The following is a 56986-nucleotide window of genomic DNA, read 5'->3' on the forward strand; positions in this document are numbered from 1 at the left end:
GCCGTCGTGGTGGTGGCTCCGGGCCCCCACTTTGGCCCCGGACACGCCCCCCCCGGCCCACCCGCAGTACGCCACGCCCCCCCCACTCCTCAGAGTGGGGCGCCCTTCCGTCGTAGCGACCTCGGGTGACCGGTCGTCAGCTGCTGGAGCCGCGGCCGAGCTCCCACAGCTGAAGGCTGGAGGAGGAGTTGAGGGCGTAGGCGACACCCGTGATGTCGTCACGGGCGGCGACGTACTGCTTGCCCTGCCACAGCGGCAGCACCGGGACCTCGTCGGCGACGATGTCCTGGATCTCGTTCAGGCTGGCGGACGCGCTGGCGCGGTCGGCCTCGCGGCGCGATTCGGGGATCAGCGTGTCGTTGATCTTCTTGTTGGTGTACGGCGAGGCGAGGAAGTTGTCCTTGCCGAGGAACGGCGCGAGGAAGTTGTCGGCGTCCGGGAAGTCGGGGAACCAGCCCATGCCGTAGACGTCGTACGCCTGCTTGCGCTCGGCGGTCTGGTACGTCGACCAGGGAGTGCCCTTGATGTCGACGTCGAACAGGCCGCTGTCGTTGAGCTGCTTCTGCAGGACCTCGAACTCCTCCTTGGTGGCGGAGCCGTAGTGGTCGGTCGTGTAGTGCAGCGTCAGCCTCACCGGGGTGGTGATGTTCGCGGCGGTCAGCAGGTTCTTGGCCTTGGAGACGCTGGGGTCGCCGTACTTGTTGAAGAAGGCGTTGGAGTGGCCGGTCACGGAGGCCGGGACCAGCGAGTACAGCGGCTCGGCCTGGGAGCCGTACACCTTGGCGACGAGCGTGGCGCGGTCGACGATCTGGGCCATCGCCTCGCGGACGGCCTTGGACTTGACCGTGGGCGCGTCGGTGTTGAAGCCGAGGTAGCGGATCTCCAGGCCGGACATCTCGACGAGTTCGACGTTGTCGTCGTCGCCGGCGTCGAGCTTGCTGATCTGCGACGGCGACATGGTGCGGGTCATGACGTCGATGTCGCCCTTGTCGATCGCCTCGCCCATGGCGTCGGCGTCCTTGAAGGACTTCAGGACCACCTGGTTGTTGTTGACCGTCACGCTGCCCTTGTAGTTCGGGTTCTTGGTGAAGGTGGCGGAGACGATCTCGTTGTTCTGGACGTCGGCCTTGAAGGTGTAGGGGCCGGATCCGTCGACGTCGAAGCCGTCGCGCAGCTTGTCCTTCGCGTAGTCCTTCGGGTTCAGGATGCCCGCGACCGGCGTGGACAGCTTGTACGGGAAGGTGGCGTCGGCCGACTTGAGGTGGAAGATGACCTCTCGGTCACCCTGGGTCTCGATGGTGTCGATGTTCGAGAGCAGCGCGAAGACGCCACTCTCGGACTTGATGCGCAGGGCGCGCTCCATGGACCACTTGACGTCCGCGGCGGTGACGGTGGTGCCGTCGGAGAACTTCAGGCCCTCACGCAGCTTGCAGGCGTAGCGCTCGCTGCCGCTGTCGGTGAAGGAGCAGCTCTCGGCGGCGTCCGGGACCGGGTCTCCGTCGCCCTTGGGCTGCGACATGAGGGTCTGCACCGTCTGGCGCAGGATGTTCCAGCCGCCGACGTCGTAGGAGTAGGCGGGGTCGATCGGCGCCGGGGCGTCCTTCGTGGCCGTGAACCGGTCGGTGGTGCCGACCACGATCGCGCCGTCGCCGCTGCTCCCACTGTCGGATCCACCGCACGCGGCGAGAACCGGAGTGAGCAGACCGATGACGGCCGGCAGCACCAAAGTCTTGCGGTTCATGCTCGAAGTTCTCCAGAGCTGTTCGAGTCCGTGTATCCGACAAACAGGGGTGTCGTAGCGGATCACGGGGGTAACGGCGATGTTCTCGCGATGACATTAGTGCGCGCCCGCAGGAGGACTCACTGGCCCCCGAGTTGAGGAACCATCACGCAGTGGAACCGGCTGCGGACAGACCGAAAACCCGACGGCGGCAGGATTAGTGCAGCGTCTCCCCAATCGGGACACAAGGGTGCCTGAATTCCCCCCGATCAGGGGGGAAGCGGCACACCCGGGCAACGTTGTCGACCCTCGCGCATGTGGCGAACATCACACGCATCGCGACCCGGAGGGAGACCACAATTCAGCCGGTTGAACAGTTGCGAATTCCGTTGACCGACCACGGCGGGGATTTCACGAATGCCACTTGCACGCTGGGTGAACGGCTAGCGCATTTCCGTCATCAGTCCGCGGAGAAATGCCAGGTCGACCTCTTCCAGGGAGCTGACCACGGTGCGCCGTTCGGCCGGGGCGATGGGTGCCACCGACGGGACGGCGACCACCCGGCAGCCGGCGGCCTCCGCGGCGGCTACACCGGTGGCGGTGTCCTCGACCACCGCACATCTGGCCGGATCCACACCGAGACCCGCGGCGGCGAGCAGGTACGGGTCCGGGTAGGGCTTGGTGCGGGAGACCTCGTCACCGGCGACGGAGAGGGTGAAGTGATGGGGGCCCAGGGAGGTCAGGACGCGGTCGATGATGCGCCGGTGCGAGGCGGAGACCAGGGCGGTGGGGATCTGCTGGTCGTAGAGCTCGGCGAGCAGCCGTTTGGCGCCCGGCATCAGCGGCAGGGCGGTGCCGATGCGCTCTTCGAAGCCGTCGTTGAGCAGGACGCTGAGTTCGGCGAGCGTGATGGCGGCGCCGGTGGCCTCGATGAGGAACCCGGCGCTGCGGGTCATGGGACCGCCGACCACCACATGGCGCCAGGACTCGTCGAGGGCGTGGCCGAGCCGGGAGAAGATCTCGACCTCGACGTCCCACCAGAAGCCCTCGGTGTCCACCAGGGTGCCGTCCATGTCGAGGAGCACAGCCTGAAGCGCCGAGCCTTCCGCCGTACGGGTACCGGGCACGGGGACCGTACTGGTCATCCGGGCGCACCTCCTTGAGGGACGACCAGGCCGGTTCCCATGCGGGGAACCGGCCTGCTGTGGACCGACCAGTGTACGACTTATCCGATCAGTGCGCTCTGTGGCACGCGTCTCGGCTCCGTGGCGCACGCGTACGGCCCAGCGCCGCGCACGTACGGCTCAGCGTGCGTTGAAGTACTTCGCCTCCGGGTGGTGGATCACGATGGCGTCGGTGGACTGCTCGGGGTGCAGCTGGAACTCCTCGGACAGCTGGACGCCGATCCGCTCGGGCTGGAGCAGGTCCGCGATCTTGGCGCGGTCCTCCAGGTTCGGGCACGCCCCGTAGCCGAGGGAGAACCGCGCGCCCCGGTACTTCAGGGCGAACATGTCCTCGATGTCGCCGGGGTCCTCGCCTGCGAAGCCCAGCTCCGAACGGACGCGTGCGTGCCAGTACTCGGCGAGAGCCTCGGCCAGCTGGACGGACAGGCCGTGCAGTTCGAGGTAGTCGCGGTAGGCGTTGGCCTCGAAGAGCTTGGCGGTCTGCTCGCCGATGCGGGAGCCGACGGTGACGACCTGCAGTCCGACCACGTCCGTCTCCCCCGACTCCTCAGGGCGGAAGAAGTCGGCCAGGCACAGCCGCCGGCCCCGGCGCTGGCGGGGGAAGGTGAACCGGGTGCGTTCGTTGCCGCTCTCGTCCAGGATGATCAGGTCGTCGTCCTTGGAGACGCAGCGGAAGTAGCCGTAGACCACGGCCGCCTCCAGCAGGTTCTCGGTCTGGAGCCGGTCCAGCAGACCGCGCAGCCGCGGGCGGCCGTCGGTCTCGACGAGCTCCTCGTACGTCGGCCCCTCGCCGGTGCGGGCCTGCTTGAGACCCCACTGGCCCTTGAAGAGGGCGCCCTCGTCGAGCCAGCTCGCGTACTCCTTGAGCTGGATGCCCTTGATGACGCGGGTGTCCCAGAACGGCGGAGTGGGCACCCGGTTGTCGACGGCGACGTCTGAGCGGACATGGCCCTCCTCGGGCCGTTCCTCGACCTCGGCGGTGGCGGCCGGCCGTACCCGGCGCTGCTTCAGCTCCGGCAGGCTGGCACCGGGTACGCCGCGCTTGACGCCGATGAGGGCGTCCATCAGGCGCAGGCCCTCGAAGGCGTCGCGGGCGTAGCGGACCTCGCCCTCGTAGATCTCGTGCAGGTCCTGCTCGACGTAGGCGCGGGTGAGGGCGGCGCCGCCCAGGATCACCGGGTAACTGGCCGCCAGGCCGCGCTGGTTGAGCTCCTCCAGGTTCTCCTTCATGATCACCGTGGACTTGACCAGGAGCCCGGACATGCCGATGACGTCGGCCCGGTGCTCGTCGGCGGCCTCCAGGATCGCGGAGACGGGCTGCTTGATGCCCAGGTTGACGACGTTGTAGCCGTTGTTGGACAGGATGATGTCGACGAGATTCTTGCCGATGTCGTGGACGTCCCCGCGCACGGTGGCCAGCACGATGGTGCCCTTGCCCTCGGTGTCCGACTTCTCCATGTGCGGTTCGAGGTAGGCGACCGCGGACTTCATGACCTCGGCGGACTGGAGGACGAACGGCAGCTGCATCTGGCCGGAGCCGAACAGCTCGCCGACGACCTTCATGCCGTCCAGGAGGGTCTCGTTGACGATGTCGAGGGCGGGGCGGTCCTGCAGGGCCGCGTCCAGGTCGGCCTCCAGGCCGTTCTTCTCACCGTCGATGATGCGGCGCTTGAGGCGCTCCTCCAGCGGGAGGGCGGCCAGTTCCTCGGCCTTGCCGGCCTTGAGGGACTTGGCCGTGGCGCCCTCGAAGAGCGCCATCAGCTTCTGGAGCGGGTCGTAGCCCTCGGCGCGGCGGTCGTACACGAGGTCGAGGGCGGTCCGCACCTCCTCCTCGGAGAACCGGGCGATCGGCAGGATCTTGCTCGCGTGCACGATCGCCGAGTCCAGGCCCGCCTTGACGCACTCGTCGAGGAAGACGGAGTTCAGCAGGATGCGGGCGGCCGGGTTGAGGCCGAAGGAGATGTTGGACAGACCCAGGGTGGTCTGGACGTCGGGGTGACGGCGCTTGAGTTCGCGGATCGCCTCGATGGTGGCGATGCCGTCGCCCCGGGACTCCTCCTGACCGGTGCAGATGGTGAAGGTCAGGGTGTCGATGAGGATGTCCGACTCGTGGATGCCCCAGTTCCCGGTCAGGTCCTCGATCAGCCGTTCGGCGATCTCGACCTTCTTCTCCGGGGTGCGGGCCTGGCCCTCCTCGTCGATGGTCAGCGCGATCAGCGCGGCCCCGTGCTCGCGCGCCAGGGTGGTGACCTTCGCGAAGCGGGACTCCGGGCCGTCGCCGTCCTCGTAGTTGACGGAGTTGATGACGGCGCGCCCGCCGAGCTTCTCCAGGCCCGCCTGGATGACCGGGACCTCGGTGGAGTCCAGGACGATCGGCAGGGTGGAGGCGGTGGCGAAGCGGCCGGCCAGCTCCTGCATGTCGGCGACGCCGTCCCGGCCGACGTAGTCCACGCAGAGGTCCAGCATGTGGGCGCCCTCGCGGATCTGCTCGCGGGCCATCTCCACGCAGTCGTCCCAGCGGGCGTCCAGCATGGCCTCGCGGAACTTCTTGGAACCGTTGGCGTTGGTGCGCTCACCGATGGCCAGGTACGAGGTGTCCTGGCGGAACGGGACGGTCTGGTAGAGGGAGGCGGCGCCGGGCTCGGGGCGCGGGCTGCGCTCGGGCGGGGTGACGCCCCGGACCCGTTCGACCACCTGGCGCAGGTGCTCGGGGGTGGTGCCGCAGCAGCCGCCGATGAGGGAGAGGCCGTAGTCCCGTACGAAGGCCTCGTGGGCGTCGGCCAGTTCGGAGGGGGTGAGCGGGTAGCTGGCGCCGTCCTTGCCGAGGACGGGCAGGCCGGCGTTGGGCATGCACGACAGCGCGATGCGGGAGTGCCGGGAGAGGTAGCGCAGGTGCTCGCTCATCTCGGCGGGTCCGGTGGCGCAGTTCATGCCGATCATGTCGATGCCGAGCGGTTCCAGCGCGGTGAGCGCGGCGCCGATCTCGGAGCCCAGCAGCATGGTGCCGGTCGTCTCGACGGTGACGGAGACGACGATCGGGACGTCCAGGCCGGCGATCTCGCGGGCGCGGTGGGCGCCGATCACGGCGGCCTTGGTCTGCAGCAGGTCCTGGGTGGTCTCCACGATCAGCGCGTCGGCGCCGCCCGCGATCAGGCCCTCGGCGTTCTGCTGGAAGGCGTCGCGGATGGTGGTGTACCCGATGTGGCCGAGGGTGGGCAGCTTGGTGCCGGGCCCGATGGAGCCGAGCACCCAGCGCCCGCGGCCGTCACGGGCGACGTAGCCGTCGGCGGTCTCCCGGGCGATCCGGGCGCCCGCCTCGGACAGTTCGTACACGCGCTCGGGGATGTCGTACTCGGCCATCGCCGCGTAGTTGGCGCCGAAGGTGTTGGTCTCGACACAGTCCACGCCCGCGTCGAAGTACGCCTCGTGGACCGAACGGACGATGTCCGGCCGGGTCACGTTCAGGATCTCGTTGCAGCCTTCCAGCTGCTGGAAGTCGTCGAGGGTCGGGTCCTGGGCCTGGAGCATGGTGCCCATCGCCCCGTCGGCGACCACCACACGGGTGGCGAGCGCCTCTCGGAGCGCGGACACACGGGTCCGGCTGTCGGTGGAAGGGGACGGCGACGACGAGGCCATGAAGGGCTCCCTTGGATGCGACGGCTGTCGGCTATGCGGTCCGCCGGGCCGGGCCCGGGCACGGACGCACTGCGCCAGCCTAACCGGGTGTCGCCCCGGATGGGCAGGCCGTCCATGTGGCGGACGAGTGAGGGAGCAGGTGAGGCGGCAGACGGGGCGGTGGATGGGCGAGTATGTCGCCCATCCACGGCGTCCGCGCCCGCGCTCGCGGACCGCGCCCGAGGTGAGCACCGGAACCGCGCCTCGGGCGGGGACGGGTCCTCACGCGGGGTGAGCGCGGACCACGCCTGGTGTAACGCGTGTCGACCAACCATTAGCGGAGAGTCGACATGGACCGGTAGTGTTCGACATTGCCGAACGACGGTTACGGCAGTCTTACGGCGAGGGTCGTAGGGGACGGAGGCAGGACTGCGATGGCACGGAACATCCAGTCGCTCGAACGGGCGGCCGCGATGCTGCGACTGCTCGCGGGCGGCGAGCGACGGCTCGGCCTGTCCGACATCGCCTCGTCACTGGGTCTGGCAAAGGGCACCGCGCACGGCATCCTGCGCACCCTCCAGCAGGAGGGGTTCGTCGAGCAGGACGAGACCTCCGGGCGCTACCAGCTGGGTGCCGAGCTGCTGCGGCTCGGCACCACCTATCTGGACGTGCACGAGCTGCGGGCCCGGGCGCTGGTGTGGACGGACGATCTGGCCCGCTCCAGCGGGGAGAGCGTCTACCTGGGCGTTCTCCATCAGCAGGGCGTCCTGATCGTGCACCACGTGTTCCGGCCCGACGACAGCCGGCAGGTGCTGGAGATCGGCGCGATGCAGCCGCTGCACTCCACGGCCCTCGGCAAGGTGCTGTCGGCCTACGACCCGGTGGCGCACAGCGAGGCCCTGGAGGCCGACCGCAAGCCCTTCACGGACCGTACGACCTGTGACCTCGACGCTTTCGAGCACATCCTCGACATCACCCGCGCGCGCGGGTACGCGGCGGACGTGGAGGAGACCTGGGAGGGCGTGGCCTCGGTCGCGGCGCCGATCCACGACCGGCGGCGCATGCCGGTGGGCGCGGTGGGCATCACCGGCGCGGTGGAACGGCTGTACAAGGACGGCGAGCTGCAGCCCGAGCTGATCGCAGCGGTGCGGGACTGCGCCCGCGCGGTGTCACGGGACCTCGGCGCGGGACGGTTCTGACCGCACGCCGCTGATCACCCCTGAGGCCGGTCCGCCTGTCGGCGGACCGGCCTCAGCCGTACCCCGATGTGGACAAAATTGAGCAAAAGCGCAGTTCAGTGGGGTTACCGCAGCGCATCCGGCCCACGATCCCGACAAAGATCGACAACTCGGCCACCTCAATAACGATCGCGCTTTCGATAACAGAACTCTTGACGCACACGTAACGCCGGGGCGAGACTCCCGTCCATCGGTCGGCATTGTCGAACACCTAACGGCAATACGCGCTAGAGTGTGGCAACGCCAAGGGCCGGCATCGCTCTCACCCCCGAGAGTCGCCAACACCCCGAAGGGACTCGGGGTTCGGCTTCCCTGGACGAAGGACAAAGGAGTCGCGGGTGTCCAGCTCCGACATCTTCATCGGCGAGACCATCGGTACCGCCATACTCATCCTGCTCGGCGGCGGTGTGTGCGCCGCCGTCACGCTCAAGGCCTCCAAGGCCCGTAACGCCGGCTGGCTCGCCATCGCCTTCGGTTGGGGCTTCGCCGTCATGACGGCGGTCTACATCTCCGGACCGCTGTCCGGCGCCCATCTCAACCCGGCCGTCACCGTGGCCCTCGCGATCAAGGACGACGACTGGAGCAACGTTCCGGTCTACTTCGCCGGCCAGCTGCTCGGCGCGCTGATCGGCGCGACCCTGGTGTGGGTCGCCTACTACGGCCAGTTCCAGGCGCACCTGACCGACAGGGAGATCGTCGGCGGTCCGGGCGCGCAGGCCACCACGGCCAAGGCCGTCGAGGCGCAGGAGAAGGGCGCCGGCCCGGTCCTCGGCATCTTCTCCACCGGCCCCGAGATCCGGAACGTGGCGCAGAACCTCGCCACGGAGATCATCGGCACCGTCGTGCTGATCCTGGCGGTCCTCACGCAGGGCCTCAACGACAAGGGCAACGGCCTCGGTGTGCTGGGCGGCCTGATCACCGCCCTGGTGGTCGTCTCCATCGGTCTCTCGCTCGGCGGCCCGACGGGCTACGCCATCAACCCGGCCCGTGACCTCGGCCCGCGTATCGTGCACGCGCTGCTCCCCCTGCCCAACAAGGGCGGCTCCGACTGGAGCTACGCCTGGATCCCGGTGGTCGGTCCCCTGATCGGCGGAGCGATAGCCGCGGGCATCTACAACGTCGCCTTTGCTTAGAAGCAGACCTCCGCTGGCAGCAGACCTCCGCTGAAGCACCAGACGTACCGCCACACACCACGGATCTTCGAGGAGCACACCGTGACCGACGCCCACACCGCAGGCCCGTTCATCGCCGCGATCGACCAGGGCACGACCTCCAGCCGCTGCATCGTCTTCGACAAGGACGGCCGTATCGTCTCGGTCGACCAGAAGGAGCACGAGCAGATCTTCCCCAAGCCGGGCTGGGTCGAACACAACGCCAACGAGATCTGGACCAACGTCCAGGAAGTCGTGGCCGGGGCCGTCCAGAAGGCCGGCATCACCCGGGACGACATCAAGGCCATCGGCATCACCAACCAGCGCGAGACCACCGTGCTGTGGGACAAGAACACCGGTGAGCCCGTCTACAACGCCATCGTCTGGCAGGACACCCGTACCGACGCCCTCTGCCGCGAGCTCGGCCGCAACGTCGGCCAGGACCGCTTCCGCCGCGAGACCGGCCTCCCGCTGGCCTCCTACTTCGCCGGCCCCAAGGCCCGCTGGCTGCTCGACAACGTCGACGGGCTCAAGGAGCGCGCCGAGGCGGGCGACATCCTCTTCGGCACCATGGACACCTGGGTCATCTGGAACCTGACCGGCGGTGTCGACGGCGGCAAGCACGTCACCGACGTGACCAACGCCTCCCGCACCATGCTGATGAACCTGCACACCATGCAGTGGGACGAGAAGATCGCCGAGTCCATCGGCGTGCCGCTGCAGATCCTGCCCGAGATCCGCTCCTCCGCCGAGGTCTACGGCGAGGTCACCGGCGGTCCCTTGGGCGAGCTGCTCGGCGGCATCCCGGTCGCCTCCGCGCTCGGCGACCAGCAGGCGGCCCTGTTCGGCCAGACCTGCTTCTCCGAGGGCGAGACCAAGTCCACCTACGGCACCGGCACCTTCATGGTGATGAACACCGGTGACAAGATCATCAACTCCTACGCGGGCCTGCTGACCACGGTCGGCTACAAGATCGGCGACCAGCCGACGGTGTACGCCCTCGAGGGCTCGATCGCCGTCACCGGTTCGCTGGTGCAGTGGATGCGCGACCAGATGGGCCTGATCTCCACCGCGGCCGAGATCGAGACGCTCGCGCTCTCGGTCGAGGACAACGGCGGCGCCTACTTCGTGCCGGCCTTCTCCGGCCTGTTCGCCCCGCACTGGCGCTCCGACGCCCGCGGTGTGATCGCCGGTCTGACCCGGTACGTCACCAAGGCGCACCTGGCCCGCGCCGTCCTGGAGGCCACCGCCTGGCAGACCCGAGAGATCGCCGACGCCATGGTGAAGGACTCCGGCGACGAGCTGATCGCGCTCAAGGTCGACGGTGGCATGACCGCCAACAACCTGCTGATGCAGCAGCTCGCCGACGTCCTCGACGCCCCGGTGGTGCGTCCGATGGTCGCCGAGACCACCTGCCTGGGCGCCGCCTACGCCGCCGGCCTCGCCGTCGGCTTCTGGTCCAGCACCGACGAACTGCGCGCCAACTGGCGCCGGGCCGCCGAGTGGACCCCCCGCATGGACGCGGAGACCCGCGACCGTGAGTACAAGAACTGGCTCAAGGCCGTCGACCGGACCATGGGCTGGATCGACGACGAGAGCTGACGAGAGCGCGCACGCTCTCACGATCGAGCTCTGACGAGGAGTAAGAACCCCACATGACCAGTCAGTCCACCCTGCAGTCCGTGCCTGCCCTGGGTACGCACCCGGCCTCCGGCTCACTGCCGAGCCGGGCCGAGACCAGGGACCAGCTCTCCAAGGCGTCGTACGACCTTCTTGTGATCGGCGGCGGCATCCTGGGCATCTCCACCGCCTGGCACGCCGCGCAGTCCGGTCTCAGGGTGGCCCTGGTCGACGCCGGCGACTTCGCCGGCGCCACCTCCTCCGCCTCCTCCAAGCTCCTCCACGGCGGTCTGCGCTACCTGCAGACCGGCGCGGTGAAGCTGGTGGCGGAGAACCACTTCGAACGCCGTGCGGTCTCCCGCCAGGTGGCTCCCCACCTGGCGAACCCGCTCACGTTCTACCTCCCCGTGTACAAGGGCGGTCCGCACGGCGCGGCGAAGCTCGGCGCGGGCGTCTTCGCCTACTCCGCGCTCTCCGCCTTCGGTGACGGCGTCGGCCACCTGCTCTCGCCCGGCCGGGCCCAGCGGGACGTGCCGGAGCTGCGTACCGAGAACCTCAAGGCCGTCGCGGTGTACGGCGACGACCAGATGAACGACGCGCGGATGGCGCTGATGACGGTCCGCGCGGCCGTCGAGGCGGGCGCGGTCGTCCTCAACCACGCCCAGGTCACCGGCCTGCGCTTCACCAAGGGCCGGGTGACGGGCGCCGACCTGAAGGACGCCGTCTCCGGCGAGGAGTTCGGCGTCAACGCCCGGCTGGTGCTCAACGCGACCGGCCCGTGGGTCGACCACCTGCGCCGGATGGAGGACCCGAACGCGGCCCCGTCCATCCGGCTCTCGAAGGGCGCGCACCTGGTCCTGAAGCGGACCGCGCCGTGGAAGGCCGCGCTCGCGACCCCCATCGACAAGTACCGGATCACCTTCGCCCTCCCCTGGGAGGACATGCTCCTGCTCGGCACCACCGACGAGGAGTACGAGGGCGACCCGGCGGACGTCTCCGTCACCGAGAAGGACATCGCCCAGATCCTGGACGAGGCCGCGTTCTCGGTCCGGGACCAGCAGCTCCGGCGTGACCTGATCACCTACGCCTTCGCGGGCCTGCGGGTGCTGCCGGGCGGTCCCGGCGACACCGCCAAGGCCAAGCGGGAGACCGTGGTGACCGAGGGCAGGGGCGGCATGCTGTCCGTCGCGGGCGGCAAGTGGACCACCTTCCGGCACATCGGCCGCACCGTGATGGAGAAGCTGGAGGCGTTGCCGGGCCACCCCCTGGGCGACGACTTCGAGCCGATCGCCTCGCTGCCGAAGAAGCTGCCGCTGCCCGGTGTGGCCAACCCCCGCGCCGTCGCCCATCGCCTGCTGGTGGACAACCCGGCCCCCGGCCCGCGCATGGCCGCCGACACGGCCAAGCACCTGGCCACCCACTACGGTTCGCTGGCCTTCGACATAGCCCGGATCGCCAACGAGCACCCGGAGCTGGCCGCGCGGGTCCACCCGGACGCCCCGGAGATCTGGGCGCAGGTCGTCTGGGCCCGCGACCACGAGTGGGCGGAGACCACGGACGACGTGCTGCGCCGGCGTACCACCCTGACCATCCGCGGCCTGGCCACGGACGACGTCAAGGCCAAGGTCCAGGACCTGCTCGACGAGAAGTGACAGCGCCCGCCCGCCGGTTTCGGCGGACGAGCGGCGCGCCAGGTACGCCCTGGCCGGCCCGGCGCCCCGGAACCCCCGGCCCCGCCGTACCGGTGCCGGGTCCTGGAGGGGCGGCTCCCCTCCCCTAGGGAGCCGCCCCTCTTCCGTGTGCGCGCCCCGGCGTACGCGCGTACCCCGCGGCCTTGTGCCCGGGTAGCGTGCCCGACCCGGGCCACCGCGCCACCAGCCGCTCCCCGAACGCTTCCACGCGCGAGTTCCGGCATGTGCGGTTGCAGTCGTACCTCGCGGGCCCGGGCAGCACGTCGCTCGCCCCACCGGGCCCGCGGGAGTCGCCGGAGACGAGCGCCCTGAACGAGCGGCCCCGCTGACCGGGGCCTGACCAGGTCGCATAATGTGACCCAGACATCGGAGGTCTAAGCCACCAGGAGGCCCGGTATGGCAGTCACCGACGAGGCGATCGAGAAGATCAAGGACATGATCGTCTCCGGTGCGCTGCGCCCCGGTGACCGGTTGCCGAAGGAGAGCGAACTCGCCGCCGAACTCGGGCTGTCCCGCAACTCGTTGCGGGAGGCGGTGCGGGCCCTGTCGCTGATCCGGATCCTGGACGTACGGCAGGGCGACGGCACCTACGTCACCAGCCTGGACCCGCAGCTGCTCCTGGAGGCGATGAGCTTCGTCGTGGACTTCCACCGCGACGACACGGTCCTGGAGTTCCTCGCGGTGCGCCGGATCCTGGAGCCGGCCGCCACCGCGATGGCCGCCTCCCGGATCAGCGAGCAGCAACTGGACGCGCTGGCGACCCAGTTGGACGCGCTGGGCGCCGCTCCCTCGGTGGAGGAACTGGTCGCCTGCGATCTGGAGTTCCACCGGGGCATCGTGCAGAGCTCCGGCAACTCGGTGCTCTGCTCGCTCCTTGACGGGCTGTCGGGGCCCACCACCCGGGCCCGGATCTGGCGCGGACTGACCCAGGAGGACGCGGTCGCCCGGACCCTGCGGGAACACCGGGCGATCCTGGCCGCGCTGCGCGACCGGGACGCGGAGGCGGCCCGCTCCTGGGCGACCGTGCACATCGCGAGCGTGGAGCAGTGGCTGCGCAGCAGTCTGTGAAGCGCTTGCCGTCCGTGGGCGGTTCCTCGCCTGATCGGGGTGTTCACGGGCGGCGAACGGGGCAGTGATCCGTTCACTCCCCCGTGCAAGGGGGCTGCGGGCGCCCCCGCCGGACGCCGTAAGGTTGGGGCGTACGCGAGGGTACGTCGGAAGGAGGCGCTGGGTGATCGAGCTGGAGGGGGTTCCCGAGCTGATCGACCCAGTGATGGTGGCCGCGTTCGAGGGCTGGAACGATGCCGGCGACGCCGCCTCCACCGCGGTCGCGCACCTGGAGCGGGAATGGAAGGGCGAGGTGTTCGCGGCCCTTGACGCCGAGGACTACTACGACTTCCAGGTCAACCGCCCCACGGTGTGGATGGACGCCGGCGTGCGCAAGATCACCTGGCCGACCACGCGGCTGTCCGTGGTCCGGGTCGGCGGCGACAAGCCGCGCGATCTGGTGCTGGTCCGGGGCATCGAGCCGTCCATGCGCTGGCGCTCGTTCTGCAACGAGCTGCTCGGCTTCGCCCACGAGCTGGGCGTGGAACTGGTGGTCGTCCTGGGCGCCCTGCTGGGCGACACCCCGCACACGCGTCCGGTGCCGGTCAGCGGGGTCACCTCCGACCCGGACCTGGCCCAGCGGATGGACCTGGAGGAGACCAAGTACGAGGGGCCGACGGGCATCGTCGGCGTCCTGCAGGAGGCCTGCACCCACGCGGGCGTCCCGGCGGTCTCGCTGTGGGCCGCCGTCCCGCACTACGTCTCCCAGCCGCCCAACCCGAAGGCCACGCTGGCGCTGCTGAACCGCCTGGAGGACCTGCTCGACCTGCGGATCCCGCTGGGTGAGCTGCCCGAGGACGCGCGCGCCTGGCAGGTCGGCGTGGACCAGCTGGCCGCCGAGGACAGCGAGGTCGCGGAGTACGTGCAGACGCTGGAGGAGGCCCGGGACACCGCCGAGCTGCCGGAGGCGTCGGGCGAGGCGATCGCGCGTGAGTTCGAGCGCTACCTGCGGCGCCGGGACGTGAACCCGCCGCCGGGCCCCGGCGGCCACGCCACGGCGGACGGCACCGACAGCGCGCCCTACCTGCGGGACAGCCCCGGCAACCCGGCCGGCAAGGCACGGCCGCCGCGTCCGCCGAGGCCCGACACGCCCGGGAGCGCCGGGGAGGGCGGGGATCCCGGGCCGGACGGCGAGGACACCTCCGAGGACTGAGACAGGGGCGGTACGCGTTATGCGTACCGCCCCTTCTCGACCGCCGCGAAGGTGAGCGCCGTGCGTGCGCGTCGTGGCGGGTCGCGCGGGGCACGGAGTCTCCTCAGAGGGCCACGCCGAGCAGCGCGTCCACCGCGCGTGACACGACGCCGGGCGCGCCCGTGTCCGTGCCGCCCCGCTCCTGCTGGAGCGCGGCCCAGCGATCCACCGCCGCCAGGGCGGCCGGGGCGTCCAGGTCGTTGCTCAGGGCCTCGCGGATCTCCTCCACCAGAGCCTCCGCCGCCGGGCCGTCCGGACGGGAGACCGCCGCGCGCCAGCGGTCCAGGCGCGCCACCGCGTCCGCCAGGACCTGGTCGGTCCACTCCCAGTCGGCTCGGTAGTGGTGGGAGAGCAGGGCGAGGCGGATGGCGGCCGGGTCGACGCCGTCCCGGCGCAGCTGCGAGACGAAGACCAGGTTGCCCTTGGACTTGGACATCTTCTCGCCGTCGAGGCCGACCATGCCGGCGTGGACGTACGCCTTGGCCATCGGGAACTCGCCGGTGAGCACCTGGGCGTGCGAGGCGCCCATCTCGTGGTGCGGGAAGGCGAGGTCGGAGCCGCCGCCCTGGACGTCGAAGGTCATGCCGAGGTGGTCGAGGGCGATGGCCACGCACTCGATGTGCCAGCCCGGGCGGCCGCGGCCGAGGGAGCCGCCGTCCCAGCTGGGTTCGCCCTCCCGGGCGGCCATCCACAGCATCGGGTCGAGCGGGTTCTTCTTGCCGGGACGCTCGGGGTCGCCGCCGCGCTCGGCGGACAGCAGCCGCATGGCGGCCGCGTCGAGGCCCGAGACCTTGCCGAAGTGGGGGTCGGACTCGACGGAGAAGTAGATGTCGCCTTCGAGTTCGTAGGCGGCGCCGAGATCGCGCAGCCGTTCGACGAGCGGCACGATGCCGGGTATCGCCTCGACCGCGCCTATGTAGTGCTGCGGGGGCAGCATCCGCAGGGCGGTCATGTCCTCGCGGAAGAGCGTCGTCTCCTGCTCGGCGAGGGCGACCCAGTCGACGCCGTCGCGCTCGGCGCGCTCCAGGAGCGGGTCGTCGACGTCCGTCACGTTCTGGACGTAGTGCACCTGCCGCTTGGAGTCGAGCCACACACGCTGAACCAGGTCGAACGCGTTGTAGGTCGCCGCGTGCCCCATGTGGGTGGCGTCGTACGGCGTGATGCCGCAGACATAGATTCGGGCGACGGGACCGGGGTCGAGGGTGACGAGGCCGCCGGTCGCGGTGTCGTGGATCCTCAGGTCGCGGCCCTGACCAGGCAGGGCGGGGACCTCGGAAGCGGGCCAGGCATGCATGTACATGAGCGTAACCGGACCTGAGTTCGGTATACGAACCGGACCAGGCCAGATGGCCGGGAAGGCGCTCTTGATCTTGCGTCCGCGATGTGCTGCGGGGCCCTCACACGGGCGGCCAGGGGATGGCCGGCCACTCTCCGCTCGGTTCCGGGTGCCTTCCGGTGGTGAGCAGCGCCTCGACACGCGCGCGCGTGGCGTCGAGCTCGACGGCGGTGATCAGCTCGGCCAGCCGGGTCCCCAGCGCCCCGTCGAGGCCCTCACGCAGCCTTGTGAGGGCCTCGACGGCCTCGGTGGTGAGAGATTCCCCCGCCCAGCCCCACAACAGCGTGCGCAGCTTGTTGTCGGCGTTGAAGGTGACCCCGTGGTCGATGCCGTACAGTCGTCCGTCGCCGGTGGGCAGCAGATGGCCGCCCTTGCGGTCGGCGTTGTTGATCACGGCGTCGAGGACGGCGAGCCGGCGCAGCCGTTCGTCGTCGGCGTGCACCAGCAGCGCGGTCTTCCCCTCGCCGACCTCGGCGAACCCGATCGCCTTCCAGCCCGGCTCCGGCTCCTCGGCGTCGACCAGCGCGAGCAGGTCGGCGCTCTCGGCGTCGACGTCGATCCAGAGCTGGCACATGCCCTCGCCGTAGGGGCCGTCGCGCAGCACGGTGGGCGGGACCAGGTCCCAGCCGGTGGCCACGGCGACCTCGTAGGCGGCGACCTCGCGCTGGGCGAGGGTGCCGTCGGGGAAGTCCCACAGCGGCCGTTCCCCGGCCACCGGCTTGTAGACGCAGGACGCTTCCTCGCCGTCGTACGCGACCGTGCAGAACAGCGCAGCGTTGGAGGCGTCGCGGATGCGTCCGCGTACCTTCAGCTCACCGTGGGCGAGCAGTTCGGCGGCGGTCACGCTCCGCGGCGGTATCCGTTCTGGCGCGGACATACGTGTCCTTCCGGGTCGAGCGGGAGGCTGCACAGCGGGCACGGCGGCCGCCCGGCGTTGACGACGTCAAGGGCGCGCTTGGCGAAGGCCCTGGCCTGCGCGCCGGTCAGCCGGACCCGCAGCATCGGGGGCCCGTTCTCCTCGTCCTGCAGGAGCCGCTCCTCGGCCTCGGCGAGGTCCTCCTCGGAGTCGGCGTCCAGCTCCACGAGCGCCTGCGCCTCGACGATCATGCGCTCTTCCTCGCCGTCCCAGGCGAGCGCCATGGTGCCGACGCGGAACTCCTCCTCGACGGGGGAGTCCAGCGGGGCGCTGTCGGCGATCTCGGTGGGTGCGACGGCGGGGACGGCCGCGTTGCCGCCGCTGCGCCGGACGACCTCGTCGAGGAGTTCGTCCATGCGTTCGGCGAGCGCGGCTACCTGGGTCTTCTCCAGGGCCACGCTGGTCGTCCGGGGGCCGGCCGTGGCCTGGAGGAAGAACGTACGGCGTCCGGGCAGTCCGACCGTACCCGCGACGAAGCGGTCCGGCGGATCATAGAGGAACACCTGACGGGACACGTCCTGTCTCCATGGGAATCGAGAGTGCGTGGGTTCGGAAGGGCGGCTGACCGTACGGGGTGCCGGTCGGCGACCAGGTGGGTCGCTTCACCCTACTGCGGTTGACGATCACGGCGCGCCGGCGCCGCCACCGACCGGGGCGTCCTCCCCCGCGGGTTCCTCGCGGGGGGCGAGGGAGGCAAAATCCCCGGTGTCCCCGAGACGAACGAGAAAAGGCCGCAGGCGGGTGTAACGGATCGCGGTGATGGAACACGGTTCGACGGAGATCCGCTGGAAGAGGTCGAGATGCAGCCCGAGCGCGTCCGCGACGAGCGACTTGATGATGTCGCCGTGCGAGCACATCAGGTACACGGCGTCGGCGCCGTGGTCGCGCTCCACGCGCGCGTTCCACTCGCGGACCGCCTCGGCGGCGCGGGTCTGCATGGCGCGCATGGACTCCCCGCCCGGGAAGGCGGCCGCCGACGGGTGCGCCTGCACCACCTCCATCAGCGGCTCGTCCCCCAGTTCGGCGAGCTTGCGGCCGGACCAGTCGCCGTAGTGGGCCTCGCCGATCCGGTCGTCGGTGTGGGCGGTGAGACCGGGACGGGCCTCCAGCAGCGGGCGGACGGTCTCCTGGCAGCGCTGCAGGGGGCTGGCGACGATCTCGGCGATCGGCAGCCCGGCGAGCCGGCCGGGCAGTGCGGCGGCCTGGGCGGTGCCGCGCTCGTCGAGGGCGACGCCGGGGGTCCAGCCGGCGAGCAGCCCGGAGGTGTTGGCGGTGGACCGTCCGTGCCTTACGAGGATCAGCGTGGGCATGCCGCCCAGGGTAGGCGTTCGCCGAAGTGCGCAGGCGGTGGGGCGACGGGAGAATACGCTCCGTGATCGTCGACTGCGCCATCTACTGCGACGGGAGGCGGACGGAGACCCCGCAGGACTTCTCCGACGCCCTCGCGGAGGCACGCGCGCGTGGCGACAGTTTCCTCTGGATCGGCCTGTACGAGCCGACGGAGCACGAGTTCGACCTGGTCACCGACGAGTTCGGGCTGCATCCGCTGGCCGTCGAGGACGCCCTGACCGCCCACCAGCGGCCCAAGCTGGAGGTGTACGACGACTCGCTGTTCGTCGTCCTGAAGCCGGTGACGTACGAGCCGAAGGGCGACACGGTGACCTCCGGCGAGCTGATGATCTTCATCGGGGACTCCTTCGTGGTGACGGTGCGCCACGGGACGCCCTCGCCCCTCGGGGACATCCGGCGCCACCTCGAGGAGCAGCACGAGCTGCTCAAGCACGGGCCGACGGGCGTGCTGTACTCGATCTCCGACGCGGTCGTCGACAACTACCTGGAAGTCTCGACCGAGCTGCAGAACGACCTGGAGGAGCTGGAGGCCGAGGTGTTCTCGCCGAGCGGCGGCGGCTCCCGGCACACCGCGTCGCGGATCTACACCTTCAAGCGGCAGATCCTGGAGTTCCGCCGGGCCACCGTGCCGCTGGCGATGCCCATGACCAAGCTGGCGGGGGTGGGCCCGTACGGCAGCGGCACGACGGTGCCCTTCGTGCGCGAGGACGCCCGCCCGTTCTTCCGGGACGTCAATGACCACCTGCTGCGCGTGAACGAGGGCGTGGAGGCCCTGGACCGGCTGGTGTCGGACGTCCTCAGCGCCCATCTCGCGCAGATGAGCGTGCGGCAGAACGACGACATGCGGAAGATCTCGGCGTGGGCGGCCATGGCGGCGGTCCCCACGCTGATCGCGGGGATCTACGGCATGAACTTCGATCACATGCCCGAGCTGCACTGGATCTGGGGGTACCCGGCGGTGATCCTGCTCATGGTCGCCCTGGAGCTGCTGCTGTACCGGACGTTCAAGCGCCGCGGCTGGATGTGAGGCACGCGGCGGCCGGGCGGCCCGCTGCCGCTCCCGCTCCCGCTCCCGCTCAGGCGAACTCGGGGGCGGTGGTCGTGGGGCCGCCCAGGGCGTTCCTGCGCTCCGGCATCCGCAGCGAGACCATCCGGCGCCATCCGGCGGCGCGCTCGTAGGCGTAGACGGCGTGGATGCCGAACGCGAGCAGGGCGGACCTGCCCTTCGGCCAGCCGAGGATGCGGCCCATGTGGGCCATGACGGCGAGGCTGACGTCCCGGTAGATCCTGATCTCGGCGAGCGCGCACTCGCGCAGGGTGCGCTGGATCGCGCGGCCGTGCCCGGCGGCGGCGAACCGCAGCAGTTCCTCATGGCAGTAGGCGAGGTGGTTGTCCTCGTCGTCGGAGATCATCCGCACCGCGCGGCCGAGGTCCGGGTGGTCGGCGAAGTACCTGCGCAGCAGCTCCATCTGCTCCGAGGCGCGCTGTTCGGTCACCCGGCTGTGGGCGAGGTAGGTGACGATGTCGTGCACGGTGAGCGCCCGGTCGGCCCTGAGCTTGTCGTGGGCGAGTCCGATGCCGTGCCGCTCCAGGAGCATCGTGTAGTCGGTGTCGGGCGGGACCGGCACGGGGGTGAGCCCGCGCTTCTTCATGAGAGCGTTGAAGATGCGCCCGTGCTTGTCCTCGTCGGCGCCGTGCCGGGTGATCTTGGGAGCGAGGTCGTGTTCGGTCTTCGGTACCAGCGCGGCGATCCGCGCGTTCTCCCAGCCGCCCTGCGCCTCTCCGCTGGCCGCGATGGAGCAGAAGAGCCGGAAGGACTCGTCGTTGTCGAGGATCTCCAGGAACAGACTCTTGGCCGAAAGCATCGTGGGCACCCCTCCGGAGGACTCACCAGACCCGCAGAGAACGAGTCAAATGCCCCATCCTGACTGCTGCAACAGCTGTGCGGACGAACTCGGCCGAAAGGAGGAGCAGCGGTGTCACACCGAGCGCGTAACCGCGCGGGCGCGGGCGCGTTGTTCCGCGTGACGGCCGTGGCGGGGAAGACCCCCGAGCCCCCACCACGGCCGCGGAATCCTCTCGCCGGTGCGCTTATGCGAGGCCGGCGCGCTCCAGGGCCTCGGCGCCGGCCCGCAGCGAGGCGAGCCGCTCGTCCAGGGCGAACCCGGCGGGCGCGAGGGACAGCGTGGTGACCCCCGCGGCCGCGTAGGCCTTCATCCGGTCGGCGATCCGCTCCACGGAACCCAGCAGCGTGGTCTTGTCGATCAGGTCGTGCGGAACGGCGGCCGCGGCCCCGTTCTTGTCCCCGGACAGGTACTTGTCCTGGATCTCGGCGGCCTCCTGCTCGTAGCCCATGCGCTGGGCGAGATGGTTGTAGAAGTTCTGCTTGCGGCTGCCCATGCCGCCGACGTACAGCGCGGTGTACGGGCGGAAGGTGTCGGCGAGGGTGTGCACGTCCTTGTCGTCGCCCACGGCGAGCGGCAGTGTCGGGCAGACGTCGAACCCGTCGAGGCTCTGACCGGCCTTCTGGCGGCCCGCGCGCAGGTACTTGACGGCCGTCTCCTCCAGGTGTTCGGCGGAGGGGAAGATCAGCAGCGCGCCGTCGGCGATCTCGCCGGTCTGCTCCAGGTTCTTCGGCCCGATGGCGGCGATGTAGACCGGGATGTGCTCACGCTCGGGGTGCACGGTCAGCTTGATCGGCTTGCCGGGACCGCCCGGCAGCGGCAGCGTCCAGTGCTCGCCCTCGAACGACAGCCGCTCACGGCTCATCGCCCGGCGCACGATCTCCACGTACTCGCGGGTGCGGGAGAGGGGCTTGTCGAACTTGACGCCGTACCAGCCCTCGGAGACCTGCGGGCCGGAGACGCCGAGGCCGAGCCGGAAGCGGCCCTTGGAGAGCGAGTCGAGCGTCGCGGCGGTCATCGCGGTCATCGCGGGCTGCCGGGCCGGGATCTGGAAGATGGCCGAACCGACGTCGATGCGCTCGGTCTGTGCGGCGACCCAGCTGAGCACGGTGGCGGCGTCGGAGCCGTACGCCTCGGCGGCCCAGCAGACGGCGTAACCGAGCCGCTCGGCCTCCTGCGCCACGGCCAGGTTGTCCCCGTCCATCCCGGCACCCCAGTAGCCGAGGTTGATCCCGAGCTTCATGGCCGATCCCCTTACCGATCAGTAACGTCGCTGTCGGAGAGACCATAGCGTGGGAATTTCGGCCGGGGGGACCGGTCCTGGTCCGACCGTGGACCGCGGCGGCCGACCACGCCGTCTTCCGGTGGAAACCGGTTATCCACAGGCAACCCAAGGCACCAGCTCTGGCCAGTAATCTCGCGGGCATGGAGCAGAGGCATCTCGGCCGTACCGGCCTGCGCGTGTCCCGGATCGGGCTCGGCACTCTCACGTGGGGCCGGGACGTCGACGAGCACGACGCCGCGGACATGCTGAAGGCGTTCTGGGAGGCCGGCGGAACCCTCGTCGACACCGCTGACGTGTACGGCGACGGAGAGGCCGAGTACCTGCTCGGCCAGCTCATAGAGGGGCTGGTGCCGCGCCGTGACCTGGTCATCTCGACGAAGGCGGGCAGCGTTCCCGACCCCGACCGCCGTTTCGACGGCTCCCGCGGCCATCTGCTCGCCGCGCTCGACGCCTCCCTGGCCCGCCTCGGCACCGACTACGTCGACGTCTGGCACGTGCACGCCTACGACCCGGACACCCCGCTGGAGGAGACGCTCCAGGCCCTCGACCTGGCCGTCAGCAGCGGCCGCGCCCGGTACGCCGGGGTCTCCAACTTCTGCGGCTGGCAGATCGCGAAAGCGGCCACCTGGCAGCTCGCGGCGCCGGGCACCCGTACCCGGCTGGCCAGCACCCAGCTGGAGTACTCGCTGCTCCAGCGGGGCATCGAGCGCGAGGTGCTGCCCGCCGCCCTCGACCTCGGCATCGGCCTGCTGCCGTCCTCGCCGCTGGGCCGGGGCGTGCTGACCGCGAAATACCGGCACTCCACTCCCCCGGACTCCAGAGGCGGCTCGGAGCATCTGGCGCCGTTCGTCGCGCCGTATCTCGACGACACCGCGACCCGGATCGTGGACGCGGTGCAGACGGCGGCGGACGGGCTCGCCGTGACACCGCTCCAGGTGGCCCTCGCCTGGGTGCGGGACCGGCCCGGAGTCGTCGCGCCGATCGTCGGCGCGCGCAACGCGCAGCAGCTCACGGGGGCGTTGTCAGTGGAGGCGCTTAGTCTTCCTGACGAGATCTGCCGGGCGCTCGACGACGTGTCGGCGCCCGTGCACCGCTATCCCGATCACGACTGGAGCACGCTGTGAGCACGGAGCCGGGGCTGGGCGCCACTCCCGAGGCCGACGAGGGCGAAGAGGGCACGACGGCCGGGGGGACACCGGGGGCCGACACCCGCACCGCCGACACCCGCACCGCCGGCACGGGCGACGACGACCCGGCAGGCGCGGCGAAGCAGTCCGAGGCCGAGGCCGAGCTGGCCGCCCAGCGGATCGAGCGGGAGCGGATCGAGCGCCGTAAGTCGGAGAAGAAGGGCCCCATCGAGAGCGGCGCCGGACTCAGCGGCAAGGCGGCCGACCTGCTCGCGGCGATCCGTGCGGTGGAGAGCGGCGACAAGCCGGCGGGCACCGTGTTCGCCGCCCCGGAGCCCGCACCGCGCCCGGCGGCCGCGCCGGAGCCGGTCCACCGGCCGCGGCCGGCGACCGTCACCGCCGCGCCCGCCGTGGCGACGGTCGCGTCGGTCCGGGCGGTGCTGGCCGAGGGCGGTGCCCCCGAGTCGCTGGCCCCCCAGGTCGCCGCGGCTCTCGGCGAGGGCGCCGACACGCTGCTGCGGGAGGATCCCTGGCAGCTGCTCCGGGTCACCGGCGTCCGGCCGGACCAGGCGGACGGGTTCGCGCGGGCGCTGCTGGGCGCGGAGTGCGCTCCCGACGACGAGCGGCGCGGCCGGGCGGTGACCGGCTGGCTCCTGGAACAGGCCGCCCTGGCCGGACACACCGCGCTGGAGATGCCGGCGCTCACGGCCGCCCTGGCCCAGCGGTCCGTGCCCGACCCGGAGGCGGCCGTGCGGGACGCGCTCGCCGAGGGGGACGCGCTGGTCTTCCATGACCTCCTGGACCCGGGCGCCCCCGAGCCCGAGGACGACGAGGAGGAGCGGCCGGTCCGGACCCTGGTCGCCCTGGAGCGGTACGCGCTGGCCGAGGAGAGCCTCGCCGACGGACTGGCCCGGTTGGTCAACTCGTTGTCCAAGGACGCCTCGGAGCCCTGGGAGACGGCCGCCGCGGCGGTCTCCGGCGGTGCCGCCGAGCTGGCGGCCGCGCTCGTCGGACACGGCCTGGTGCTGCACACGGGCGGCGAGGCGGCGCGCGACGAACCGGCGGCCCTGCTGACCGCCGCCCGGAGCGCCGGGCTGCGCGCCTTCGCCGCCGTGCACACCTCGGAGGGACAGCTCCGCCTGGCCGCGCGGTCGGCGGCCGCGGACACGGGCGTCGGCACGGTCGCCGGTCTGCTCTCCGGTGCCGAGGGACCGGGCCGGGACGCGGAGGGTGCCCTGGACCTCGACCTGCTGATCGTGCTGGACGCGCCCCAACTGGACGTGGAGGGCGCGGCGGTGCTCGTGGAGGCGCTGCCCGACGGGGCCCGGCTGGTGCTCAGCGGGGATCCGGCGGTGCTGTGGTCGGCGGGCCCCGGGCGGGTCTTCGCCGACCTGCTGGCGGCCCGGGTGTGCCCGCAGATCGCCTCGCGCACGCCCGACCCCGGCCCGCTCGGTGACCTGGTCTCCGGTATCGGTGCCGGTGAACTCGGCCAGGTCGAGGCACCCGGCAAGGAGATCGTGATCGTGCCGGTGCGGGACGCCGGCGAAGCGGTGCACCGGACGGTGCAGCTGGTCGCCGACTCCGTGCCGCGCGCCATCGGCGTCCCCGCCGAGCAGACCGTGGTGATCACCCCGGGCCATGGCGGCGCGGCCGGCACCCGCGCCCTCAACGCCGCCCTCAAGGAACGGCTCAATCCGGGCCCCGGCCGCTTCGGCGGCTTCGACCCCGGTGACCGGGTCGCCTACTCCCCCGCGCCGGGCCGTACGGTCACGGGCCAGGTGGTGGACGCCGACGCCGACGGGCTGCACCTGTCGTGCGCGGGCGCGCCCGTGGTCGTACCGCAGGAGCGGGTGGAGCAGGCCGTACGGCACGGCTGGGCGCTGACCGCCCACCAGGCGGTCGGCGGCCGCTGGCCGGCCGCGGTCGTGGTGCTCCCCGGCGACGCGGCCCAGTCCCTCAGCCGTCCTTGGGTGTACACGGCCTTCGGCCGGGCGGAGCGGCATCTGTCGGTGGTCCACGGAGTGGAACAAGCCCTGCCCAAGGCGGTGGCCGAGTCCCTCCCGAAGCCCCGCACGACCCGCCTGCCGCTCCTGCTCAAGACACAGGTGCCGCCGACGGCCGAGGCCTGACCCGGCCGGCGGTGCCCTACGTGCCCCGAGGCGCGCGGGACACCGCCGACCGGAAGGTCAGCGCTCCGCGTCCAGCGGCTCCAGGTCCTCGTCCTCATCCAGGTCGAGGTCGTCCAGCTCGTCCGCGCCCGCGCCGCGTGCGGTTTCCTCGTCGTCCTCGTCGTCCTCGTCGTCCTCGTCGTCGAACACCGCGCTGACGTCGAACCGGCACACCACCCGCTGCGGGTCGACCCCCTCGAACGGGGCCTCCAGCCACTCACCGGGCTCGGCCGCCTCGTCCGCGGCGGTCACCCACAGCGTGGAGTCGCCCTCTTCCAGGCCGAACTCCTTGTGCCGGGAGGCGATCTCGTCCGGCTCGAACTCGCCGAACAGGATCCCCAGCGCCCCGTGGATGGTGCCGGCGGCGTCCTCGTCCGCGCCCGGCCCGTCGCCGTACTCCGCCGCCTCGACCCGCTGTGCCTGCGCCAGCAGCCGCTGTGGTTCCGCCACGGCGTAGTCGCGGCGGATCAGCACGCTGATCGCGTTCGGCTCCTCGGGCCCCGCGTACGGCGGCAGCGAGTCCTCGGTGCCGGGGATCTCGAAGGGGGTGACCTCGTCGTAGCGGTCGTAGAGCAGCTCGTCGTAGACCTCGGCGGCCGCGGCCAGCTGGTTGAACGCCTCGTAGACAGCCGGGTCGTCCTCCCCCGACCTGCGTTCGACCGCGGCCAGATGGCGGTCGAGCGCGGTCTTGACCGCCTCGGCGGCGGCGCGTACCTCGGCAGCGGTGGGCTGCGCAGCATCAGACATAGTGCAGACGCTATCCGTACCGGGCACCAGCCCGCACAATAGATGCGATGCCGGAATACGAATTTGTCGACGTGTACGTACCTCGCGGGGTGTCCCGCAAGGAGGCGACGCGTCTGCTGACGGACCATGCCGAGTACGGACACTGGGAGTTGGACCGACTGAGCCTCATGCGCGACGGCAGCCGCAGGGTGCGGTTGCGCCGGCGGATCATCCGCCAGGTGCGTGCCACATGGTGAGACTCTCCGCATGACGGAAGGGGCCCCGCATCGACGGGGCCCGCTCCGTTCACGTACCGCCGCGGGGGCGTCACCGTCCGTGCGCTACACCGAGGCGCGCGCCTTGCGGTAGAGCACCGCGCCCGCGAGCAGCGCGCCGGCGCCCGCCGGGAGCGCGAGGCCGAGCGGCACGTCACCGCCGGTGTGCGCGAGCTGGGCGGCACCGGTACCGGGGTGGGTCACCGAGCTGCCGCCCAGTGGGCTGACGACGGAGGACCCGTGACCACCGGTCGGAACGGTCCCGCCTCCGGGGTGACCGGGGGTGCCAGGGTGACCGGGGGTGCCAGGGTGACCGGGGGTGCCAGGGTGCCCGGGGGTGCCAGGGTGCCCGGGAGTACCCGGAGTACCGGGGTTTCCCGGCTGTCCCGGGGTGCCGGGAGTGCCAGGGTTTCCCGGCTGTCCCGGATGACCAGGGTGCCCGGGAGTACCGGGGTTGCCCCCGTGGCCGCCGGAACCACCGTGACAGCCACCGTGGTGACCACCGCCACCGCCGTGGTCGCCGTACCCTCCGCCGTGGTCGCCGTTGGCGCAGTCGTTGCCGATGGCCGTGTTGCCGATGCCGATCACGTCGACGCTGTTGCCGCACACGTTGACCGGTACGTCGATCGGGGCCTGCACCGTGTTGCCCGAACCGACCCCGGGCGAGCCGCCGGTGCGGCCGACGGCATGCGAACCGCCGCCGTGACCTCCCGAGTCTCCGTAGCCCCCGGTCGCACCGCCCCCGCCGCCCCGGTCGGCGCACTTGTTGCCCATCGACGGGTTGAGGGCGCCGACGACGTTCACGGTGTTGCCGCAGACGTTCACCGGCACGTGCACCGGCGCCTGCACCGTGTTGCCTGACAGCACACCGGGCGAGTGGGTGGCCGAGCCTGTGGCCCCGGAGTCGGCGTGTGCGTAGCCGCTCGCCGCGGCGATCACTCCGGTCGCCGCGGCCACCGTCATAAGGCCCTTGCGAGTGCCCTGTCGCATTTTTGAATTCCCCCCTGCCTTGGATCCTGACCATTGCATTTCTCGCGGAAATTCCGCGGAAAAACCGGTCGGCCCCGGAGCGCATGGCGCGCACTCCGGGGCCGACGGAAAGACGCCCCTCAGGGAGTAGGCGTCACTTGTTGACGCAGGAGTTGCCGAAGGCGGGGTTCAGCAGCCCGATCACCGAGATCGTGTTGCCGCAGACGTTCACCGGGACGTGCACGGGAACCTGGATCACGTTGCCGGAGACGACACCCGGGGAACCCACGGCAGCGCCCTGAGCACCCGAGTCGGCGACGGCCAGGCCCGCACCCGCGAGAACCAGACCACCAGTGGCAGCCGCAGCAGCGACGACCTTCTTGAGCATTATTCCTCCTTGTTGGCAATGCGATCCCAAGTAGCGGATCGCATGAGATGTAACGAGGAGGGAGTAATGGAGCTACGAGCTTATCGTCGCATTCACTCTTTCCAGTCGATCTCGTACAGCCGCCCGAATACCTGAAGTCAGGAGTTCACGACGCGTACCGCTTCACGAGGCGTCGATGAACCGGTCGAGCACCCGCACTCCGAACCGCAGCCCGTCCACCGGCACCCGCTCGTCCACGCCGTGGAACATGCCCGCGAAGTCCAGCTCCGGCGGCAGCTTGAGCGGCGCGAAGCCGAAGCCGCGGATGCCGAGGTCGTCGAAGGACTTGGCGTCGGTGCCGCCGGAGAGCATGTAGGGGACCGCCTTGGCGGTCGGGTCCTCGGCGAGCAGCGAGGACTGCATGGCCTCCACCAGCGCCCCGTCGAAGGACGTCTCCAGCGCCTTGTCGGAGTGCACGTCCGCGCGGACCACGTTCGGACCGAGGAGCCGGTCGAGGTCGGCGAGGAACTCGTCCTCGTGGCCGGGCAGGAACCGGCCGTCGATGTGCGCGGTGGCCTCGCCGGGGATGACGTTGACCTTGTAACCGGCGTTCAGCTGGGTCGGGTTGGCGGTGCTGCTCAGGGTCGCGCCGATGAGCTTGGCGATGCCGCCGAGCCGGGCCAGCGTCGACTCCATGTCCTCCGGGTCCAGTTCGGTGCCGAGCGCGTCGCCCAGTTCGTCGAGGAAGGCCCGGGTGGTCTTGGTGACCCGCACCGGGAACCTGTGCCGGCCGACGCGGGCGACGGCCTCGGACAGTTCGGTGATCGCGTTGTCGCGGTGGATCATCGAGCCGTGCCCGGCGGTGCCGGCCACCTTCAGCTTCATCCAGTGCATGCCCTTCTCGGCCGTCTGGATCAGGTAGAGCCGGCGCTCCTCGTTCACCGTGAAGGAGAAACCGCCCACCTCGCTGATCGCCTCGGTGACACCCTCGAAGAGGTCCGGGTGGTGGTCGACGAGGTGCCGGGCGCCCCAGGTGCCGCCGGCCTCCTCGTCGGCGAGGAAGGCGAGCACGATGTCCCGGGGCGGCTTGCGGCCGCTGCGCAGCCGGTCCCGCACGACCGCCAGGGTCATCGCGTCCATGTCCTTCATGTCGACCGCGCCCCGGCCCCACACGCACCCGTCCGCGACCTCACCGGAGAACGGGTGGTGCGTCCAGTCGTCGGCGTTGGCCGGTACGACGTCGAGGTGGCCGTGGATCAGCAGGGCCGGACGGGTGGGGTCCGCGCCCTCGATGCGCGCCACCGTCGAGGCGCGGCCCGGGTGCGACTCGAAGATCTCCGGTTCGAGCCCGACCTCGGCGAGCTTCTCGGCCACCCACTCGGCGGCCTTGCGCTCGCCGGGCCCGGAGTGGTCGCCGTAGTTGCTGGTGTCGAAGCGGATCAGCTCGCGGCAGAGGTCCACGACCTCGTCCTCGCCGGTGACGCTCCTGGCCGTGTCCGTCTCGCTCACGCTGCTTCCTTCCGCTGTCACTGCCGGCCGGTCCCTGTCGTCCTTGTCGTCCTTTCCGTCATCCTCTCTCCCTTCCGGCCCGAGCCCAAGACCGGTCCCGGTCCGTCACACGCCGTTCACGCCCGTGCGTCCCGGGAACGGGGTGTGATCGGCCACCTCCGAAAGCCTGGTAATGTTTCCTTCGTCGCCGCGAGGGAAACCCCGCGCGACAGACACCTTGTCCGGGTGGCGGAATGGCAGACGCGCTAGCTTGAGGTGCTAGTGCCCTTTATCGGGCGTGGGGGTTCAAGTCCCCCCTCGGACACCACGAAGAAACCCCTGCTCAGCAGGGGTTTCTTGGTTTTCGGGGGGTGTGCGGGTCAGCCGAGGCGGCCTATTCGGCCGTTGCCGGGATTTCCGTGGGGCACGGCCGAGGTGAACGCGGAGAGCGCCGCCCGGCCCAGCAGCAGCGCGGGCCCGTGGGGCCGCTTGCTGTCGCGGACGGCCACCGTCGTCTCGTCGACGATCCCGCATTCCACGCAGTCGGACTGTGATGCGGACGCCGAGGACTTCCACCAGGTCACCGGCAGAGTCGACGCGTCGTCAACGTGCTTCATTCGCTATTCGTTCTTCCTTATCTGGGTGATCAGTTCCACCGACGCCTCGACGGACTCGGCGGCAGACGTGAGGCGTTGCCACGCGGCCCGGTGCGTGGAGACCCGATCACGTTCCTCGATGTACAGGGCGGAGGTCAGCCCTTCCTGGTGGACGACGTCCAGATCCGCGTGCGGACCGAAGCCCAGGATGCTGAAGGTGCCGGTCAGTCCGGCGTGCAGGGGGGCGTCCGAGCGCAACACCTGGATGTTGATGTTCGGGCGCCGCCCCATCGTAAGCAGGCGCCCCAACTGTTCGTACATCAGGGCGGGATCCTCGGTGGTGCAGCGCAGGGCCTGTTCGGAGATGATCGCCCAGAGCGCCAGCGGGTCGCTGTCGCGGGTGAGCACCGCCTGACGTGCCAGCCGTACCTCGACCAGCGCGTCGACCCGCGCCTCGACCGCCTCGGACATCGCGGTCGCCCGGATGATCTCGCGGGCGTACTCGGCGGTCTGGAGCAGGCCGGGGACCATCCCCAACTGCCAGGTGGAGACGGTCTCCGCCTCGGCCTCCAGACTGATCAGGTCCTCGTACACCGGCGTGAGGACACCCCGGTACGAGTGCCACCAGTCGCGGCGGCCGCCCTCCTTGGTGAGCGTGATCAGGGCCGCGCACAGTTCGTCGCTCACATCGCGGCCGAGTGCGGTGTACAGGTCGAGCAGCGCCTGGATGTCCGCTGCCTTGGGGGCGGTCTTGCCGGTCTCCATCCGGGACAGCTTCGAGGAGACGAACGCGCCCTCGGAGTGCTCCGCGACCTCGTCGAGGGTGAGTTCGCCGCGCAGTTCGCGCAACTTCGCACCGAGTCGTCGCCGGCGCACCGTGGGCGTGCTCACGGGTTCCCCCTTCTCTGCGGTGAACTGCCCGACAGTCTGCCGTGCCGCCCAGGCCCTCGCCACCGGCTGACGGCTTGTGCCGCAAGTCTCTCGCAGAGGCGCGCAATTTTTCACATCCCGTGGGACGTATTGCTATCGACTGTGCCGTGAAGGCACCATGAATCCGGGAAATACGAAAGTGACCGCACTCGCATGGCGAACTACCGTGCCTGCGTTGGGACATGCCCGTGAGGGGATCCACATGATCGAACGCCAGCGGAGCACCGCGACCGAAACACGTGCACTGCAAGTCGTCCCGTCGCCCGTCCTGTTACTGGCGAGCGAGCCCCAGTCGGCCCGGGCGGCACGGAGGTTCGTGAGCGACTTCATCACCCATCACACCCCGGACGCCTCCCGTGACCACATCGAGGCCGTCGCACTGGTCACCTGCGAGCTGGTCACCAACTCCCTGCGGTACGAGACCGACCCGGACGACCCGGTCCGCCTGCTGATCGACTCCGACGGCGCCCGGACCCGGGTCGAGGTGCACGATCCGCTCAACCACCGTCCACGGCTGCGGCCCATCTCCGTCGAGCGCGACCGCGGGCGCGGTCTGCTGATCCTGGACGCGCTGTGCTCGGGCCGCTGGGGTGTGGGCAATCTGCCCTGGGGCAAGTCCATCTGGGCCGAGGTCACCGCCGCCTGACCCGCACCGCCCCCCCGACGACGGCCGGTTCCGTGGCCTGCTCCCCTCCCTGCCACGGCACCGGCCGTCGCCGCGCGCCGCAGGACCGGCGGAGTCGGCCCGCCTCACGCCGCGTTGGCCTTTCTTACACTGTGTTGACCCGCCTCACGCTGTGTGTCACATCTCTCGTCACATCCGGAGAAGGCCTGGTCAGGGGTGCCTCAAAATTGAACTGACCGCTCCGAACGGGCGCTTCCAAGTGGCCACCGCAGGAGCGGGAGCCTAGCGTCGTACTAATATTTCCGGCTTGTTACCCAGCCGGAGCCGGACAACCCCAGGCAGACCTGAGGACCCGCCGGCGCCCCGGAGGTTCCGGGAACGAGACGCGAGGACCGGATGGCAGCGATTGACGAGAGCAGTGCTCTCGGCCTGCTCGACGAAGAGATCCGCGGGGAGTTCGGGGACACGGCACGGTTCTCCGCGGGAGCGGCGGCCTCGCCGCGCACGCTCGTAGACGTGTTCGAAGCAACGGTACGGAGCCATCCCGACGAGCCCGCACTGGACGACGGGACCGCCCAGCTCACCTACCGCGGCCTCGCGGTGGAGGTCGAGCGACTGCGGCGACGCCTCCACGAGGCCGGGGTGGGACTCGGCGACCGTGTGGGCGTAAGGGTGCCGTCCGGGACCAACGACCTGTACGTCGCCGTGCTCGGCACGCTCGCGGCCGGCGCCGCCTACGTCCCCGTCGACGCCGAGGACCCGGACGAGCGGGCCGCGCTGGTGTTCGGGGAGGCCGAGGTCGCCGCCGTCCTCGGCGCCGGGCTCTCGATCGACGTACGCGCCCCCGAGGCACACCACGCCGCACGGCGGCCCGGCGTCGAGGACGACGCCTGGATCATCTTCACCTCCGGTTCCACGGGCAGGCCCAAGGGCGTCGCCGTCACCCACCGCAGCGCCGCCGCCTTCGTGGACGCCGAGTCCGCGCTGTTCCTGACCGAGGACCCGATCGGCCCCGGCGACCGGGTCATGGCGGGCCTCTCGGTGGCCTTCGACGCCTCCTGCGAGGAGATGTGGCTGGCCTGGCGGTACGGCGCCTGCCTGGTGCCCGTACCGCGCTCCCAGGTCCGCAGCGGCGCCGACCTCGGCCCGTGGCTGGTCGAGCAGGAGATCACCGTCGTCTCGACCGTGCCGACCCTGGCCGCCCTCTGGGAGCCCGAGACCCTCAACGACGTCCGGCTCCTCATCTTCGGCGGCGAGGCCTGCCCGCCCGAGCTGGCGCAGCGCCTGGTCACCGAGGGCCGTGAGGTCTGGAACACCTACGGGCCCACCGAGGCCACCGTGGTGGCCTGCGCGGCCCTGATGAGCGGCGAGGAGCCGATCCGCATCGGGCTGCCGCTGAACGGCTGGGAACTTGCCGTCGTGGACGAGGCGGGCCTGCCCGTGGCGATGGGCGAGAGCGGGCAGCTGGTGATCGGCGGGGCCGGCCTGGCCCGCTACCTCGACGCCGAGAAGGACGCCGAGAAGTACGCGCCGCTGGAGTCCCTGGGCTGGGAGCGGGCCTACCGCAGCGGTGACCTGGTGCGTGCCGACCGCGAGGGGCTGGTGTTCCTCGGTCGCGCGGACGAGCAGATCAAGCTCGGCGGCCGCCGTATCGAGCTCGGCGAGGTCGACGCGGCCCTCCAGGCGCTCCCGGGCGTCGCGGGCGCCGCGGCGGCCGTCCGGACCGCGCGCGGCGGCAACCAGCTGCTCGTCGGCTATGTCGTCACCCAGGACGGCTGGGATCACGCGACCGCCGTCGAGAAGCTGCGCGCCGAGCTGCCCGCGGCCCTCGTCCCGCTGCTCGCGCCCGTGGGGGACCTGCCCACCCGTACCTCGGGCAAGGTCGACCGCAACGCCCTGCCCTGGCCCCTGGAGGGTCTGCAGACGGCCGGCAAGGCGGAGCAGCTCTACGGCACCGAGGCGTGGCTCGCCGAGCAGTGGACCGAGGTCCTCGGCATCCCGGTGAGCAGCGCCTCCGACGACTTCTTCGCGATCGGCGGCGGCAGCCTGTCCGCCGCCCAGCTCACCACCCGGCTGCGCACCCGCTACCCGAGCGCGGCCGTCCTCGACATCTACCAGCAGCCGGTGCTGCGCAAGCTGGCCCGCCGCCTGGCGGCGTCCGCGCAGGACGACAGCGCGCAGCGGACCATCGCGCCGGTGCCGCGCGTCGCCCAGCTGGTGCAGCTCATGGTGCTGCTCCCGCTGTTCACCCTGCTCGGGCTGCGCTGGACGGTCGTCCTGGCCGCGCTCGGCAACGTGCTGGGCGGCTACGACTGGCTGCCCACCGCGCCCTGGTGGCTGGTCGCCGTCGGCGCCCTGGTCCTGTACACCCCGCCCGGCCGGATCGCGGTCGCCGCAGGGGGCGCACGGCTGCTGCTGCGGGGCGTGAAGCCGGGCCGGTACCCGCGCGGCGGCTCCGTCCACCTGCGGCTGTGGGCCGCCGAGCGGCTGGCCGAGTTCACCGGGGCGACCGCGCTGACCGGGTCCTGGCTGGAGCGGTACGCGCGGGCGCTCGGCGCCAAGATCGGTCCCGAGGTGGACCTGCACTCGCTGCCGCCGGTCACCGGCCTGCTCAGGGTGGGACGCGGCGCGGCCGTGGAGTCGGAGGTGGACCTCTCCGGTCACTGGCTGGACGGCGACCGGCTGGTGATCGGCCCGGTCCGGATCGGTGCCCACGCGGTCGTCGGCACCCGCGGCATCCTCTTCCCGGGCGCCCGCGTGGGCAAGCGCGCCGAGGTGGCCCCCGGCTCCGCGGTCACCGGGCAGATCCCGACCGGCCAGCGCTGGGCCGGCGCCCCGGCGGTCAAGCTGGGCAAGGCCAAGCGGAACTGGCCCAAGGAGCGGCCGCAGCGCGGCACCTACTGGCGGATCATGTACGGTCTGACGGGCCTCGGGCTCAGCGCGCTGCCGGTGCTCGCGGGCGCCGTCGCGCTGCTGGTCGCCGGGCGTTTCGTGACCCCCGGTGACGGCCTCGGCGAGGCTCTGCGGGGCGCGGCGATCGCGCTGGTCCCGGCCACGCTGGGCTTCGGGCTGGCGTACGCGCTGCTGATCCTGGTCTCGGTACGGCTGCTCAGCCTGGGCCTCAGGGTCGGCACGCATCCGACGCACAGCCGGGTCGGCTGGCAGGCCTGGACGGTCTCCCAGCTGATGGACCGCTCCCGGGACACCTTGTTCCCGTTGTACGCCGGGCTGGTCACCCCCGTGTGGCTGCGGCTGCTCGGGATGCGGATCGGGCGCGGCGCCGAGGTGTCGACCGTGCTCGCGCTGCCGAGCCTGACGACGGTCGGCGAGGGCGCGTTCCTGGCCGACGACACGCTGACCGCGCCGTACGAGCTCGGTGGCGGCTATGTGCGGATCGGGCGCGCGGAGATCGGGCGGCGTGCCTTCCTCGGGAACTCCGGGATGACCGCGCCGGGCCGCAGCGTGCCGGAGGGCGGTCTGGTGGGCGTGCTGTCGGCGACGCCGAAGAAGGCGAAGAAGGGCACGTCGTACCTGGGCCTGCCGCCGGTGAAGCTGCCGCGCAGCACGTCGGACGGCGACCAGAGCCGGACCTACGAGCCGCCCGCGCGGCTGCTGTGGGCGCGCGGCCTGGTGGAGACGCTCAGGATCGTGCCGGTGCTGTGCTCGGTGGCGCTGGCCGGGCTGACGGTCGCGGCGCTGTGCGCGCTCGGCGCGTGGGCGCCGCTGCTGTCCGGCCCGGTGCTGCTCGCCGCCGGTGCGGCGGCGGGCCTGGTGTCGGTGCTGGCCAAGTGGCTGCTGGTCGGGCGGCACCGCAGCGGGGAGCACCCGCTGTGGAGCTCGTTCGTGTGGCGCAACGAGCTGGCGGACACCTTCGTCGAGGTGCTGGCGGTGCCGTGGCTGGCCGGCTCGGTTCCGGGTACTCCGGTGATGACCGCGTGGCTGCGCGGCCTGGGCGCGCGGATCGGCAAGGGGGTCTGGGTGGAGAGCTACTGGCTGCCGGAGACGGATCTGGTGACCCTGGAGGACGCCGCCACCGTGAATCGCGGCTGTGTCCTGCAGACTCACCTCTTCCACGACCGGATCTTGCGGACGGATACTGTGGTTCTCCGTGAGGGCGCCACACTGGGTCCTGGCGGGATCGTGCTGCCCGGCAGCACGATCGGGGCTCGTACCACCCTGGGTCCCGCGTCGCTCGTCATGGCGGCGGAGTCGGTTCCCGACGACACCCGCTGGCTCGGCAACCCGATCGAGGCATGGCGTCCCTGAGCGCGGACCGTTCGGTGGCCGCGGGCATCGGTGCGCCGAGAGACGGTTCGAGCACAGCGCAGGGAGCGAACGCGGAAGTGGCAGTTCAGCAGTCAGCGGGTCCGGACCCGTACTTCCCGGACAACGGCGACCCCCGGTACCGGGTGCATCGCTATGAGCTCACGCTGGACTACCGGCCCGGCCCCAACCGACTGGCCGGCTCGGTCCGGATCAACGCCATCGCGGGCCGGGCGGCCCTGCCCGAGTTCCAGCTGAACCTGGCCGACTTCAAGATCGGCCGGATCCGGGTGGACGGCCGCCAGCCGCACTGGACGCACCGGGGAGGCAGGCTTCGGGTGAAGCCGGCCAAGCCGCTGCGGGCCGGGGCCGCGTTCACCGTGGAGATCCACTGGTCGGGCAACCCCAAGCCGGTGAACAGCCCCTGGGGCGGGATCGGCTGGGAGGAGCTGACGGACGGCGCGCTGGTGGCGAGCCAGCCGGTCGGCGCGCCCTCCTGGTTCCCGTGCAACGACCGGCCGGCCGACAAGGCGTCCTACCTGATCTCGGTGACCTGCCCGTCCGCGTACTCGGTGGTGGCCGGCGGACGGCTGCTCACCCGTACCACGAAGGCGTCCACGACGACCTGGGTGTACGAGCAGGCGGCGCCGACCTCGAGTTACCTGGTGGGCCTCGCGATCGGCAAGTTCGAGACGGTGCTGCTGGGGGATCCCGGGTTCGGCGGGGTCCCGATGCACGGGCACATACCCGCGCAGCTGCTGCCGGAGTTCTCACGGGACTTCGCCCGGCAGCCCGCGATGATGGACCTCTTCCAACGGCTCTTCGGGCCCTACCCGTTCGAGGAGTACGCCGTCGTCGTCACCGACGAGGAGTTCGACGTCCCCGTCGAGGCACAGGGCTTGTCGCTGTTCGGCGTCAACCACGTGGACGGGGCCCGGGGTTCGGAACGGCTGGTGGCGCACGAACTCGCCCACCAGTGGTTCGGCAACAGCGTGTCCATCGCCGACTGGCGGCACATCTGGCTGAACGAGGGGCTCGCCAAGTACGCGGAGTGGCTGTGGTCGGAGCGGTCCGGCGGACGCAGCGCGCAGCAACTGGCGGCCGCCGCGCACCGGTTGCTGTCCGGGCTGCCGCAGGACATCCGGATCGCCAACCCGGGCCGCAAGGCGATGTTCGACGACCGGCTCTACGAACGCGGCGGGGTCGCGGTCCACGCGATCCGCTGCGCCCTCGGCGACGAGCGGTTCTTCCACATGCTGCGGGCGTGGGCGGGGCTGCACCGGGGCGGGTCCGTGACGACCGCGCTGTTCACCGCGCACGTCAACCGGTTCGCGGACGAGCCGCTCGACGCCCTCCTGGACGCATGGGTGCACGGCGCTCCGCTGCCCGCGCTGCCCACCCTGACCGTACCGGCCCGCCCGGTGCAGCCGCCCACCAACGCCGAGTCGGCGTAGAGGGGCGGACCCGTGGCGACGAAACGACCCCGACGGCAGGCCGTCTCCACCTGCCCGTGCGGCCTGGCGGAGACGTACGAGGGGTGCTGCGGCCGGTTCCATCGCGGTGAGGCGGCGGCGCCCACCGCCGAGGCCCTGATGCGTTCGCGGTACAGCGCCTTCGTCCGACGTGACGAGCCGTACCTGCTGCGCACCTGGCATCCCCGGACCCGCCCGGGCCGGCTCGATCTGGATCCCGGAATGCGGTGGACGGGCCTGGAGATCCTGGCGACGACCGACGGCACGCCCTTCCACACCACCGGCACGGTGACCTTCCGCGCCTCCTTCAGGGGCGGCACCCTGCACGAACGCAGCCGCTTCGAAAGGGTCGACGGGGCGTGGGTGTACGTGGACGGTGACTTCCCGGCCGCCTAAAGGCTGTCCCGTAATCCCCGGCGGGCACACGACGACAGCTACGGCACCTCGCAGCGTTGTCGGGCTCGCCCGAACACGCCCAGTATGAGGACGACCCTCCGCCTTGCGATGCACCGCATCTGACGCCGCGCGCTGATCCACCAGGGATTACGGGACAGCCCTTAGGGTGCCAGGACGTCCAGTTCCTGGAGGGCGCCTACCGTGATCTCGCGGGTCAGCCGTTCCGCGCGGGCCGCGTCGCCCTCGCGGACCGCCTCGGCCACCTGGACGTGCAGGGTGACGGCGGCCGGGTCGGGGTCCTCGAACATCACCTCGTGGTGGGTCCGGCCCGCGAGGACCTCCGCCACGACGTCGCCGAGCCGGGCGAACATCTCGTTGCCGGACGCCGTGAGGATCACCCGGTGGAAGGCCACGTCGTGGATCAGGTACTGCTCGAGCCGGTGGCCGCGTGAGTTGGCCACCATGCCGAGCGCGCACTCGGTGAGTTCGGCGCACTGCTCGGCCGTCGCGCTCTTCGCCGCCAGGTGCGCGGCCAGCGGTTCGACCGCCGAACGCAGCACGGTCAGCGAACGCAGCTGGTGGGGGCGGTCGGCACCGGCCAGCCGCCAGCGGATGACCTGCGGGTCGTAGACGTTCCACTCGGCCTTCGGGCGGACCGTCACGCCGACCCGGCGGCGGGACTCGACCAGGTGCATGGACTCCAGCACCCGGACCGCCTCGCGCATCACCGAGCGCGACACCTCGAACTGCTGGGCCAGCTCGTCCGTACGCAGGACGCTGCCCGGAGGGTACTCGCCGGCGGTGATCGCGGGGCCGAGGGAGTCAAGTACGCGGCCGTGCAGCCCGCGGCCCATGGTGCTCATGCACTCAGCGTACCGAGTGGATCACGGAGCCAAAAAGTCAGACTTATTTGTCACAGACTCTTGAACTCGTCGTACCTAATGGGTTTCAGTGAGGCCGACACCGGATGTCGTACGCCGGTGTCTCTCGTCGAGGAATCCCGAGGAAGACAGCGAGGCAGTGATGCGGACCCCCCACGTCGTCGTCGTGATGGGCGTCGCCGGCACCGGCAAGACCACCATCGGCCCTCTGCTCGCCGCCCGGCTCGGCGTCCCCTACGCCGAGGGCGACGACTTCCACCCGGCGGCCAACATCGCCAAGATGTCGGCCGGACACGCGCTGGAGGACGCCGACCGGTGGCCGTGGCTGGACGCCATCGGCTCCTGGGCGCACGGGCGGGAGGGCCTGGGCGGAGTGGTCAGCAGTTCCGCGCTGAAGCGGTCGTACCGCGACCGGCTCCGCGCCGCCGCCCCGGGCGTCGTCTTCGTGCACCTCACCGGCGACCGCAAGCTCATCGAGGACCGGATGGCGCACCGGCAGGGCCACTTCATGCCGACCGCGCTGCTGGACTCCCAGTTCGCCACGCTCCAGCCGCTCGAGGCGGACGAGGCGGGCGTCGCCGTGGACGTCGGCGGCAGCCCCGAGGAGATCACCGCACGGGCCGTGCGGGCCCTGGACGCGCTGCCCGACCTCACCCCGCAGTAACCCCCTCCCCTGTCCCCCGTTCCCCCGTATCTGCAAGGAACCCCCGTGACCAGACTCAGCGTCGAGATGCTGGCAGCGGACACCGTCGCGCCCATCACCTCGGCCGGACATGCCCAGCTCGGCATCGCCGTCCTTGCGGGCATCGCCGTCATCGTCCTGCTCATCACCAAGTTCAAGCTCCACGCCTTCCTGGCGCTCACCATCGGCTCGCTCGCGCTCGGCGCGTTCGCCGGGGCGCCGCTGGACAAGGTCATCACCAGCTTCACCGCCGGCCTCGGCTCCACCGTCGCCGGCGTGGGTGTCCTGATCGCGCTCGGGGCGATCCTGGGCAAGCTGCTGGCCGACTCCGGCGGTGCCGACCAGATCGTCGACACGATCCTCGCCAAGGCCGGCGGCCGGTCCATGCCGTGGGCGATGGTGCTGATCGCCTCCGTGATCGGTCTGCCGCTGTTCTTCGAGGTCGGCATCGTGCTGCTGATCCCGGTGGTGCTGATGGTCGCCAAGCGCGGCAACTACTCCCTGATGCGCATCGGCATCCCGGCGCTGGCCGGTCTGTCCGTGATGCACGGCCTGGTGCCGCCGCACCCCGGCCCGCTGGTCGCGATCGACGCGGTCGGCGCCAACCTGGGCGTGACCCTGGCCCTCGGCGTCCTGGTCGCCATCCCCACGGTGATCGTCGCCGGTCCGCTGTTCTCCAAGGTCGCCGCCCGCTGGGTGGACGTCCCGGCCCCCGACCGGATGCTCCCGCAGCGCCCCTCGGAGGAACTGGAGCGGCGTCCCGGCTTCGGTGCCACCCTCGCCACCATCCTGCTCCCGGTCGTGCTGATGCTGGCCAAGGCGCTGGTGGACATCGTCGTGGACGACCCGGCACACACCGTCCAGCGTGTCTTCGACGTCATCGGCTCCCCGCTGATCGCCCTGCTCGCGGCCGTGATCGTCGGCTTCTTCACGCTGGGCCGCCCGGCCGGGTTCTCCAAGGGACGGCTCCAGCAGACCGTCGAGAAGGGCCTGATGCCCATCGCGGGCATCCTGCTCATCGTCGGCGCCGGCGGCGGCTTCAAGCAGACGCTGATCGACTGCGGTGTCGGCCAGATGATCCTGGAGATCTCCAAGGACTGGTCGATCCCGGCACTGCTGCTGGCCTGGCTGATCGCGGTGGCGATCCGGCTGGCGACGGGCTCGGCGACGGTGGCGACCGTCTCGGCGGCGGGCCTGGTGGCTCCGCTGGCGGCGGACATGTCGACGGCCCACACGGCCCTGCTGGTGCTGGCCATCGGCGCCGGCTCGCTCTTCTTCAGCCATGTCAACGACGCCGGTTTCTGGCTGGTCAAGGAGTACTTCGGGCTGAGCGTCGGGCAGACCGTGAAGACCTGGTCGATCATGGAGACGATCATCTCGGTGGTCGCGGGCGGCCTGGTCCTCCTCCTCTCCCTCATCATCTAGGCAGCATCCAGGGGCTACGACGATGACGGCTCCTCCCTCTTCGACATCGCCGGCCGGACCGCCCCGGTCACCGGGTCCAGCCGGGGCATCGGCCTCACGCCGGGCCCGGGGCCGGCTGCACGGTGGTCCTCAACGGACGGGATGCCGGTGACCGGGGCGGGACCGAACGGCTGCCTGGTGGTGGCGGCACTGCGGGCTGCCGGGGCGGCCCGGGTCACGGCGACCGACCTGCTGCCGAACGCGTTGCGGCACGCGGCCGGCGCCGGCGCCGGCACGGGGTGGCCGGCCGAGGTGGACGCGGCCGTCGAGGCGGCGGGGGTGGTGGCGGGGCTCGACACCTGCCTGCGGCTGGTGCGGCGCGGGGGTGTCGTCGTCCGGCTGGGCATGCTGCCGCCGGGGCCGTCGCCGTTCGCCGGGAACCTGGTGGTGACCCGGGAGATCGAGCTGTGGGGCGCGTTCCGCTTCGACGGGGGGTTCGACGAGGCCCTGGCACTGCTGGCGCGGGAGCCGGTGTTCGACGAGCTGATCAGCGCGGTGGTGCCGGTGCGGGGGGCCGAGGGGGCGGTCGCGCTCGCCGCCGACCGGGGGCGGTCGTGCAAGGTGCTGCTCGACTTCGAGGGCTGAGGCCGCCCGGCCGGTCCGGTACTACGGCCGCCACAGCGGATGTTCGCGCTTGGCCCACTCCTTGCTCACCTTCCCGGTGCGCAGACCCTGCCTGGCCTCCGGGTCGGCCAGGGCCATGCCGATGTGGCCGGCCAGGACCACGCCGACCGTCAGGGCCAGCCAGTCGTGGACGAAGGTGGCCGAGGTGCGCCACATCAGCGGGGTGAGGTGGGTGAACCACATCAGCAGGCCGGTGGCGAGCATCACCAGCGTCGCGCCGGCGATCCAGTTCGCGTAGATCTTCTGGCCGGCGTTGAACTTGCCCGCCGGGCGGGAGGACGGGCGCTTGTCGCGGCTCAGGGCGGCCCGCAGCCAGAGCCGGTCGTGCGGGCCGAAGCGGTTCAGGAAGCCGAGGTCCCTGCGGAAGGCGCGGGAGGCGAGGCCGAGCAGGACCGGGACGGGCAGGGCCAGGCCCGCGCACTCGTGGATGCGGACGACCAGTTCACGGCGCCCGACCAGGACCGCCAGTTGCGGGATGTAGAGGCAGGCCGCCGTCAGGACGCAGATGCCCATCAGCGCCGCCGTCGTGCGGTGGATCCAGCGCTCGGCCGGGGTGAAGCGGTGCAGCCGGTCCGTGGCGGCCGGTGCCTCAGCTCGTAGGCTCATCGTCGCGTCCGTTCGAGCGGCCGACCCAGGCGTCGACGTCGTAGCCGAGGTGCTCCCAGTAGCCCGGCTGCACCTTGTCGGTCACCGTGATGCCGGAGAGCCATTTGGCCGATTTGTAGAAGTACATGGGGGCGACGTAGAGGCGGACCGGGCCGCCGTGGTCGTGGCCGATGGCCTTGTCCTGCATGCGCAGCGCGACAAGGATGTCCGGCCGGCGCGCCTGGTCGAGGGTGAGGCTCTCGGAGTACGCGCCGTCGAAGCAGGTGAAGCGGATCGCCTTCGCGTCGTCGCGCACGCCGGCCAGCTCCAGCAGGTGCGACAGGCGCACCCCCTCGAACGGGGTGTCCGGCACCCGCCACCCGGTCACGCACTGGACGTCCTTGACCAGCCGGGTCTGCGGCAGCGCGCGCAGGTCGGCCAGGCTGTAGGTGCGTGGTGTGTCGACCAGGCCGTCGATCTTCAGCTGGTAGTCGGCCGCGGTCCTGTTCGGCACCGACCCGGTCACCGAGTAGTAGCGGAAGCCGCCGCCGTTCGGGAGCAGCCCGGTCAGGCCGGTGGGGTCCTTGCCGGAGAAGGTACCGAGGACCGACTCGGTGACGCGTTGCAGTACCGGCGCGGTCACGACACCGAGGGCGCCCAGGCCCACGGTGCCGAGGAACACCCGTCGGCCGATCGGCCGACCCTCCTCGGGTCGTTCAGAGTTCACGTACTCATTCGAACACCCGCGGGGCGGGCCCGGCCAGGAAATCCGGCCGCCGTAAGAAATCCACAACCTCTTCTCATCAACCTCTTCTCATCGACCGCTTCGGGTCAGCCGCTTCGCCTCAGCCGCCGAGCGCGCGCTCCCGGGCCGCCCGGAACGCCTCGCACGGGTCGCGGTCCGGGTAGCACCAGGGTGCCGGGGTGGCATGCCGGCCGATGCGCTGGAACAGGGCCGCGGCCTCGGCGTACCGGCCGGCGCCCCAGGTGGCGTGGGCGAGGTGGTTGAGGTCGACATGGCGGCGCGGGTGCTCCTCGATCCCCCACTCCAGCCACCAGTCGAAGGCCGCGCTCAGGGCTCGCCGGGCGGCCGGCTCGGCCCAGTGGCCGGCCTCGGCCGGGTCGGCGGGCGCCCGGCCGGTGGCGGCGAGCACCCGGTGCCGCTCTGCGTACGCGACGACGGGGAGGACGGCGAGCGGGGAGTCGGCCGGGGCCGCGGCGGCCGAGCGTTCCGCGAAGGCGCGCAGTCCGTACGCCCCCTCGTCCTCGGTCTCCGCGATCCGGGCGGCCATCAGGTGGTGGGCGTGGTGGTGCTCACGGTGGCGGTCGCACACCTCGTGGAACATGCGGCGCGTCTCGCCTTCGGTGCCGAGCCGGCGGGCGAGCAGCAGGCGGCCGAGCCACGGAGTGGGGTCCGCGGGGGCGAGCTCGGCGGCGCCGGCGCAGGCCTGACGGGCCCGGTCGGGGGGTTCCTTGCCGCGCAGCGCACGCCGGACCAGGGTCAGGGCGTAGAGGGTGGCGGCGCCCGCGGAGCCCGGCTCGGCGAGCAGCCACTCGCGGGCCCAGGCTACGGCGTAGGGCTCGCGGGCGAGGACGGTGGCCCGGTGGCCCCTGCGGTCCCAGTCGTCACCCGTGTGGAGCAGCAGGGAGCGGGCGGCCTGCCAGCGGCCCTGGGCCAACGCGGCTCGCGCGGAGATGAGTTCGGCGTCGCCGAGGGCGCCGTCGGGACAGTGTCCGCACTCGTGGGGCGCTGCCGCGCGGGGACCTGCGGCGACGGCCGGGCCTGGGCCTAAGAGGGGCGGGGTTGGGGGCACCGCGGAACTTCCTGGTTGTCGGGCTGCCATCGGCCGATCACGCACAGCAAACCCCCAGCCAAGACTTTGCGTCAAGCCGAACGGGGCTGGTACCCCGTTCAACTACCCGGAACACAACGGAACTTGACGCGCGCCCGGGCCCGTTGGGCGTACCGTGGCCGTGGGGCTCCGCGTTCCGGCTGTGGCGTACGCCATGGCACAGGCCGCCCGGGCATCGGACCATGGCCGTACCGGTCCCGCCGCCGCCCTGATCCACCCGCCGTGTCCGGCTCGGGCCCGTGACCGAGTCAATCGCCCGGTTCCGGGTACTCCCGGAGCATCACCCATCCGCGAGCGCTACAGTCGGCCACTACGCACCCCGTAGCCCGGCCGCATGATCGAGGTACGCAGCGTGTCCGTTCTGGTTCTGATTCTCGCCGTGAGTGCGGCCTGTTGCCTCGGCTTCGGGTTCGTGCTCCAGCAGAACGTCGCCCAGAAAGCCCCGCTCAGCGACTTCCTCTCGTTCCGGCTGCTGATCGACCTGATGAGGGTGCCGCGCTGGCTCGGCGGGATCGGCCTGATGGTGACCGGCATGGTGCTCGGCGCGATCGCCCTCGGCAAGGGCGAGATCTCCCTGGTCGAGCCGCTGCTGGCGACGAACCTGCTCTTCGCCCTGGCGCTCTCCCGCCACCAGACCAAGCATCCCCTGAGCCACCAGGGCTGGGCCGGACTCGGCCTGCTCGCGGGCGGGGTGACCGCGTTCATCCTGGCGGGCCAGCCACGCGGCGGCGACGCCATCGCCAACCCGCTGCGGCACTGGCTGATCATCGGCGTGGTGGTCGGCCTCGCCCTGGTGCTCACCACCTGCGCCAAGCGGTCCCGGCTCAGCGCCGGGCCCACCCTGCTCGCCCTCGCCGCCGGGCTGCTGTACGGCGTACAGGACGCCCTGACCCGGGTGACCAGCACCCGGTTCTCCGAGGGCGGCATCACCGAGGTGGTGACCGGCTGGCAGCCGTACGGCGTGCTGGTGCTCGGGGTCAGCGGGCTGGTCCTCGTCCAGAGCGCGTTCGAGACGGCGGAGCTGCGCAACTCGCTGCCGGCGCTCACCGCCGCCCAGCCGCTCGCCGGGATCCTGTGCGGCGTCGGCTTCCTCGGGGACCGCCTGCGCACCGACACCGGGGCGCTGGCCTGGGAGGCGGCCGGGCTCGCCGCGATCGTGGCGGGCATCGTGCTGCTCGGACTGCATCCCGCGATGCCTCGCGGTCCGGCACCGAAGGAGCCCTCGCTGGACCTCCAGCCGCGCTGAGGCCACGCCCCGCCGGCCTGCTTGGATGGCGCCATGAAGCCTGCTGACGAAATCCTCGACATCGTCGACGAGCACGACCGGGTGATCGGACAGGCCCCCCGCGGTGAGGCGTACGCCCGGGGCCTGCGGCACCGCTGCGCCTTCATCCTGGCGCGCGACGCCGCCGGCCGTGTCTTCGTCCACCGCCGCACCGCGACCAAGCTGGTCTTTCCCTCCCTGTACGACATGTTCGTCGGGGGCGTGGTCGGCGCGGGCGAGTCCTACGACGACGCAGCGCTGCGCGAGGCCGAGGAGGAACTGGGCGTGTCCGGGCTGCCCCGTCCCACGTACCTCTTCAAGTTCCGGTACGACGACGGCGGCGGCCACAGCTGGTGGTCTGCGGTGTACGAGGTCCGCTGCGAGCTGCCGGTACGGCCGCAGGTGGAGGAGGTGGCCTGGCACGACTTCCTGACGGAGGAGGACCTGACGGCCCGCCTCGGCGCGTGGGAGTGGGTTCCGGACGGCCTGGCGGCGTGGGAGCGGCTGCGGGAGTGGCGGGCCCGCAAGGAGCGCTGAGGCTCCCCCCGGCCGAGGACTGGGGGAACCACGCGGGCGCCCTCATCCACACCCACCCCCCACACCCACCCGCACCCGAACGACCCCGTCCCACCCCGGTAGGGTCCATGCACGTGATCGAATTCGCGCGGAACGTCCGCTTGTGGTTCGCCCCCGAAGTGGTGCGCGAAGAGGGAACGACCCCCGACTACCGCTTCTCCCTCGCCAACGAGCGGACCTTCCTGGCCTGGCTGCGTACCGCCCTGGCCCTGATCGGCGGCGGTTTCGCGGTGGACCAGTTCCTGCCCGACCTCCGCTGGGCCTGGCGGGTCGGTCTCGCGCTCGCGCTCCTCGCCGCCGGCGTGCTCTGCTCGCTGCGGGCCGTGAACCACTGGATGCGCTGCGAGCTGGCCATGCGGCGCGGTGAGGACCTGCCGGTCTCCCGGTTCCCGGCCATGCTCGGCGTGGTCGTGGCGGTGGTCGCCGTCGCCATGGTCGTCGTGGTGCTCGTCGGGTGGGAGGGATGACGACGCCGCCCCGCGACCCGGGACTCCAGCCGGAACGGACCCGGCTGGCCTGGCGCCGTACGACGCTGTCGGCGACCGTCGCCGCGGTCCTCGCCGCCAGGACCGCCCTGCACGGCGGCACCTCGGCCGGCGGGGTGCTCGCCTGCGCGGCCTGCTGCGTCCTGTGGCTGGGTTTCCTCCTGGTCGCCAACCGCCGGATCCGCGCCCTCGCGGCCACCGGCCGCCCCTCGGCACTGGCGCCGCGGCAGGCGACCGCGGCGGTCGTGTGCACGGTCGCCGTAGCGCTCTGCGCGGCCGCGCTGGTCGTCTAGGGCCCAGCCCCGGAGCCTGTCCGCGCCCGCCAGAGGGAGGAACCCAGCGGCGCTGTCGTCTCTCGTCGACGCCCCCGGCCTCGGGCCGGAAGGCGCCCCACCGCGTCGCACCCCTCCTCCCCTGGCAGCCGGACGCACCGGACCCCGCCCACCGGCGCCGACGAGGCGCCACTGCCTTCCCGCGACCTCCTCCGCCGGTCAGGCCCTAGCCCTCCTCCTCCGGCCACTCCACCGTGACGACCAGCTTGCCGCGGGTCCGTCCCTCCTGGCTGCGCCGCTGCGCGTCGGCCGTCCGCTTCAGCGGAAACGTCTCGGCGACATGGACGCTCACCGCTCCCTGTTCCGCGAGCGCGACGAGCCGGGTCAGGTCCTCGGCGTCGGGACGCGCCCAGCAGTAGCGTCCCCCGAAGTCGACGACGTCCGGGTCGGCGATCGAGGCCATCCGGCCCTCGGGGGCGAGCAGGTTCGCCGAGACGACCAGCGCCTCCCCGCCGACGGTGTCGAAGACGGCGGCCACCCCCTCCGGTGCCAGCCCCCGGACACGTTCGGCCAGGCCGGGACCGTAGGTCACCGGCTCGCCGCCGATACCCCGTACGAAGTCGTGGTTGCGCTCACTCGCCGTGCCGATGACCCGGGCGCCGAGATGGGCCGCGATCTGGACGGCGAGGGAACCGACCCCGCCGGCCGCGGCGTGCACCAGGACCGTCTCGCCGCGTTTGACCTCCAGGGCGTGGACCAGCACCTGGTAGGCGGTGAGCCCGGCCAGCGGCAGCCCCGCGGCCTCCTCGAAGGAGAGGTTGCGCGGCTTGCGGGCCAGGGTGCGCACCGGGGCAGCGACGTACTCGGCGAAGGTGCCCCGGGAGAGGAAGTCCTCGCGGACGTAGCCGATCACCTCGTCGCCGACCGCGAACTCGGGGACGGCCGGGCCCGGCTGGACGACCACGCCGCAGACGTCCCACCCGGGGATCACCGGGAAGACGGTGTCCATGACGCCGTGCAGATCGCCCTCACGGCATTTCCAGTCGACCGGGTTGACGGACACCGCCCGGACCTTCACCAGGACCGAGTCGGGGCCGACCTTCGGGTCCTTGACCTCGCCGTACTCCAGCACATCGGGTCCGCCGTACCGGCTGTAACTGATGCCCTTCATGCAACCGACCCTCCGGGGTACTCGGACGCCACGCAACCGGGATGCCCGCATATGTGCGTTTCGCGTGGCAGCCTGTCCGTCGGCAGCACGCCACCCTCCCGAACCCGTACCGCTGAAGGCGAACACCATGACCACCACCCTTCACCAGGAACACACCGCACACGGCCACAGCCACGGACCGGACTGCGGACACGACCAGGTACCGCACGGCGACCACGTCGACTACGCGCACAACGGGCATCTGCACCGCGAGCACGGCGGCCACTGGGACGAGTGCGAGCCCGACGGCCACATCACCCACGACGCCCACGACCACCGGCACGGCAACGGCTGCGGTCACACCGGCGTCCTGCACGGCGACCACATCGACTACCTGCACGACGGCCACCGGCACGCCGAGCACAACGGCCACTGGGACGACCACTGAGTCGGACCCGGTCCTGACGGCGGCTCCCCGCTCCGCGTGCGCGGGGAGCCGTCACGTCACGGCCGGACCGTAAGGTGGTCCCGGTCACGTTTGGCTCACCCGCTGGACGACATACCGACTGGTCGGCATCATGAGTGGGGTCCTGTTCACTCGTTCGTAGGAGCGATGCATGAGCCCCGATCACCCGCCCGGACTGGATCTCGACCGGCTGCGCGGACTGCTCGACCGCGAGCGCCCCGGCCTGGTGACAGGTCCGCTGACCGGAAGGCTGATCGAGGGCGGGCGGTCGAACCTCACCTACGCGGTCTCCGACCCCACCTCGAAGTGGGTCGTACGGCGGCCGCCGCTGGGCCATGTCCTGGCCACCGCGCACGACATGAAGCGCGAGCACCGGGTGATCAGCGCGCTGTACCCGACCGAGGTGCCAGTGCCGCGGCCGGTGCTGCTGTGCGAGGACACGGAGGTCCTGGGCGCGCCGTTCTACGTGATGGAGTTCGTGGCGGGCACCCCGTACCGCACAGCCGAGCAACTGGTCCCGCTCGGCCCCGAACGCACCCGCAACGCCGTGCTGTCCCTCGTCGACACCCTCGTCGAGCTGCACGCGGTGGACCCCGAGGAGGTCGGCCTCGCCGACTTCGGGCGGCCGGAGGGCTTCCTGGACCGGCAACTGCGCCGCTGGGGCAAGCAGCTGGACGCCTCCCGCAACCGTGAGCTGGCCGGCATCGACGAGCTGCACGCCACCCTGGGCCGCCGGCTGCCCGGCTCCGCCGCGCCCACCGTGGTCCACGGCGACTACCGGCTCGACAACGTCCTGATCGGCGACGACGACCAGATCAAGGCGATCCTCGACTGGGAGATGTCCACGCTCGGCGACCCGCTGACCGACCTGGGCCTGCTGGTCATGTACAGCCTGCCACTGGGCACGCCCGACTCCCCGGTGTCGACGACCGCCGAGGCCCCCGGCCACCCGGACCCGCGAGAGCTGGTCGAGCGCTACGCGGCCCGCTCGGGGCGGGACGTCTCGCACATCTCCTGGTACACGGCGTTCGCCTGGTTCAAGCTCGCCGTGATCCTGGAGGGCATCCACTACCGGTACACACAGGGCCAGACGCTGGGACAGGGCTTCGACCGCATCGGCGAACTCGTCCCCGTCTTCATCGACCACGGACTGACCACACTCCAGGAAGGCTGACCGGCCATGGAATTCGCGTTCGACGCGCGCACCGAGGAGCTGCGCGCCAAGCTGCTCGCCTTCATGGACGAGTACGTCTACCCGGCCGAGGCGGTCGCCGAGGAGCAGCGGGCGGCGCTCGCCTCACCGTGGGACACCCCGGCCGTGGTCGGGGAGCTGAAGGCGGAGGCGCGCAGGCAGGGCCTGTGGAACCTCTTCCTCCCCGACGCCGAACACGGCGCCGGCCTCACCAACCTCCAGTACGCACCCCTCGCCGAGATCACCGGCCGCTCCCCGCACCTGGCGCCCACCGCGCTGAACTGCGCGGCCCCGGACACCGGCAACATGGAGGTGCTGGCCCAGTTCGCCGACGACGCGCAGAAGAAGCAGTGGCTGGAGCCGCTCCTCGCCGGTGAGATCCGCTCCGCGTTCGCCATGACCGAGCCGGAGGTGGCCTCCTCCGACGCCACCAACATCACCACGCACATCGAGCGGGACGGCGACGACTACGTCATCACCGGCCGCAAGTGGTACATCTCCGGGGCGATGAACCCGGACTGCAAGATCTTCATCGTGATGGGCAAGACCGACCCGGACGGCGCCGACATCCGGCGCCAGCAGTCCATGGTCCTGGTCCCGCGCGACACCCCGGGTGTCACCGTGAAGCGGGCGATGCAGGTCTTCGGTTACGAGGACCACGCGCACGGCGGCCACGCCGAGGTGGTCTTCGACCACGCGCGCGTGCCGGTGTCGAACCTGGTCGGCGAGGAGGGCGGCGGCTTCGCCATCGCCCAGGCCCGGCTCGGCCCCGGCCGGATCCACCACTGCATGCGGCTGATCGGCATGGCCGAGCGGGCGATCGAGCTGATGTGTCGGCGGGCCGTGTCCCGTACCGCCTTCGGCAAGGAGCTGGCGCGGCAGGGCGTGGTCCACAACTGGATCGCGGACGCCCGGGTGACCGTCGAACAGCTGCGGCTGCTGGTCCTGAAGACCGCCTGGCTGATGGACACCGTCGGCAACCGGGGCGCCCACACCGAGATCCAGTCCATCAAGATCGCCACTCCGCGGGCGGTCGTCGGCATCATCGACCGCGCGATCCAGCTGCACGGCGCGGGCGGCGTCAGCCAGGACTTCCCGCTGGCCGACCTGTACGCCGGGGCCCGCACACTGATGATCGCCGACGGCCCGGACGAGGTGCACCAGCGCTCGCTGGCCCGCCGGGAGCTGATGAAGTACATGTAGACGACGCGCGGCCCGGGCCGGTGCGGGCGTCAGGGACGCCCGCACCGGCCTCCCGCCGTCCGCCTCGGCCCGTCCGGCCGGCCGGCCACATCGCCTACTTGAGGATCTGGAGGAGGTGATCGGCCAGGATCGCCGCCGAATGGGGGTTCTGACCGGTGACGAGGTTGCGGTCCTCGACCATGTAGGGCTCCCACATCGGGCCGCGGCTGAAGTCGATGCCGACCTTCTCCTTCAGTTCCGTCTCCAGCAGCCACGGTGCCCGCGAGGCCAGGCCGACGGCTTCCTCCTCCTCGTCGGTGAAGCAGGTGATGCGGTATCCCTCGAAGGGCGACCTGCCGTGGATCCTGGTGGCGAGGATGGAGGCGGGGGCGTGGCAGACGATCGCGAGCGGCCTGCCGGAGGCGAGCTGTGCGGTGAGCAGGCGGCCCACGTCGGCGTCGAACGCCAGGTCCGCCATGGGGCCGTGGCCGCCGGGCAGGTACACCGCGTCGTAGTCCTCCAGGCGGACGTCCGAGAGCTGGAGGGGCCGCCGCATCACCTCGGCGGAGCGGATGATCGCCTCCAGTTCGAGGGCCATCTCCTCACCTCCGGCCATCGACGGACGCAGGCTCATCATGTCGACGTTCGGGACCACGCCGCCGGGGGTGCCGACCACGACCTCGTGGCCGGATTCCGTGAGCTTCTTGTAGGGCATCGCGAACTCTTCGGCCCAGTAACCGGTCGCGTACCTGGTGCCGTCCTTGAGCACCCAGTAGGTCGCTCCGCTGACGATGAAAAGTACTTTCGCCATCGCGCTCGGTCTCCTTCCCCCCGAGTCGACTCGTGGAGGAATTCAGCCGTCTCAGCCTAGACACACACATGGCCGGATGCATGTGCCCAGGTCCTTCGGACCCTGCCGGTCAGGGGCGCAGCGCTCGCAGCAGCAGGTCGGCCAGCTGGTCGGCGACCTCCTGCGGGGTCATGGGGCCGTCCGGCCGGTACCAGGTCGACAGGTGGTGGATGGAGCCGAAGTGGTAGTCCACGACCAGGTCGGCCGGGGTCGCGGCGGAGAAGACGCCCTCCCGCTGGCCCTCCTCGATCAGCGCACGGAAGCGTTCGTGGTAGCGCCGGCGCTCGGCGCGCACCTGCTTGTTCTTCTCCGGGCTCAGATGGTGCATGGACCGGAAGAAGATCGACGCGTCGTCGAGGTTCTCGATCGTCGTCACGACGACGTCGGCGGCGGCCCCCCGCAGCCGCTTCTCGATCGGCTCGTCCGCGTTCGCGAAGGCGTCCAGGCGCTCCTGCTGCACCCGCAGCACGCGCGCGTACACCTCGTGCAGCAGGTCGTCCTTGGAGCCGAAGTAGTGGTACAGCGCTCCCTTGGTGACGCCGGCCGCCTCCACGATCTCCTGCACGGAGGTGCGATCGTAACCCTGCTCCGCGAAGAGCCGGGTGGCGGCGGCCAGGAGCCGCTGCGGAACAGGAGCTCCGTCGCCGTCCGTCGTCCTGGCCACTGCCGCCACCTGCCTCTCTGGTATGTCTGCTAACCCTGTTGCGGCCGGGAACGAAGTTCCCGTCGGAGGATCTTCCCACTTGCGGTCTTCGGCAGATCGGGCAGGATCTCCACCAGCCGCGGATATTTGTAGGCGGCCAGTCTTTCCTTGCAATAGAGGGCCAGATCGTCCGGATCGGTTGCAGCGCCGGGGCGAAGACTGATGTACGCCTTGACGGTCTCCCCGCGGTAGCCGTCGGGCACCCCGACCACGGCCGCCTCGCGCACCGCCGGATGGGTGTACAGCACGTCCTCGACCTCGCGCGGCCAGACCTTGAAGCCGGACGCGTTGATCATGTCCTTCTTGCGGTCGACGACGTACAGCCAGCCCTGCGGGTCCATGAAGCCGATGTCGCCGGTGCGCAGCTCGCCGTCCGGGAAGGTCTCGGCGGTGGCCTCGGGCCGCCGCCAGTACCCGGGCACGACCTGCGGCCCGCGCACGAGGATCTCGCCCTGCTCGCCGAAGGGCACCTCGTCGCCCGCCTCGTCGACGATGCGGACGATGGTGTCGGGACCGGGCACCCCGACCGCCAGGGTCCCGGAGACCGGGTCCACGGGCGCCTCCAGGACCGGCGGCACGGACGCGCAGGGCGCGGTGCACTCGGTGAGCCCGTAGCCGTTCCTGATGTACGGCCCGTACCCGGCACGGAACTTCTCGACCAGGGCCGGCGGCAGGGGCGCGCCGCCGGAGGAGATGTTCACGAAGGAGGCGAAGTGCTCCGGGGTGACGTCCGGGTGGGCGGCCAGGGCCATGAAGGCGGTGGAGGGGCCGACCGTGTAGTGCGGCCGGTGCTCGGTGAACGCCTCGAGGACCAGGCCCGGTTCGAAGCGGTACGTCAGCACCAGCGTGCCCGCGCTGTTCAGACAGGCGCCGAGCTGGCAGACCATGCCGGTGATGTGGAAGAGCGGCGCGAGGGCGTAGTAGACCGGCGCGTCGGGCAGCCCGAGCCCGGTCTTCTGCCGCTCGGCGTTGTACATGATGTTGCCGTGCAGGTTGGTGGCGCCCTTGGGGGTACCGCTCGTCCCCGAGGTGTAGCTGATCAGCGCGATGTCGGACGGTACCGGGTCGCGCCCCTGGGGTGCCTTGCCACCCCGGCGCGCGACCGCCACCAGGTCCTCGGCGTCGGCGGCCTGCGGCAGCCGCTCGAAGGCCAGCACGCGCGCGTCGTCGCGCGTCTGGAAGTCCAGCTCGCTGGCCGTCAGCACGATCCGCACCGGCGAGTCGGCGGCCGTGTCGCGCAGGTACGACTCCCAGGCCCGCTGCGAGCAGACCAGCGCGGCCACCTCGCCGTCCCGCAGGACGTGGGAGACCTCCCCCGACTTGTACATGGGGTTGACGGGTACGACGGTCGCGCCCGCCTTCCAGGCGCCGAGCAGCGCGATCACGAAGTGCGGGGAGTTCTGCAGGATCACGGCGACCCGGTCCCCGCGCTCCAGGCCGCGCTCGGCGAGGTGCGCGGCGACGGAGTCGGTCAGCTCGTCGACCTCGCGGAAGCCGAGCCGGGCGTCGAAGTAGGCGAGGAAGGTACGGTCGGGCGCCTCGGCGGCGGCGGTGCGCAGGGCGTGCACCATCGAGGCGGGAGGATCGACGGGGCCGCGCTGGGCCTCGTCGAGGAGCGCCACCCAGGGCCGGGTGGCGTAGAGGGACTCGGTCCGCGACTGGGTCACCGGGTGGCCTCCCACTTCTGCTGGATGTGGTTCATGCTCGTCAGCCAGGTGTCCGGGTCGGCGGCCCGCGCCCGGTAGTACCCTGCGGCCTCCGGATGCGGCAGGATCAGGAACCGGTCCTCGGCCATGCCCTCGAACAGCGCGTCGGCGACGGCGTCCGGTTCGATCGCGGTCGGCTGGAGCACCAGGTCGCCCGCGCTGCCGGTGGCGGCGAGCATGTCGGTGCGGACGCCCTGCGGGCAGATCGCGTGCACCTTGAGTCCGCGGTGCCGGTAGGTCAGCGACAGCCACTCGGCGAAGGCGTAGGCGGCGTGCTTGGTCACGCTGTACGGCGCGGCCCCGATCATGGTGAGCAGCCCGGCGGCGGACACGGTGGACACGAACCGGCCGCTGCCCCGCTCCAGCCATGCGGGCAGCAGTTCCTGGGCGGCCCGCACATGGGCCATGACGTTGACGTCCCAGGCCGAGGCCCACACGGCCGCGTCGGCCGCCTCGGACCCGCCGGAGCCGAGCCCGGCGTTGGCGCAGAAGACGTCCACGCGCCCGCCGAGCGCGTCCCGGGCGGCGGCGACGCCGGACGCGTCCCCCGGCACGGCGATCCCGCCGATCTCCTCGGCGACGGCGCCCGCCTTCCCGGCGTCCAGGTCGTTCACGACGACGCGGGCACCCTCGGCGGCGAATCTCCGGGCAAGGGCGGCACCGATGCCGCCTCCCGCCCCGGTGACGACGACTCCCGCATCCTGCACGGCTCCCACCATCGGTCTCCTTCGACACGGCGCGAAACAACACGGCCCAGTCACGACACACTAACCGGTCGGTATGTTTGAGAAAAGGGCGACGGTCACACCCCCTTTAAGGGCGCAGGGCCACGGCCCGACACACCAGGACCGCCGTCCCCAGGGGCACTGGGGGCACCCCCGGCCGCCGGCTGGGGGAGGAACTGCGCGACCAGCCACGCACGATCCGCACCCGGACGACGACGGAGGCCTCTCATGCGGCGCCCTTCCCGACGCAGTGTGCTCGCCGCGGCCACGGCGGCAGCCGTGACACCCGTACCCGCGGCGTCCCTGGCCGACGCCCCCGGCCGCGTCGGGGCGCACTTCGAGACCGGCTTCGACCGCCTCTCCGCCGACGGCTACGCCCTCCTGGCCCGCCAGAAGGTCGGCATCGTCACCAACCCCACCGGCGTGACCGCCGACGTCCGCCACATCGTCGACGTCATGCACGCCGACCCGCGGGTCGAGCTGACGGCGGTCTTCGGCCCCGAGCACGGCTTCCGCGGCACCGCCCAGGCGGGCGGCTCCGAGGGCCGCTACGACGACCCGGCGACCGGCCTGCCCGTCTACGACACCTATCTCAAGAGCGGCCGGCCCCTCGCCGACGTCTTCACCGCCTCCGGCGTGGACACGGTCGTCTTCGACATCCAGGACGTCGGCGCCCGCTTCTACACGTACATCTGGACGCTGTACGACTGCATGGAGGCCGCCCAGCTGGCGGGCAGGCGCTTCGTCGTGCTCGACCGCCCCAACCCGGTGACCGGACGCACGGCCCAGGGCCCGGTCCTGCACCGGGAGTTCGCCAGTTTCGTCGGCCGGCAGCCGATCGCGCAGGCGCACGGGATGACGGTCGCCGAGCTCGCGAAACTGTTCAACGCGCAGTTCCTGACCTCCCCGGTCGAGCTGGACGTCGTGCGGATGACGGGCTGGCGGCGGGACCGCTTCTACGACGCCTACGGACTGCCCTGGGTGCCGCCGAGCCCCAACATGCCCACCCCCGACACCGCCCTCGTGTACTCGGGAACCTGTCTGTTCGAGGGCACGAACCTCTCCGAGGGGCGCGGCACGACCCGCCCCTTCGAACTGCTGGGCGCGGAGGGCGTCGACGCACGGTGGGCGGCCTCCGCCAACCAGCTGGGTCTGCCGGGCGTGCGGTTCAGGGAGGCGTACTTCGCGCCGACGTTCTCCAAGTTCCAGGGCAAGACGGTGGGCGGGGTGCAGATCCACGTGCACGACCGGGCCGCCTACGACCCGGTACGCACCGGGATCGCGCTCCTGGTGACCGCCAAGAAGGTGTGGAGCGACTTCGCCTGGCGGTCCGACGACTGGATCGACAGGCTCACCGGATCCACGACCGTGCGCACGATGACCGACGCGGGCGCCGGAACGGACGAGATCGTCGGCGCCTGGCGGGACGAACTCGCCGCGTTCCGCCGGATCCGAAAGGAATTTCTGCTCTACGGGTGAGGCGCGCTGTATGGCCAACCTTGCCCGGCAGCGGGACGATGCGCGCACATCGCACCGGTTCGGGGCACGAGGAGCCTGGCATGGCGGATTCCGGGATGAGCGTGGCTCCCTACTGGGAGCTGACCTTCGACGCCGACGGCGACCCGGACGGCGCCGAACGCGACCGGCTGCTGGGCGAGGTGACGGCGCACGGCGTCCGCGACCTGATCGTCTTCGCGCACGGCTGGAACAACGACCGTTCGGGCGCGACCGCCCTGTACCGGCGGTTCTTCGCACCGATCCCGAAACTGGCGCCGAAGGCGCGGATCGGGTACGTCGGGGTGGTGTGGCCGTCGATGCGGTTCTGCGACGAGCCGATCCCGGACTTCCCGAAGTCGGTGGTGGCCACGGAGGCGGAGGAGAGACCGGCCCCCGTCCTCGACAAGGACACCCGGCACGCGCTCCTCGACACGTTCCCGGGCCGGGCCACCGTGGTCGACCAGATCGCCCGGATGCTGGAGCAGCGCCCCGCGGCCGAGCTGGAGGAGTTCGGGCGGCTGGTACGGCTCCTCGTCGAGGTCCTGCCCGGCGGCCCCCAGCCGCTGTTCGCGGCGGACACCCTCGCGGAGGGCGTCCCGCAGAACGACCCGGTGCTGTTCACCGGGGACACGACGGCTCTGTGCGAGGAGTTCGCGCAGACGCTGGCTTCCGTCCGGCCGGGGACCGGCACGGCGGAGTTCGCGCTGCCCAATCCCTGGGACGGCGCGAAGGAGTTGCTGCGGCAGGCGACGTACTACGCGATGAAGCGCCGCGCCGGGACCGTCGGGGAGCGCGGGCTGGGCCGGGTCGTGGGGCAGTTGGCCGGTGTCGCGCCAGGGCTGCGGGTGCATCTGGTGGGGCACAGTTTCGGCGGCCGGCTGGTGTCGTTCGCGCTGCGCGGGCTGCCGGACGGGGTGCACACGGTGAAGTCCGTGACGTTGCTGCAAGGGGCCTTCTCGCACTACGCGTTCGCCCCCCGGCTGCCCCACGACGCGCGTGCGGGCGGGGTGCTGCAGGGCCAGGAGAACCGGATCGACGGTCCCCTGGTGTGCTGCTACTCCCACTTCGACGGGGCGCTCGGCACGATGTATCCGCTGGCCTCGCGGATGGCGGACGACGACGAGTCGGTACTGGGCCTGAACGTGGGCGGGGCGCTGGGCGCCCGGTGGGGCGCGATGGGTCACGACGGTGTGCAGGCGGTACCGGGCACCCGGTCACTGGACCTGGCGGCGGCCCTGCGCGGCCCGCTCGCCGCGCCCGGTTGCGTGAACGTGGACGCGGCGGCGGTCGTCAGCAGGGGCGGCCCGCCGTGCGGGGCGCACAGTGACATCGTGCACCCCGAACTGGCGAGGGTGGTGCTGGCGGCGGGGCGGATCGGCTGACCCCGCCGCCGTGGAACTGCCTGCTCAGCGGTGCGAGGTGAACTCCACGACCTGCTGGAAGGTCGGGCGGTTCTGCCAGCTGATGTTGTAGTGCTTGATGCCGCCCAGGGTGCGCTGGACGATCGAGTCGGCACACCACTGGTCGCCGGCCGAGCAGAGGGAGTCCCCGGGGTAGACCGTGGACGCGCTCGTGCCGGCCGCCGTCTTCAGCGTGCTGATCAGGATGTCCCGGCAGGCGCTGAGGCTGCCGCCGCCGCAGTACTGCGCGGCCAGCGGACCCGACACGCTCTGCCCGAGCACCGACCGGATGTCCTTGTCGACATAGCTCCACCAGCCGTACTGGAAGGAGCTTCCGGCGTGGGCCCCGGTCGGACCGTGCGCGGCCGACGGGGTCTCGTCGATGTACAGGTTGTTGGTGAACGCGGTGTACAGGCTGTCACCGAGGCCGGGCTGGAACTCGGCCTTCACCAGCAGCGGCCACCATGCGTCCAGGATCCGGACGGCGTCGGCGTTGGCGTAGGTCTTCGAACCGGCCGAGGTCTCGGTGCGTTTGCCGCCCGCGGTCAGCCAGGTCTGGAGCTTGGTGACGGCCGCGGCGGCCGTGGAGTCGGTCACCGTACTGCTGTTGACGACCTTCAGCAGGTCCGGCAGCACGTCCTCGGCCCGCAGGTCGGTGAGCGACGCGTCCGACATGGCCTTCACGAGCGAGGAGCGGGTGACTCCCCCGGCCGCGACG

50 protein-coding genes, 1 tRNA gene and 1 pseudogene (1 of these 52 cut by a window edge) are annotated in these 56986 nt (G+C 71.4%); 27 read left to right on the forward strand and 25 right to left on the reverse strand.

Features of this window, described 5'->3' with window-relative positions; translation table 11 throughout:
* Positions 1-136 precede the first annotated feature (136 nt).
* From ACFXI4_RS29385 to metH, 3 genes are all read right to left on the reverse strand, one after another.
* Positions 137-1741, reverse strand: coding sequence for an ABC transporter substrate-binding protein (locus tag ACFXI4_RS29385; protein ID WP_384996628.1), 1605 nt, complete (start codon positions 1739-1741; stop codon positions 137-139).
* 422 nt (positions 1742-2163) lie between these two features.
* Complete coding sequence (locus ACFXI4_RS29390) at positions 2164-2865, reverse strand: HAD family hydrolase (protein WP_384996630.1); 702 nt, start codon at positions 2863-2865, stop codon at positions 2164-2166.
* A 159-nt stretch (positions 2866-3024) separates the two neighbouring features.
* Positions 3025-6540, reverse strand: a complete 3516-nt coding sequence (gene metH, locus ACFXI4_RS29395; protein ID WP_362718934.1) for a methionine synthase — start codon at positions 6538-6540, stop codon at positions 3025-3027.
* A 413-nt stretch (positions 6541-6953) separates the two neighbouring features.
* Between metH and ACFXI4_RS29400 the strand changes: the two genes are divergently transcribed.
* From ACFXI4_RS29400 to ACFXI4_RS29425, 6 genes are all read left to right on the forward strand, one after another.
* A complete protein-coding gene (locus ACFXI4_RS29400) occupies positions 6954-7718 on the forward strand; it encodes an IclR family transcriptional regulator (RefSeq protein WP_384996634.1) in 765 nt (254 codons plus the stop codon).
* Between the two features lie 377 nt (positions 7719-8095).
* Positions 8096-8890 (forward strand): MIP/aquaporin family protein, encoded by a 795-nt coding sequence (locus ACFXI4_RS29405; RefSeq protein ID WP_362713811.1) that lies wholly within the window; start codon positions 8096-8098, stop codon positions 8888-8890.
* A gap of 81 nt (positions 8891-8971) precedes the next feature.
* Positions 8972-10510 carry a glycerol kinase GlpK gene (gene glpK, locus ACFXI4_RS29410; RefSeq protein ID WP_362713813.1) on the forward strand — a complete coding sequence of 513 codons (1539 nt, stop codon included), beginning with the start codon at positions 8972-8974 and terminating at the stop codon, positions 10508-10510.
* Positions 10511-10563: 53 nt separating this feature from the next.
* A complete protein-coding gene (locus tag ACFXI4_RS29415; protein ID WP_384996638.1) occupies positions 10564-12180 on the forward strand; it encodes an FAD-dependent oxidoreductase in 1617 nt (538 codons plus the stop codon).
* 435 nt (positions 12181-12615) lie between these two features.
* Positions 12616-13287 carry a FadR/GntR family transcriptional regulator gene (locus tag ACFXI4_RS29420; RefSeq protein ID WP_362713817.1) on the forward strand — a complete coding sequence of 224 codons (672 nt, stop codon included), beginning with the start codon at positions 12616-12618 and terminating at the stop codon, positions 13285-13287.
* Positions 13288-13450: 163 nt separating this feature from the next.
* Entirely contained in the window at positions 13451-14479 is a 1029-nt protein-coding gene (locus ACFXI4_RS29425) for a PAC2 family protein (protein WP_384996641.1), read from the forward strand.
* Between the two features lie 103 nt (positions 14480-14582).
* Here the strand turns inward: ACFXI4_RS29425 and mshC are convergent, their stop codons facing one another.
* The 4 genes from mshC to ACFXI4_RS29445 form a co-directional block, all read right to left on the reverse strand.
* Complete coding sequence (gene mshC / locus ACFXI4_RS29430) at positions 14583-15812, reverse strand: cysteine--1-D-myo-inosityl 2-amino-2-deoxy-alpha-D-glucopyranoside ligase (protein ID WP_384996643.1); 1230 nt, start codon at positions 15810-15812, stop codon at positions 14583-14585.
* A gap of 103 nt (positions 15813-15915) precedes the next feature.
* On the reverse strand, positions 15916-16731 hold the full coding sequence (locus ACFXI4_RS29435) for an SCO1664 family protein (RefSeq protein WP_384996646.1): 816 nt from the start codon (positions 16729-16731) through the stop codon (positions 15916-15918).
* On the reverse strand, positions 16695-17285 hold the full coding sequence (locus ACFXI4_RS29440; protein WP_351320481.1) for a DUF3090 domain-containing protein: 591 nt from the start codon (positions 17283-17285) through the stop codon (positions 16695-16697). The genes ACFXI4_RS29435 and ACFXI4_RS29440 overlap by 37 nt, the downstream gene beginning before the upstream one ends.
* Positions 17286-17393: 108 nt before the next feature.
* Positions 17394-18080, reverse strand: a complete 687-nt coding sequence (locus ACFXI4_RS29445; RefSeq protein ID WP_384996649.1) for a histidine phosphatase family protein — start codon at positions 18078-18080, stop codon at positions 17394-17396.
* A 62-nt stretch (positions 18081-18142) separates the two neighbouring features.
* Here ACFXI4_RS29445 and corA point away from each other — a divergent pair, with 62 nt between their 5' ends.
* Positions 18143-19147 carry a magnesium/cobalt transporter CorA gene (corA, locus tag ACFXI4_RS29450; RefSeq protein ID WP_384996651.1) on the forward strand — a complete coding sequence of 335 codons (1005 nt, stop codon included), beginning with the start codon at positions 18143-18145 and terminating at the stop codon, positions 19145-19147.
* 49 nt (positions 19148-19196) lie between these two features.
* Here the strand turns inward: corA and ACFXI4_RS29455 are convergent, their stop codons facing one another.
* Together ACFXI4_RS29455 and ACFXI4_RS29460 are read right to left on the reverse strand one after the other, a co-directional pair.
* Complete coding sequence (locus tag ACFXI4_RS29455) at positions 19197-19985, reverse strand: ferritin-like domain-containing protein (RefSeq protein ID WP_362722558.1); 789 nt, start codon at positions 19983-19985, stop codon at positions 19197-19199.
* 226 nt (positions 19986-20211) lie between these two features.
* The gene (locus ACFXI4_RS29460) at positions 20212-21267 is read right to left on the reverse strand and encodes an LLM class F420-dependent oxidoreductase (protein WP_362722562.1); all 1056 of its coding nucleotides are present in this window, start codon (positions 21265-21267) and stop codon (positions 20212-20214) included.
* 182 nt (positions 21268-21449) lie between these two features.
* Here ACFXI4_RS29460 and ACFXI4_RS29465 point away from each other — a divergent pair, with 182 nt between their 5' ends.
* Together ACFXI4_RS29465 and ACFXI4_RS29470 are read left to right on the forward strand one after the other, a co-directional pair.
* Positions 21450-22433 carry an aldo/keto reductase gene (locus ACFXI4_RS29465; RefSeq protein ID WP_362722565.1) on the forward strand — a complete coding sequence of 328 codons (984 nt, stop codon included), beginning with the start codon at positions 21450-21452 and terminating at the stop codon, positions 22431-22433.
* The gene (locus ACFXI4_RS29470) at positions 22430-24565 is read left to right on the forward strand and encodes a helix-hairpin-helix domain-containing protein (RefSeq protein ID WP_384996655.1); all 2136 of its coding nucleotides are present in this window, start codon (positions 22430-22432) and stop codon (positions 24563-24565) included. Before ACFXI4_RS29465 ends, ACFXI4_RS29470 begins: the two co-directional genes overlap by 4 nt.
* Positions 24566-24622: 57 nt before the next feature.
* Here the strand turns inward: ACFXI4_RS29470 and ACFXI4_RS29475 are convergent, their stop codons facing one another.
* Positions 24623-25351 (reverse strand): hypothetical protein, encoded by a 729-nt coding sequence (locus tag ACFXI4_RS29475; RefSeq protein ID WP_384996657.1) that lies wholly within the window; start codon positions 25349-25351, stop codon positions 24623-24625.
* 47 nt (positions 25352-25398) lie between these two features.
* Between ACFXI4_RS29475 and ACFXI4_RS29480 the strand changes: the two genes are divergently transcribed.
* A complete protein-coding gene (locus ACFXI4_RS29480) occupies positions 25399-25587 on the forward strand; it encodes a DUF5703 family protein (protein ID WP_046732800.1) in 189 nt (62 codons plus the stop codon).
* Between the two features lie 84 nt (positions 25588-25671).
* Here ACFXI4_RS29480 and ACFXI4_RS29485 read toward each other — a convergent pair whose 3' ends face one another.
* The 3 genes from ACFXI4_RS29485 to ACFXI4_RS29495 all read right to left on the reverse strand — a co-directional run bounded on the left by ACFXI4_RS29485 (position 25672) and on the right by ACFXI4_RS29495 (position 28450).
* The gene (locus ACFXI4_RS29485; RefSeq protein ID WP_384996659.1) at positions 25672-26595 is read right to left on the reverse strand and encodes a chaplin; all 924 of its coding nucleotides are present in this window, start codon (positions 26593-26595) and stop codon (positions 25672-25674) included.
* Between the two features lie 133 nt (positions 26596-26728).
* Complete coding sequence (chpH, locus tag ACFXI4_RS29490; protein ID WP_362724041.1) at positions 26729-26962, reverse strand: chaplin ChpH; 234 nt, start codon at positions 26960-26962, stop codon at positions 26729-26731.
* Positions 26963-27124: 162 nt separating this feature from the next.
* Entirely contained in the window at positions 27125-28450 is a 1326-nt protein-coding gene (locus ACFXI4_RS29495) for a M20/M25/M40 family metallo-hydrolase (protein ID WP_384996662.1), read from the reverse strand.
* 219 nt (positions 28451-28669) lie between these two features.
* Between ACFXI4_RS29495 and ACFXI4_RS29500 the strand changes: the two genes are divergently transcribed.
* A tRNA-Leu gene (locus ACFXI4_RS29500) sits at positions 28670-28757 on the forward strand.
* Between the two features lie 52 nt (positions 28758-28809).
* On the opposite strand, the gene ACFXI4_RS29505 is transcribed toward ACFXI4_RS29500, so the two are convergent.
* Both ACFXI4_RS29505 and ACFXI4_RS29510 read right to left on the reverse strand, forming a co-directional pair.
* Positions 28810-29046 carry a DUF397 domain-containing protein gene (locus ACFXI4_RS29505; RefSeq protein ID WP_384996664.1) on the reverse strand — a complete coding sequence of 79 codons (237 nt, stop codon included), beginning with the start codon at positions 29044-29046 and terminating at the stop codon, positions 28810-28812.
* A 3-nt stretch (positions 29047-29049) separates the two neighbouring features.
* Complete coding sequence (locus ACFXI4_RS29510; protein WP_362724050.1) at positions 29050-29916, reverse strand: helix-turn-helix transcriptional regulator; 867 nt, start codon at positions 29914-29916, stop codon at positions 29050-29052.
* 313 nt (positions 29917-30229) lie between these two features.
* On the opposite strand from ACFXI4_RS29510, the gene ACFXI4_RS29515 reads away from it, so the two are divergent.
* The 4 genes from ACFXI4_RS29515 to ACFXI4_RS29530 all read left to right on the forward strand — a co-directional run bounded on the left by ACFXI4_RS29515 (position 30230) and on the right by ACFXI4_RS29530 (position 36711).
* Positions 30230-30601 (forward strand): ATP-binding protein, encoded by a 372-nt coding sequence (locus tag ACFXI4_RS29515; protein WP_362724053.1) that lies wholly within the window; start codon positions 30230-30232, stop codon positions 30599-30601.
* Between the two features lie 375 nt (positions 30602-30976).
* Positions 30977-34846: a Pls/PosA family non-ribosomal peptide synthetase gene (locus tag ACFXI4_RS29520; protein WP_384996666.1), complete on the forward strand. Its 3870-nt coding sequence runs from the start codon at positions 30977-30979 to the stop codon at positions 34844-34846.
* 77 nt (positions 34847-34923) lie between these two features.
* The gene (locus ACFXI4_RS29525) at positions 34924-36297 is read left to right on the forward strand and encodes a M1 family metallopeptidase (RefSeq protein WP_384996669.1); all 1374 of its coding nucleotides are present in this window, start codon (positions 34924-34926) and stop codon (positions 36295-36297) included.
* Between the two features lie 12 nt (positions 36298-36309).
* Complete coding sequence (locus tag ACFXI4_RS29530; protein ID WP_384996671.1) at positions 36310-36711, forward strand: YchJ family protein; 402 nt, start codon at positions 36310-36312, stop codon at positions 36709-36711.
* A gap of 161 nt (positions 36712-36872) precedes the next feature.
* Here ACFXI4_RS29530 and ACFXI4_RS29535 read toward each other — a convergent pair whose 3' ends face one another.
* Positions 36873-37574, reverse strand: coding sequence for an FCD domain-containing protein (locus tag ACFXI4_RS29535; RefSeq protein ID WP_362723955.1), 702 nt, complete (start codon positions 37572-37574; stop codon positions 36873-36875).
* A gap of 160 nt (positions 37575-37734) precedes the next feature.
* Here ACFXI4_RS29535 and ACFXI4_RS29540 point away from each other — a divergent pair, with 160 nt between their 5' ends.
* The 3 genes and pseudogenes from ACFXI4_RS29540 to ACFXI4_RS29550 form a co-directional block, all read left to right on the forward strand.
* Positions 37735-38256, forward strand: coding sequence for a gluconokinase (locus tag ACFXI4_RS29540; protein WP_384996674.1), 522 nt, complete (start codon positions 37735-37737; stop codon positions 38254-38256).
* A 45-nt stretch (positions 38257-38301) separates the two neighbouring features.
* A complete protein-coding gene (locus tag ACFXI4_RS29545; RefSeq protein WP_384996677.1) occupies positions 38302-39699 on the forward strand; it encodes a gluconate:H+ symporter in 1398 nt (465 codons plus the stop codon).
* Positions 39700-39846: 147 nt separating this feature from the next.
* Positions 39847-40323, forward strand: a pseudogene (locus tag ACFXI4_RS29550) (zinc-binding dehydrogenase); the annotation flags it as partial.
* A 21-nt stretch (positions 40324-40344) separates the two neighbouring features.
* Here ACFXI4_RS29550 and ACFXI4_RS29555 read toward each other — a convergent pair.
* The 3 genes from ACFXI4_RS29555 to ACFXI4_RS29565 form a co-directional block, all read right to left on the reverse strand.
* The gene (locus ACFXI4_RS29555; protein WP_362723948.1) at positions 40345-40968 is read right to left on the reverse strand and encodes a cytochrome b/b6 domain-containing protein; all 624 of its coding nucleotides are present in this window, start codon (positions 40966-40968) and stop codon (positions 40345-40347) included.
* A complete protein-coding gene (locus ACFXI4_RS29560; RefSeq protein ID WP_362723945.1) occupies positions 40952-41674 on the reverse strand; it encodes a molybdopterin-dependent oxidoreductase in 723 nt (240 codons plus the stop codon). The genes ACFXI4_RS29555 and ACFXI4_RS29560 overlap by 17 nt, the downstream gene beginning before the upstream one ends.
* A 118-nt stretch (positions 41675-41792) precedes the next feature.
* A complete protein-coding gene (locus ACFXI4_RS29565; RefSeq protein ID WP_384996680.1) occupies positions 41793-42761 on the reverse strand; it encodes a hypothetical protein in 969 nt (322 codons plus the stop codon).
* A 391-nt stretch (positions 42762-43152) separates the two neighbouring features.
* Here ACFXI4_RS29565 and ACFXI4_RS29570 point away from each other — a divergent pair, with 391 nt between their 5' ends.
* The 4 genes from ACFXI4_RS29570 to ACFXI4_RS29585 all read left to right on the forward strand — a co-directional run bounded on the left by ACFXI4_RS29570 (position 43153) and on the right by ACFXI4_RS29585 (position 45418).
* Positions 43153-44046, forward strand: a complete 894-nt coding sequence (locus ACFXI4_RS29570) for a DMT family transporter (protein ID WP_384996682.1) — start codon at positions 43153-43155, stop codon at positions 44044-44046.
* Positions 44047-44079: 33 nt separating this feature from the next.
* Entirely contained in the window at positions 44080-44601 is a 522-nt protein-coding gene (locus tag ACFXI4_RS29575) for an NUDIX hydrolase (protein WP_384996684.1), read from the forward strand.
* A 113-nt stretch (positions 44602-44714) separates the two neighbouring features.
* Entirely contained in the window at positions 44715-45107 is a 393-nt protein-coding gene (locus tag ACFXI4_RS29580) for a DUF202 domain-containing protein (RefSeq protein WP_362726291.1), read from the forward strand.
* Entirely contained in the window at positions 45104-45418 is a 315-nt protein-coding gene (locus ACFXI4_RS29585; RefSeq protein WP_384996686.1) for a DUF202 domain-containing protein, read from the forward strand. Before ACFXI4_RS29580 ends, ACFXI4_RS29585 begins: the two co-directional genes overlap by 4 nt.
* A gap of 205 nt (positions 45419-45623) precedes the next feature.
* Here the strand turns inward: ACFXI4_RS29585 and ACFXI4_RS29590 are convergent, their stop codons facing one another.
* Positions 45624-46568, reverse strand: coding sequence for an NADP-dependent oxidoreductase (locus ACFXI4_RS29590; RefSeq protein WP_362726280.1), 945 nt, complete (start codon positions 46566-46568; stop codon positions 45624-45626).
* 127 nt (positions 46569-46695) lie between these two features.
* Here ACFXI4_RS29590 and ACFXI4_RS29595 point away from each other — a divergent pair, with 127 nt between their 5' ends.
* From ACFXI4_RS29595 to ACFXI4_RS29605, 3 genes are all read left to right on the forward strand, one after another.
* Complete coding sequence (locus ACFXI4_RS29595) at positions 46696-46995, forward strand: hypothetical protein (RefSeq protein ID WP_362726282.1); 300 nt, start codon at positions 46696-46698, stop codon at positions 46993-46995.
* Between the two features lie 169 nt (positions 46996-47164).
* Positions 47165-48187 (forward strand): phosphotransferase family protein, encoded by a 1023-nt coding sequence (locus ACFXI4_RS29600; RefSeq protein ID WP_384996688.1) that lies wholly within the window; start codon positions 47165-47167, stop codon positions 48185-48187.
* Positions 48188-48193: 6 nt separating this feature from the next.
* On the forward strand, positions 48194-49408 hold the full coding sequence (locus ACFXI4_RS29605; RefSeq protein ID WP_384996691.1) for an acyl-CoA dehydrogenase family protein: 1215 nt from the start codon (positions 48194-48196) through the stop codon (positions 49406-49408).
* Positions 49409-49502: 94 nt separating this feature from the next.
* Here ACFXI4_RS29605 and ACFXI4_RS29610 read toward each other — a convergent pair whose 3' ends face one another.
* The 4 genes from ACFXI4_RS29610 to ACFXI4_RS29625 all read right to left on the reverse strand — a co-directional run bounded on the left by ACFXI4_RS29610 (position 49503) and on the right by ACFXI4_RS29625 (position 53365).
* Positions 49503-50198, reverse strand: a complete 696-nt coding sequence (locus ACFXI4_RS29610) for a type 1 glutamine amidotransferase domain-containing protein (protein WP_362729049.1) — start codon at positions 50196-50198, stop codon at positions 49503-49505.
* A 109-nt stretch (positions 50199-50307) separates the two neighbouring features.
* Positions 50308-50901, reverse strand: coding sequence for a TetR/AcrR family transcriptional regulator (locus ACFXI4_RS29615; protein ID WP_362729047.1), 594 nt, complete (start codon positions 50899-50901; stop codon positions 50308-50310).
* Between the two features lie 29 nt (positions 50902-50930).
* Positions 50931-52607: a class I adenylate-forming enzyme family protein gene (locus ACFXI4_RS29620; protein WP_384996694.1), complete on the reverse strand. Its 1677-nt coding sequence runs from the start codon at positions 52605-52607 to the stop codon at positions 50931-50933.
* Complete coding sequence (locus ACFXI4_RS29625) at positions 52604-53365, reverse strand: SDR family oxidoreductase (RefSeq protein ID WP_384996697.1); 762 nt, start codon at positions 53363-53365, stop codon at positions 52604-52606. Before ACFXI4_RS29625 ends, ACFXI4_RS29620 begins: the two co-directional genes overlap by 4 nt.
* A 234-nt stretch (positions 53366-53599) precedes the next feature.
* Between ACFXI4_RS29625 and ACFXI4_RS29630 the strand changes: the two genes are divergently transcribed.
* On the forward strand, positions 53600-54850 hold the full coding sequence (locus ACFXI4_RS29630; protein ID WP_384996700.1) for an exo-beta-N-acetylmuramidase NamZ domain-containing protein: 1251 nt from the start codon (positions 53600-53602) through the stop codon (positions 54848-54850).
* A gap of 80 nt (positions 54851-54930) precedes the next feature.
* On the forward strand, positions 54931-56250 hold the full coding sequence (locus ACFXI4_RS29635; protein WP_384996703.1) for a serine-threonine protein kinase: 1320 nt from the start codon (positions 54931-54933) through the stop codon (positions 56248-56250).
* 24 nt (positions 56251-56274) lie between these two features.
* Here ACFXI4_RS29635 and ACFXI4_RS29640 read toward each other — a convergent pair whose 3' ends face one another.
* Positions 56275-56986, reverse strand: the end of a protein-coding gene (locus ACFXI4_RS29640; protein ID WP_384996706.1) for a penicillin acylase family protein. Its footprint extends 2078 nt past the window's final position; 712 of the gene's 2790 nt are visible here — the last part of the coding sequence; its start codon lies beyond the right edge, outside the window; its stop codon occupies positions 56275-56277.

This window comes from Streptomyces sp. NPDC059224 (assembly GCF_042754285.1).
In the GTDB taxonomy this organism is placed as follows: Bacteria; Actinomycetota; Actinomycetes; order Streptomycetales; family Streptomycetaceae; genus Streptomyces.

Excerpts from the sequence above, each read along its gene's own strand:
- ACFXI4_RS29385 (WP_384996628.1), bottom strand. The coding sequence starts at position 1,741 with ATGAACCGCAAGACTTTGGTGCTGCCGGCCGTCATCGGTCTGCTCACT.
- ACFXI4_RS29390 (WP_384996630.1), bottom strand. The coding sequence starts at position 2,865 with ATGACCAGTACGGTCCCCGTGCCCGGTACCCGTACGGCGGAAGGCTCG.
- metH (WP_362718934.1), bottom strand. The coding sequence starts at position 6,540 with ATGGCCTCGTCGTCGCCGTCCCCTTCCACCGACAGCCGGACCCGTGTG.
- ACFXI4_RS29400 (WP_384996634.1), top strand. The coding sequence starts at position 6,954 with ATGGCACGGAACATCCAGTCGCTCGAACGGGCGGCCGCGATGCTGCGA.
- ACFXI4_RS29415 (WP_384996638.1), top strand. The coding sequence starts at position 10,564 with ATGACCAGTCAGTCCACCCTGCAGTCCGTGCCTGCCCTGGGTACGCAC.
- ACFXI4_RS29420 (WP_362713817.1), top strand. The coding sequence starts at position 12,616 with ATGGCAGTCACCGACGAGGCGATCGAGAAGATCAAGGACATGATCGTC.
- mshC (WP_384996643.1), bottom strand. The coding sequence starts at position 15,812 with ATGCATGCCTGGCCCGCTTCCGAGGTCCCCGCCCTGCCTGGTCAGGGC.
- ACFXI4_RS29435 (WP_384996646.1), bottom strand. The coding sequence starts at position 16,731 with ATGTCCGCGCCAGAACGGATACCGCCGCGGAGCGTGACCGCCGCCGAA.
- ACFXI4_RS29445 (WP_384996649.1), bottom strand. The coding sequence starts at position 18,080 with ATGCCCACGCTGATCCTCGTAAGGCACGGACGGTCCACCGCCAACACC.
- ACFXI4_RS29455 (WP_362722558.1), bottom strand. The coding sequence starts at position 19,985 with ATGCTTTCGGCCAAGAGTCTGTTCCTGGAGATCCTCGACAACGACGAG.
- ACFXI4_RS29460 (WP_362722562.1), bottom strand. The coding sequence starts at position 21,267 with ATGAAGCTCGGGATCAACCTCGGCTACTGGGGTGCCGGGATGGACGGG.
- ACFXI4_RS29465 (WP_362722565.1), top strand. The coding sequence starts at position 21,450 with ATGGAGCAGAGGCATCTCGGCCGTACCGGCCTGCGCGTGTCCCGGATC.
- ACFXI4_RS29475 (WP_384996657.1), bottom strand. The coding sequence starts at position 25,351 with ATGTCTGATGCTGCGCAGCCCACCGCTGCCGAGGTACGCGCCGCCGCC.
- ACFXI4_RS29480 (WP_046732800.1), top strand. The coding sequence starts at position 25,399 with ATGCCGGAATACGAATTTGTCGACGTGTACGTACCTCGCGGGGTGTCC.
- ACFXI4_RS29485 (WP_384996659.1), bottom strand. The coding sequence starts at position 26,595 with ATGCGACAGGGCACTCGCAAGGGCCTTATGACGGTGGCCGCGGCGACC.
- chpH (WP_362724041.1), bottom strand. The coding sequence starts at position 26,962 with ATGCTCAAGAAGGTCGTCGCTGCTGCGGCTGCCACTGGTGGTCTGGTT.
- ACFXI4_RS29505 (WP_384996664.1), bottom strand. The coding sequence starts at position 29,046 with ATGAAGCACGTTGACGACGCGTCGACTCTGCCGGTGACCTGGTGGAAG.
- ACFXI4_RS29520 (WP_384996666.1), top strand. The coding sequence starts at position 30,977 with ATGGCAGCGATTGACGAGAGCAGTGCTCTCGGCCTGCTCGACGAAGAG.
- ACFXI4_RS29535 (WP_362723955.1), bottom strand. The coding sequence starts at position 37,574 with ATGAGCACCATGGGCCGCGGGCTGCACGGCCGCGTACTTGACTCCCTC.
- ACFXI4_RS29540 (WP_384996674.1), top strand. The coding sequence starts at position 37,735 with ATGCGGACCCCCCACGTCGTCGTCGTGATGGGCGTCGCCGGCACCGGC.
- ACFXI4_RS29555 (WP_362723948.1), bottom strand. The coding sequence starts at position 40,968 with ATGAGCCTACGAGCTGAGGCACCGGCCGCCACGGACCGGCTGCACCGC.
- ACFXI4_RS29575 (WP_384996684.1), top strand. The coding sequence starts at position 44,080 with ATGAAGCCTGCTGACGAAATCCTCGACATCGTCGACGAGCACGACCGG.
- ACFXI4_RS29585 (WP_384996686.1), top strand. The coding sequence starts at position 45,104 with ATGACGACGCCGCCCCGCGACCCGGGACTCCAGCCGGAACGGACCCGG.
- ACFXI4_RS29590 (WP_362726280.1), bottom strand. The coding sequence starts at position 46,568 with ATGAAGGGCATCAGTTACAGCCGGTACGGCGGACCCGATGTGCTGGAG.
- ACFXI4_RS29595 (WP_362726282.1), top strand. The coding sequence starts at position 46,696 with ATGACCACCACCCTTCACCAGGAACACACCGCACACGGCCACAGCCAC.
- ACFXI4_RS29600 (WP_384996688.1), top strand. The coding sequence starts at position 47,165 with ATGAGCCCCGATCACCCGCCCGGACTGGATCTCGACCGGCTGCGCGGA.
- ACFXI4_RS29605 (WP_384996691.1), top strand. The coding sequence starts at position 48,194 with ATGGAATTCGCGTTCGACGCGCGCACCGAGGAGCTGCGCGCCAAGCTG.
- ACFXI4_RS29610 (WP_362729049.1), bottom strand. The coding sequence starts at position 50,198 with ATGGCGAAAGTACTTTTCATCGTCAGCGGAGCGACCTACTGGGTGCTC.
- ACFXI4_RS29625 (WP_384996697.1), bottom strand. The coding sequence starts at position 53,365 with ATGGTGGGAGCCGTGCAGGATGCGGGAGTCGTCGTCACCGGGGCGGGA.
- ACFXI4_RS29630 (WP_384996700.1), top strand. The coding sequence starts at position 53,600 with ATGCGGCGCCCTTCCCGACGCAGTGTGCTCGCCGCGGCCACGGCGGCA.
- ACFXI4_RS29635 (WP_384996703.1), top strand. The coding sequence starts at position 54,931 with ATGGCGGATTCCGGGATGAGCGTGGCTCCCTACTGGGAGCTGACCTTC.